Below are 55,961 nucleotides of genomic sequence, written 5' to 3'. Positions count from 1 at the left end.
GCGTGCTGGTCTACCTGCGCGGGCACGAGGGACGCGGTGTCGGCCTGGTCTCCAAGCTGCAGGCCTACGCGCTCCAGGACGCCGGGCTCGACACCGTCGACGCCCAGCTCGAGCTCGACCTGCCCGTCGACGCGAGGGAGTATGCCGCCGGAGCGGCCATTCTCTCGGCCCTCGGCTTGTCGGCGGTGCGGCTGCTCACGAACAACCCCGCGAAGGTCGAGGCGCTGTCGCGCTACGGCATCACCGTGACGGCCGTCGAGCGACTGTCGATCGCGCCGAACTCCGCCAACCGCGCCTACCTGCGCACCAAGCGCGACCGGATGGGCCATGACCTGGTCGTCGACGCGAGTGACCAGGGGGCCAGCGCGTGAGCGGGCACGGCGCTCCCGTGGTCACGGCGGACGGCAGTGGCCTGCGCATCGCGATCGTGGCTGCCTCGTGGCACACCGAGGTGATGGACGGCCTCGTGGCGGGTGGCGAGCGCGCCCTCGCCGAGGCGGGAGTCGTCGACGTGCCCCTCGTCCGGGTGCCGGGCACGGTGGAGCTCACCGTCGCGTGCGCACGGCTCGCCCCGGCATACGACGCGCTCGTCGCGCTGGGGGTCGTCATCCGCGGTGGCACACCGCACTTCGACTACGTCTGCTCCGGGGTCACCCACGGGCTGACGCAGGTGAGCGTGCGCACGGGGATCCCGATCGGCTTCGGGGTGCTCACGTGTGACGACGACGCCCAGGCGCTCGACCGGGCGGGGCTGCCCGGGTCGAGTGAGGACAAGGGGCACGAGGCGGCGATGGCCGCCGTGGCGACCGCGGTCACCCTCGGCGCACTCGCTCCCCGTACCCTTGGCGCGTGAAGACTTTCGACGACCTGTACGCCGAGCTGGCCGAGAAGGCAGTGAGCCGACCCGCGGGGTCGGGCACCGTCGCCGCGCTGGACGCCGGGGTGCATGCCATCGGCAAGAAGATCGTGGAGGAGGCGGCCGAGGTCTGGATGGCTGCCGAGCACGAGGGCAAGGCCCGCACGGCCGAGGAGATCAGCCAGCTGCTCTACCACCTGCAGGTGCTGATGGTGGCGTCCGACATCACCCTCGACGACGTCTACAGCCACCTCTAGCAACCACGGTCCTCCAGCAACCACGATCCTCCAGCAACCACCGTCAGAAAGCCACGCACCATGTTGCGAATCGCAGTACCCAACAAGGGTTCGCTGTCAGAGCCCGCTGTCGAGATGCTGCGCGAGGCGGGCTACCGCACGCGTCGTGACAGCAAGGAGCTCGTGCTCACCGACACCGACAACGAGGTGGAGTTCTTCTACCTGCGACCGCGGGACATCGCGGTCTACGTCGGCTCCGGCACGGTCGACTGCGGGGTCACCGGTCGGGACCTGCTGCTCGACGCCGGCAGCGCCGCCATCGAGGTGATGACGCTCGGCTTCGGCGGCTCCACGTTCCGGTATGCCGCGAAGCCAGGCACCTGCTCCAGCGTCGCCGAGATCTCGGGTCATCGCGTCGCGACCAGCTACCCGGGTCTGGTCGGCAAGCACCTCGCCGACCAGGGCGTCAGCGCCGAGGTCGTGCGCCTCGACGGCGCCGTCGAGACGGCGATCACCCTCGGGGTGGCCGACGTCATCGCCGACGTCGTCGAGACCGGCACGACGCTGCGCCAGCAAGGACTGGAGATCTTCGGCGAGGAGATCCTGCGCAGCGAGGCGGTGCTGATCCGTCGCGAGGGGTCGCACGAGACCGCGGCGGTCGAGGTGCTCCGGCGTCGGCTGACCGGCGTGGTCACGGCGCGCCACTACGTGATGCTGGACTACGACGTCCCGGTCGACCTGGTCGAGGCGGCCTGCGCCATCACCCCGGGGCTCGAGTCGCCCACCGTCTCCGCGCTGCAGAACAAGGACTGGGCCGCGGTGCGGGCGATGGTGCCGCGGGCGCGGACCAACGCGATCATGGACGAGCTGTACGAGCTCGGCGCGCGGGCGATCCTGGTGACCGACATCGCCGCCTGCCGGTTGTGACCGCCATGACCCCTTCTGGTCGGGCCCCGGACCGGCCGGCCGGCAGCGCGGACGAGCAGGCCGCCTTCGCGGTCTTCCGTCCCCGCCGTGGACGGCAGGTGGCCTATGGTTTCGCCGCCCTCACGCTGGTGCTGTTCGCGGTCATCGCCGTGCTGCTGCCCGGGCCCGACGAGGGTGGCACGTGGCGCACGGGAGACAAGGTCTTCTTCGTGGGCGTGGGCGTCGCGATCGCGTTGATGCTGTGGCGGTTCGCGTCCATCCGCGCAATGCCGACGCGCGACGGGCTGACCGTGCGCAACCTCTTCACGACCCGCACGCTGTCCTGGCAGGAGGTGCTCGACGTGCGCTTCTCCGGTGGCGACCCGTGGGTCAGCCTCGCGTTGTCCGACACCGACACCCTCGCCGTGATGGCCATCCAGAAGGCCGACGCCGGCTACGCGCGAGCCGAGGCGGGCCGGCTCGCGGCCCTCGTGCAGGCCCTCGGGCCGTCGGCCAAGAGCCCAGACGTCACCCTCGACTGACGCAGCGCTCCGCAGGCGCGGTCAGTCCACCTTGCGAAGACCCGGTCGGAGCAGGGCGGAGAAGCCGACCTGGGCGATCATCAGCACGGTCAGGGTGCCCCAGACAGCGGTGAAGCCACCGCTCAGGTCGCGCAGGGCACCCATGCTCGCGGGCCCGAACGACGCGATCGTGTAGCTGAACAGGAACGCCATCCCGGCCAGCCGTGCACTGGCGGCAGGGGATCCGGCGTAGTCGACCATCAGCACGAGCCCGAGGGCGAAGGATGCTCCCTGCCCGAACCCGAGGACCGTCGTCCACACCCAGGGCGCCCCGTTGGGCGCCAGCCAGAGACCGGCCTGCCCGAGCAACCCGAGCACGGACGCGGAGAGCAGCAGCACCCGCCGGTCGTGGATGCGGTCGGTGAGGGCGGGCGCGAGCAGTCCGGAGACCAGCTGGGCGGCGGTGAAGACCGACAGCAGGTAGCCGGCGTGGGTCGGGTCCCAGCCCCGGTCCGTGTAGGACGGCGCGAGCCAGGCCAGGGTCGAGTAGAACTCGACCGACTGCACCGCGAGGTATCCGGCGACCAGCCACGCTGTCACGTGCCGCCAGGGCAGCCGCGCGGGCGCGACGACGGTCGGGTTGGCGGCCCGGTGCCGCGCGTGCCCGGTCAGCACCGGGATCCAGGCGAGCACCCCCACGACGGCGAGGAGGGCCCACGACGACAAGGAGGCCTGCCACGACCCCAGCCAGCCTTCCAGCGGCACCGACAACGCCGAGGACGCACCGGCCCCACCCATCATCGCGAGCATGTAGAGGCCGGTGACCAGCCCGGCGCGCTCCGGTGGGAAGAGCTCCTTCACCAGGCCGGGAAGGAGCGTGCCGCCGATGGCGATACCCACCCCGGCGAGGAAGGTCCCGGCATACAGGGGCCAGGTGGCGCCACCCGCGAGCCGCAGCCCGAGCCCGAGGGCCACGCACACGATCGACAGCTCGACCGAGGCCGCGGCGCCGAGGCGGGCGGCGATCCGCTGCGCGCTCGGGGCGAAGAGCCCCATGCACAGCACCGGCAACGTGGTCAGCGCCCCGAGAGCGGTGTTGGACAGCCCGAGGTCGTCGGCGATGGTCTCGGTGAGGGGCGGCACGCTGGCCATCGCGGTGCGCAGGTTGGCGGCGACGGCGACGAGCGCGAGCGCCATCAACCAGACGGGCGGGAGGTGGGGGTGGCGGCGGGTGGACATCCTCGCCAGTCTCGCAGCCGCGCTCAGTCGTCCTGCGGGCCGGTGGTCATCGACTCGGGCACCATGTCACGCGCCTCGTCGTAGGGCAGGCCCGTCAGCATCAGCAGGTCGACCACCATCGAGCGGATCTGGGCCCGCATCACCTCGCCCGACAGCCCGGCCGACGGGTCGATGACGGCGCTGGCCTCACCGATCCGCTGCAGGCCCACCCTGGCGTTGGTCGGCAGCCGTCGCTCACCCAGCTCGCGGGCGATGTCCTGGCTGGTCTCGGCCAGCGAGTCGAGCAACCGCAGGTAGGCCGTGGGGACCGCCTCCTCGCGCCACGTCGCGATCGCGGCGCGCCGGACGAGCACCCGCAGGTTGCGGATCGCGCGGTCGAGGGGCTCCAGCAGGTCGGCGATGGCCTGGACCCCCGGGAGGTGGCGGCGGCGGAACGGCGACAGCCGCACGACGGCGATGCCCTCTGCCGACAGCGCCCTCGCCTCGTTGAGCATGCCCTCGGACTCCCGCGCCCGGGACAGCGTGGCCGAAGCCAGGTCGGAGTCACCAGTGCGCAGCGAGCGCGCCGTGTCGGCCAGGATCTCGCCGATCTCGTGGACGACCAGGGACGCCTGCTGGCGTGGTCGGCGCAGGGGAGCGGCGGGCGCCACGAGCGTGAAGGCCAGCGCCACACCACCACCCACCACGGCGTCGAGCCAGCGCGTGAACGCCTGCCCCGAGCCGGCGACCAGGGTCGTGACGATCACCGACTGCACGCCGGCCTGGGTGATCAGCAGCATGCCGGCGCCGAGCAGGGCGGCGACGCTCATCGAGAGCACGACCACGACGATGATCTGCCAGGACCCCGACCCGAAGAAGTGCACGAAGACGTCGCCGACGAAGACGCCCACGGCCACCCCGATCATCACCTCGGTGACCCTCCGCAGCCGCTGGCCGAACGACATACCCAGGGAGATCATCGCCGTGACGGGGGCGAAGAAGGGCCGGTTGTGGTGCAGCACGTCGCTGGCCACCCACCACGCGGTGGCCGCGCCGAGGCCGCACTGGATGATGAAGAACATCCGGCTGACCAGCCGGTCGGTGCGCACCCGGGCCTCGCGGCGCGAGCGGCGGGCGGCGCGGGCGAGGTCGACGGTCGACACGTCAGCCGTTCTGGGCGTAGGCGGCTTCGAGCAGCGGCTCGAGCGAGCGCAGGTCGTCCTCGTCCGCGTCGGCCGACAGGTGCAGCCAGTGGGTCGACTGGGCGAATCCCTTGGCGGGGGAGAGCCGCTCGTCGTCGGGCACCTCGCCGCGGAACCGGAAGCCCACCCGCACGGTGTCACGGGGACCGGGGGCGACCGCCACGAACTGGGTGCGTCGGACCACCGGGATGTAGCTGCCTCGACCTTCGCGATGGGCATCCTCGCCGAGGCCCTCGGCCAGCGTGATGATCGCGTCGTGGATCGGGCGCAGGTGCGCCCTGGCCCCGCCGTAGAGCGCATCCGTGTAGCCGTCGGGGTCCGGTCGCCTCCACCCCGCCGCCGTCGCGGCCGCGACGGCGATGGCCCACTGGGAGTTCTGCGGCACGCCGTGGACGTCGCGCAACCAGGCCCGCACGGCCTTCTGGTCCAGGGCGTCGAGACCCGCCCCGTCGACGAGCGCGACCCACTCGTCGAGGGTGCGACCGGTGCGTTCCTGCATCGACCCGGTGACCGCGGCCATCATGTCTGCGGGTTCCATGGCCCCGATTATGTATGCCGCGCGACCACCCCGCCCCCTACCGCACCCCGCAACCCCCGTGTGGCGGTCAGCGGCGGTCGTGGGTGGTGTCGAGGAACACGTCGGCGCGTTCCCAGGTGCGGTCGGCCTCGTAGAGCCTGCGCTCCTGGGCCGACCAGCGGTCCCAGAACGGCCCGTAGCCGGGGTCACGGGCCAGGCCGCGGGCTCGTCGCACCGACTCCTCGGCCTCCACCCAGACCAGCACGGAGGCGGCCTTGCCCGCGGGAAGCGCTCCGGAACCGCAACCCTCGAGCACGACGATCTCCGACGACGGAAGCTGCACCCACTCGGCATACTCACCGGCCACCCAGTCCCAGCGGCGGTAGCGGGCGGGCAGGCCCTCGGTCAGCGGGCCGACGACCCACTCCTGCGCGCGGTGCGTGCCGGCCCGCAGGCCGTCCCACCCCGGGTAGAGGTCGTCCATGTGCACGGTCGGGGCGGCGAGGTCGGCCGCCACGTCGTGGGCCAGGGTGGTCTTGCCGGCACCGCTCGGGCCGTCGATGCAGACCAGGTGCGTGCTGCCGCAGAGAGGCTGGCTGGCGTCGACGAGGGCGACGATCGAGGCCACCACCGCTCTCTGGTCGACGGGCATGGTCGCTCTCTGGTCGACGGGCATGCACTCCAGACTAGATCGCTAGGCTCGCCGGGTGAGTGTTGCGACCCGCGTGATCCCCTGTCTCGACGTCGATGCCGGCCGAGTCGTGAAGGGAGTCAACTTCGTCGACCTGCGCGATGCCGGCGACCCGGTCGAGCTCGCGAAGCTCTACGGTGAGCAGGGCGCTGACGAGCTGACCTTCCTCGACGTGACCGCCAGCAGTGGCAACCGCGAGACGACCTACGACATCGTGAGCCGCACCGCCGAGCAGGTCTTCATCCCCCTCACGGTCGGCGGCGGCGTCCGCACGGTGGCCGACGTCGACCGGCTCCTGCGGGCGGGGGCCGACAAGGTGGGGGTCAACACCGCAGCGATCGCCCGACCCGAGCTGATCGCCGAGGTCGCAGACCGCTTCGGCTCGCAGGTCCTCGTGCTGTCGGCAGACGTGCGGCGGCGCGTCGATGGCGCGGGCCACCCCGTCGGTGGCTTCGAGGTCACCACCCACGGCGGCCGACAGGGCACCGGCCTGGACGCCGTCGAGTGGTGCGCCCGTGCCGCCGAGCTGGGGGCGGGCGAGATCCTGCTGAACTCGATGGACGCCGACGGCACCAAGGACGGGTTCGACGTCGAGCTGATCGAGGTGGTGCGCCACGCGGTGCGGATCCCGCTCATCGCCAGCGGGGGAGCGGGTCGCGTCGAGCACTTCGCCCCGGCGGTCCGGGCCGGCGCGGACGCCGTGCTCGCCGCGAGCGTCTTCCACTTCGGCGAGCTCACCATCGGCGACGTCAAGGACGCCCTGCGGCACGACGGCATCACGGTCCGCTGAGGGCTGGACGGCATCACGGTCCGCTGAGGGCTGGACGGCATCACGGTCCGCTGAGGGCTGGACGGCGCGCCCGGGTGAGCTAGTCGAGCACCTCGAGGAGCACCGTCACGGGGTCCTCCTCCTCGATCGACTCGGCCACCCGCACGGCCTTCTTCACGGGGAGGACGTAGCGTCCGTCGTCACCCGGGAAGACGGAGGTCGTCCACGTGGTGGTGCCGACCGTGACCCGCACCCGCACCGACCCGAACCCGCGACCGGGAGGCGGCCGCTCGCCGACCACCTCGCTGGCCTCCTCGTCGAGGGTCACGAAGAACCAGGAGTCGCGGGCGCCCCACTGCCACAGCGGGGCGGTGAACTCGACCTGCTCTCCCATGGGCCGATGCTACGACCGGTCAGTCGCGACCCAGCCCGGCCTCACGGGCCTTGATGATGGCGTCGGCCCGGTCGGCGGCGTGCAGCTTGCCGTAGATGGAGGACACGGCGTTGCGTACCGACTTGTCCGAGAGGTAGGTGTGTCGCGCGATCTCGGCGTTGGAGCGGCCTGCGGCGAGCAGGTCCAGCACCTCGCGCTCGCGGTCGGTGAGCTCGGGGAAGGGCACCTCCGGGCTGCGGGGGCGCACCGAGAGGAAGTCGGCGACGCGGGCGGCCAGGGAGGCGCCGAACACCATCCCGCCGGAGGCCGTGGCACGGATCGCCTGCTCCACCTCGGTCGCGGAGGAGCCCTTGAGCAGGTAGCCGCGTGCACCGGCGCGCAGGGCGCTCATGATCGTGTCGTCGTCCTCGTTCATGGTCAGGATCACGACGGCGGTCCCGGGGTGGGCCGTGACCACCTGCCGGGTCGCCTCGATGCCGTCCACGGCCGGCATCTGGATGTCCATGACGACGACGTCCGGCCGGGTCGCCCCGCACACGCGCACGGCCTCGGCGCCGTCGCCCGCGGTGCCGACGACCTGGAGCCCGGGCAGCGCCTCGAGCAGGGCGACGAGCCCGTCGCGCATGATCTGGTGGTCGTCGGCGAGGACGACGCGCACGGCGCCTCCTGCGGTGGGCTCGTCGCGTGGGTCGGTGGTCTGGTCGGTCATCACGCTCTCCTCAGGGGTAGCCAGGCGCGGACGGTGGTGCCGCCTGACGGGGGACACACGACCTCGCTGCGACCGCCCAGCTCGGCAACCCGCTCGCGCAGGGACACCAGCCCCACGCCGGCGACAGCGGTGGGGGTGACCCCGACCCCGTCGTCGGCCACCTCGACCTGCAGCGCATGGTCGTCGACCGTGAGGCGGACCTCGCATCGGGTTGCCCGGGCGTGGCGGGCGGCGTTCGTCACGGCTTCCCCGACGACCCGGTATGCCGCGACCTCCACGGCTGCGGGCAGCTCGCCGACGCTGTCCGCCGCCACGTGCACTCCGAACCCGGGCGAGGACAGGCCGTCAGCCTGCTGCCGCAGGGCCCCGAGCAGACCGAGGTCGTCCAGTGCGGGTGGGCGCAGGTCGTGGACCAGACGGCGTACGTCGGCGATGACGTCGCGCAGCTGGTCGCGACCGACCTCGAGGGCCCGGTCGGCGGCTTCGTGGTCGGTCGACACGAGCAGCCGCGCCGACTCGATGCGGAAGACCACGCCCGACAGGGCAGGCCCGAGGCCGTCGTGGAGGTCGCGGCGGATGCGCCGTCGCTCCTCCTCGCGGGTGAGGACCAGACGCTGGCGGATGTCCTGGAGCTCCTCGGCCAGGCGTTCGGTGCGGGCCGCGATGGCGGCCTGGCGGACGAGGTCGGACAGCAGGGCCTCGTCACGGCGGGAGAGCCGGGCGCGGATCCCCTCTCGCGGCAGCATGATCCGCCCGACCACCGTGTCGCGGAACGAGATCGGCAGCGTTCGGGTCGCGGATGGAGCGGTCCCGTGGGTGGCGGTCAGGCGCTCGCCCGAGGGTCGGTCCACCTCGACCCGCACGTAGGCCACCCCGAACGCGCGCGCCACCGCGTCCGCCACTGCCGCCAGCTGCCCAGCCGCGTCGCCTTCGCTCTCGAGCCGGGAGGCGAGGCCGGCCACGACGTCGTACGGGTCGTCGCGGGTGCCGAACACCAGCCGATGGACGCGACCGACGAGCAGGTGCCGCAGGGGCCAGTAGACGGCCGGGGCGAGGGCGAGCACCACCAGCACGACGAGGCGGAGGTCGAGGGGGCCGTCGACGACCTCGTCGAGCACACCGAGCACGCCGAGCTCGACGAGGACGACCGCCACGGAGGTCGGTCCGTGGACGAGGGTCCACGAGAGCAGGTCGTCGACCTGCACGACGTCCGGGCGGACCAGCCCGATCGTGACGGCGACCGCGGGCAGCACGACCACCACCGCGAAGACGGCCGTCCCCAGGCGCTCCCCGACGAAGGCGGTGGCCAGGACGGCCAGGACGACATCGGCCAGCGCGGCCCAGAGGAGCCAGCGGATCCGGCGGCGCTCGAGGCCGCGGGCGCGGTGGTGCCGGACCGCCACCGTGGCGAGGGCGACGATGGCGCCCGCGATTGCCGCGATGACCAGCACGGGGATCACGGCGTCGCCGACCGCCGGGGCCACCGGCAGCGTGCCGCGGTCCAGGTCGACCCCTCCCTCGGCCCCGGTGACCGGGCCGCCGGGGAGCAGGGTCACCGCTGCGGCCCAGGTGAGCATCGCCGCGAGTGCCGCGCGACTCGCGACACCCCAGCGCCCACCCAGCAGGCGTCCGTCGGGGTACAGCAGCAGGAGCAGTGGGATGCCGACCGGCAGGAACGAGCCCAGCCGAGCGGTGACCCAGAGGGCGAACCACGCGCCGGGCCGGACGGGCCCGGTGCCCAGCAGCGCCGGCAGGAGGCCCCACGCGGCATACCCGTCGGCGAGACCGACCGCGACCCAGAAGAGGCCGGAGAAGGCCATCACCCGGCCCACGGGCTGGCGCGGGATCCGCGTCAGCACCACCAGGGCGAGGCCGACGAGGAGGAGTCCGTTGAGTCCCGAGTCCCAGCCGGGGCCGAAGTGCGGGCCGAGGCGGGCCCGGTCGGTGCCGGGGACCGAGGCCACGAGGACGAGGGTGCCCGCGAACAGGACCACGGCGACCGCCGCCAGCGCCCCGAGGGGAAGCAGCTGGCGGCGATCGGACGTGGTGGCCGGCGTGGTCACGGGGAGATCATCTCCCGTGGTCAGGCGGCGGCGGGCTGGTTTCCGTGGCGAAACGCCCGGTCGCCCACGGCGAGCCCGATGCCGACGACGAGCATCCACAGGGGCGCCGTCATGCCGGCGACGTACTGCAGCGGGGAGATCCCGGCGACGACGGACGCGCCGCCGAGCCCGAGGCTGACCACTCCGATCCAGCGAGGCGCGCCCCGGTGCCGGAGCGAGGCCCAGGCGAGGGCGAGCGCACTGGCGCCGGCCGTGACCCAGACGTAGGGGATGGTGCCGATCCAGTGGCCGTACAGCGCGGTGCTCTCGGCGACGAACGTGTCGGGTCGCGTGACCCCCTCGATGAACTCCGTGTCGAGACCGGAACCGACGACCTGCATGGCCGCCGTGACCATGACCCCGGCGCTGGCGACGGACGGCAGGATGCTCCCGACCGGCAGGCTCGCCCTGAGTCGCCGGGCCAGGCCGGCGCCGAAGACGAGCAGCAGCAGGGCGGCGAGGGTCGTGAAGCCGTGGAAGACCGCTAGCGCGGTGCGGCCCTCGGCCAACGCGGCCATGATCGCCCGGGGGTCCCCGGACTTCGCCGGGTCGTAGACCGGGTCGGCGACGCCCCCCGCGATCGACCCGGCGAGGTAGGCGATCGCCGCGCCGGCGCCGGTCAGCGCCCAGGCCCGGCTCCGGTACGGAGAGGTCGGGCGCTCGGTCGTGGTGGTGGAGATCTCGACGGGCACGTCGTCCCGGACGAGGGTGTGGTGGGAGTAGCTGTCGGTGGTGGCGTCGATGGCGCTCATGGTGGTGGCTCCTGGCTCGGGCCCTGGCGGGCTCTGGGTGGTGACACCACGGTCACGGGCCGGTTGTCCCACCGAACAGGGACAGGACGGCAAGACCGGCGGGGACACCGAGCCCCCCGGGCGGCGGTCACGCAGGCCACAAGCCAGGAGCGGCGCTAGGACAACCCGAGCGGCGCGTCCCAGAGGGCCTGCACGGCCTCGTCGCTGCCGGTCACCTGCAGGTCGGCCACTCGACGGCGGCCGTATGCCGCGAGGACTAGCTCGGTGGCCTCGCCACGCAGCGTCACCGTGCCGAGCTCGGTCTCGCCCCGGACGGTGAGCGACTTGCCGTCGGTCCGCTCGAGCACGACGCCGACGGGACTGCGACGGAAGAAGAGCCTGCCCATCCGCTTGAGGGTCTTCCACAGGGCCTTCTGCTCACGCAGTGACACCTCTCGGCGGGGCCCGACCTGTCCGTCACCGCGCAGGACGTCCTCGTGGTGGACGAAGAACTCCACGAAGTTCACGGCGTCGTCGACCGAGGACAGCTGGGTCGGCGCCCACGAGGGGGGCCCCGAGCGGACCAGGTCGACGAGCTCCGGCCACGGCTTGGCGGCGTACTCGGCCTGGCCCTCCTCGAGTCGCCCGGCCAGCGGGGAGAGCCAGATGCCGGGGGCGAGGTCGGGTCGTCGCTCGCGCACGACGAGGTGCGCTGCGAGGTCGGCAGTGGTCCACGGTGAGCAGAGGGTCGGCGCGTCGGGCCCGACCGCGTCGAAGGTGTCACACAGGGATTCGCGCTCGAGCCGGGCGAGGTGGGTCATGACGTCATCATGCCTGCCCCCGTGAGAGGGTTGGGTCTCCCAACCCAGCTCTCGGAGGTCAGCAGTGTCGCTCGACGCGTCAGCCGTTGCGGCGCCGTCGCTGAAGCGCAGCCTGCAGATCGTGTGGGTGGGGGTGCGTCGGGAGCCACGCTGGTTCGCGTTCGCCGTCGCGGGGAGCGCGCTCTACGGCGTGATGACCGTCCTCACCGCCTGGGCGATCGGCAAGGTGACCCGCGAGCAGGTGCAGCCGGCCGTGGCCGCCGGGCACGCGACCGCAGCCCAGCTGTGGACCATCTTCGGCTGGATCGCCGGCGTCGTCGTCATCAATGTCGTCGGTGTCGTCATCCGGCGCATCGCCGCGGGCTTCACGATGTACAACGTCGCTGCCGGCTTCCGCCGCGAGGTGACCCGGCAGTACCTGCGGCTTCCCCTCGCCTGGCACCACCGGCACCCGTCGGGACAGCTCCTCTCCAACGCCAACGCCGACGTCGAGGCGACCTGGAACGTCTTCGCGCCGCTGCCGATGGCCATCGGGGTGGTCATCATGCTCGTGGCCGGCATCGTGCAGATGGTGCTCGTCGACCCGGTGATGGCGATCATCGGGCTCACCGTCTTCCCGGCGCTCTTCCTGGCCAACATGGTCTTCCAGCGGGCGATGTCGCCGCGGGTCTCGCGGGCCCAGCAGCTGCGGGCCGAGGTCAGCGAGGTGGCCCACGAGAGCTTCGAGGCGGCGCTCATCGTGAAGTCGATGGGGCGCGAGCAGCAGGAGTCCGACCGGTTCGAGGAGGTCACCCGCAGGCTGCAGGCGGCCAACGTCGAGGTGGGACGCACGCGGGGTACCTTCGACCCCGTCATCGAGTCGATCCCGACCCTCGGCACCCTGGCGGTGCTCGCCGTCGGCGCGCACCAGGTGGCGAACGGCGCGCTCACGCCGGCAGCGGTGGTGCAGGTGGCCTACCTCATCTCCGTGCTGGCCTTCCCGGTGCGCGCCCTCGGCTGGGTGCTCGGCGAGCTGCCGCGAACCGTCGTCGGCTGGGACCGCGTCGACGCCGTCCTCAAGGCGCGGGGCGAGCTGACCTTCGGGACCACCGAGCTGGAGCGTCGTGGGGCCTCGCACGCCCGGCTCGACGGGGTCGACTACTCCTACGACATCATCGACGAGGCCGGCGAGGAGTCGACCTTCCAGGCCATCCACGGGGTGTCCCTCGAGGTCCGGGCCGGCTCGACGGTGGCCCTGGTCGGACCTACGGGGTCGGGCAAGACCACCCTCACCAACCTCACGCTGCGCCTCGTCGACCCCCACCACGGCACGGTGACCCTCGACGGGATGGACCTGCGCGAGGTCGCGCGGGGCGGGGTGTCCGCGGTGGCAGCCCTGGTGCCGCAACAGACCTTCATGTTCGACGACACCGTCAGCGGCAACGTCACGCTCGGTGGCGACTACTCCGACGAGCAGGTGTGGGCGGCGCTCGACGTCGCGCAGGCCAGCGGATTCGTCAAGGAGCTGCCGCTCGGCATCGAGACCCGTGTGGGGGAGCGGGGCACCTCCCTGTCAGGCGGTCAGCGGCAACGGATCGCGTTGGCCCGCGCCGTGATCCGCGGCCCGCAGCTGCTGGTGCTCGACGACGCCACCAGCGCGGTCGACCCGGCAGTGGAGCAGGCGATCCTGGCCGGGCTGCGCAAGACCAGTGCCGGCACCTCGGTGCTGGTCGTCGCCTACCGCATGTCGACGATCACGCTCGCCGACCAGATCGTCTACGTCGAGGGGGGTCGGGTCGTCGACCACGGCACCCACCAGGAGCTCGAGGCGCGGTGTGTCGGCTACCAGCAGCTGGTCACCGCCTACGCCCGTGAGGCCGCCGAGCGCGCGGCCGTCGCCGCAGACGAGGAGGTGGACGCGTGAGCACCTCGATCGACGTCACCTCGTCGCTCGGCACGGTCGCCACCCTGAAGCGCGGCCTCGACCTGTCGCCGGAGCTGCGTCGCGGTCTGGGGGTCACCCTGGGCCTCGCTGCGGTGACCACGGTCGGCCGGATCGTCGTGCCCTTCGTCGTGCAGCAGACGACCGACAACGGCCTCGTCGGCAAGGACGGCCCCGACCCGGGTCTCGTGACCCGCTACGTGCTCTTCGCCCTGATCGCCGTGGTCATCACCGCCGCGAGTGCGTATGCCGTGAACGTCCGCCTCTTCCGGTCCTCCGAGGCCGGGCTGGCGTCGTTGCGGCTCAAGGCTTTCCGTCACATCCACGACCTGTCGATGCTCACCCAGAACACCGAGCGGCGTGGCTCCATGGTCAGCCGCGTCACCTCTGACGTCGACACGATCAGCCAGTTCGTCCAGTTCGGCGGCATCATCCTGGTGCTCAGCCTCGGCCAGATCGCCGTGGCCACGGGGCTGATGTTCTTCTACAGCCCCCTCCTCACCGGTGTCGTGTGGCTCTGCTTCGTGCCGCTGCTCTTCGTGATCCGCCGGTTCCAGGCCATCGTGGGGCGGGCCTACACGATCGTCCGAGAGCGGGTCGGCGACCTGCTGGCCGCCGTGTCGGAGTCGGTCGTGGGGGCGGCCACGATCCGCGCCTACGGCGTCGAGGAGCGCACCGCGGCCCGCATCGACGCGGCCATCGAGGCGCACCGCGCGGCCTCGATCCGGGCGCAGGTGCGGTCGGTGGTGGCGTTCTCCTCGGGTCAGCTCGTCGCCGGACTGACCCTGGCCGTCGTCCTGGTCGTCGGGACCGTGCAAGCCTCGGCCGGGCACCTCACCCTGGGCCAGCTGCTGGCCTTCCTGTTCCTCGTCAACCTGTTCACCCAGCCGGTGCAGCAGGCGACCGAGATCCTCAACGAGCTCCAGAACGCCGTGGCCGGGTGGCGCCGGGTGATCGGTGTCATCGACACCCCTGCCGACGTCGCCGACCCGGGCGACGACGGGCAGTCGCTGCCTCGCGGACCGATCACGGTCGACTTCGACGCGGTGTCGTTCGCCTACCCCGGTGGTGACACCGTCCTGCACGACGTCAACCTGTCGATCGCTCCGCGTTCCCGGGTCGCGATCGTCGGCGAGACCGGGTCGGGCAAGTCGACCCTGGCCAAGCTGCTGACCCGGCTGATGGACCCGACCGAGGGCACCGTGCGCATCGACGGGGTCGACCTGCGCGACGTGCGGTTCTCCTCGCTGCGCGAACGCGTCGTGCTCGTACCGCAGGAAGGCTTCCTCTTCGACGCGACGCTGCGTGAGAACGTCCGGTTCGGTCGCCCCGAGGCCACCGACGAGGACGTGCGGCTCGCCATCACCGAGCTGGGCCTCGACGCGTGGCTCGCCGGGCTCCCACAAGGCCTTGCCACCGAGGTCGGCCAGCGTGGCGAGTCGCTGTCGGCAGGCGAGCGACAGCTGGTCGCCCTGGCCCGCGCCTACCTGGCGGACCCCGACCTCCTCGTCCTCGACGAGGCGACGTCGGCGGTCGACCCCTCCACGGAGGTCCGCCTCCAGCGGGCGCTCGAGGGCCTCACCCGCGGGCGCACGTCGATCGCCATCGCGCACCGGCTCTCCACTGCCGAAGCGGCCGACGAGGTCATCGTGGTCGACCGTGGCCGCATCGTCGAGCGCGGACCGCACCGCGACCTCGTCCGCCAGGACGGCGTGTATGCCGCGCTCCACGCCTCGTGGGCGGCCCAACAGCGCGGCTGAGGAGGTCGAGGGGTCGCAGCCTCGCCGGACGGAGCAGGTGCACCCGCGCCGCGGACCGACAAGGGGAGGGACCACGACCGACTGCACGGTGGATACTGCAGCATGGCTGACCAACCTCGTCGGGTGAACTTCTTCACCGGGATGCTGCTCACCGCTGAGGACCTCGCGGTCGAGCAGGAGTACCACCGGGAGATGCGCTACCTCCACAACCGCCTGCACGGCTTCGGCGTCGTGTCCGGCCTGGACGTCAGCGTGGGCCGGGGGAGTCTCCGGGTCGACCCCGGCCTGGCGATCGACCCCTGCGGGCGCGAGATCGTCGTGACGCAGCCGCTCACCGTGCGGCTGGCTCCGCCTCAGCAGGCCCGGCGCTGGGTCAGGGACCTCGTCGTCACGTGGCACGAGTCGCCCGAAGGCCTGGTGCCCGCCTTGGCGCCGGGGTCCGAGGACACGACCGCCCACACGCGGTGGGTCGAGCTGCCCGAGCTGTCGCTCGTCGCGGCGGGCAAGGCAGCCGCCGAGGCAGTGGTGCTGGCCCGGTTGTCGCGGACACCCCGCGGTGCCGTGGAGGTCGACGCCTCAGTGCGCCGACCGCTGGCTCCGGCGGGCTATGGCGGGGGCGGTCGCGCAGGAGCATCCTGACCTCATGGCTGAGCGTGTGCCGTCTGCGCCACCGAGGAGTCTGGCGGTCCCCTTGACGGGGTTCGGCATCGGGGCGGTCGTCGCGGTGCTCGTCGGGGTCTTCGGCAAGGTGCACGACCCCACGTTGGCGGGCACGACGACCCTCGGCTTCCGGACGGTGCTGGCCATGAAGGTCGTCGTCACCGTTGCCATCGGGGTGATCGCCGTCCTCCAGCTCGTCGGTGCCCTGTGGCTCTACGGCAAGCTGGGCGTGCCGGCGCCCTCGTGGCTCGGGACCGCACACCGGGTTTCCGGCTCGGTCGCGCTCGTGCTGATGGTGTTCGTCGCCTACCACTGCCTCTGGGCGCTGGGCCTGGAGTCGGGGACCCTCGCCGACGGTCAGCCCGTGTCCACGCGGACCGTCGTGCACGGCATACTCGGCTGCGCGGTCATCGGTGCGGTGGTGACCAAGGTCGTCGCGGTGCGGTCGAGGCGTGCGCCGGGGTGGTTCCTCCCGGTCGCGGGTGGACTGCTCTTCACGCTCCTCGTGGCCGTGGTGACGACGTCGGCGGTGTGGTACCTCAGCGCGAAGGGCTGGCCGGCCAGAGGTTACTGAGCCGCCGGGATGCGCCGACATCTGGCGCGCAGGTCCTGACCCCGGCACCGGCCAGGCGCGCGGTGCCGCCGTGCCATGATGCACGGCAACGGACCGGCGCACTCAGGGTGGCGCGCGGTGGCGGTCGAAGGAGCCACGATGACGTCGCGAGCGGGAGACGAGAACTCGTCGGGTCAGGCGCTCGAGTCGGCCGCGGAGGTCTTCGACGAGGGGCGCCCACGGCTCTTCGGCATCGCCTACCGCATCGTGGGGAGCGTGGCCGAGGCCGAGGACATCGTGCAGGAGGCGTGGCTGCGCTGGCAGGAGACCGACCGTTCGGTGGTGCGCAACCCCGCCGGGTTCCTCACGACGGTGACCACCCGGCTCGCCCTGAACACCCTGGACTCCGCGCGCTTCCGGCGGGAGCAGTACGTCGGGTCATGGTTGCCGGAACCGGTCGAGACCAGTGCCGACCCCACCCTCGGCGCCGAGACCGCAGAAGCCCTCGACGCGGCGGTCCTCGTCCTGATGGAGAAGCTCAGCCCCGAGCACCGCGCCGCCTATGTGCTCCGGGAGGCCTTCGTCTACCCGTACGACGACATCGCGGAGGTCCTCGACACCACCGCGCCCAACGTGCGCCAGCTCGTCAGCCGGGCCAGGAAGCACATCCAGTCGACCCGCCGTGACCCGGTCGACCCGGCCCAGCACCGAGCCCTGCTCGAGGCCTTCGTGGGCGCTGCGCGGGACGGCGACCTGGAACGGCTCGAGCTGACCCTGGCGGCCGACGTGGTCAGCACCTCCGACGGCGCGGGGATCGCGCCGCGGGCAGCCCGTCGACCCGTCGTGGGCAGGGACAAGGTCGCACGCTTCGTCGCGGGCTGGGCGGACTGGTGGGCCGGCACCAGTCTCACCTGGCTCGAGACCAACGGCCGGCCCTCCGTGCTGGTGACGCGCGGAGACACGGCTCTGGCGCTGCTCAGCGTCAGCACGTCGGCCGCCGGAATCGACCAGCTGATGTGGGTCATGGCGCCCGCCAAGCTCACGCACCTCCCGGGCTAGTCAGGCACCCCGGGCCAGGTCACCAGGGCGCCCCCGCCGGAGCGCAGCCGCAGCCCGGCACAGGCTGTCACATCCGGGAACGCTGTCCGGTCAAAGGGGTGGCGGCGCTGACGCCGTCTCCCTCGACTGTCTCGGAAAGGACCAGCCATGAAGGTCATCGTCATCGGCGGCACAGGACTCATCGGTTCGCAGGTCGTCGCGACTCTGACGGACCACGGCCACGAGGCCGTGGCCGCTTCGCCGCAGACGGGGGTGAACACCCTCACCGGCGATGGCCTGGCCGAGGTGATGGTCGGGGCGGACGTCGTCGTCGACGTGTCGAACTCGCCGTCCTTCGCGGACGACGACGTCCTGAGCTTCTTCGTCACCTCGACCGGCCACCTCCTCGCGGCGGAGCTGGAGGCCGGCGTGTGCCACCACGTGGCGCTCTCCGTGGTGGGCACGGGCACCCTTCCGGACAGCGGCTACCTGCGGGCCAAGGCGGCCCAGGAGCAACTCATCCGCGAGTCCGGCGTCCCCTACTCCATCGTCCGGGCAACCCAGTTCTTCGAGTTCACCAGGGCCATCGCCGACGCTTCTACGGTCGACGGCGCGCTCCACCTGGCACCGGTGCACTACCAGCCGATGGCGTCGGGTGACGTCGCCTCTGCGGTGGCGAGGACCGCAGCGTCCGCACCGCTGGACGGCGTCAAGGAGATCGGTGGCCCCGAGCGGGTCCGGATGGACGAGTTCATCGCGGCTGCGCTCGCCGCCGCCGGCGACCCGCGGGAGCTGGTGGTCGACTCGCACGCCAGGTACTTCGGGACCGAGCTCGCCGACGACAGCCTCGTGCCCGGACCGGACGCCGAGCTCGGTTCCACCTCCTACGAGGCCTGGGCCAAGGAGTCCGAGTGAACGCCACGAACCCGCACCACGACGACCTGGTCGCCATGGCCGAAGAGGCCGGCGAGGAGATCGCTGCTGCGGAGCTCCTCCAGCGGGCGGTCGACCCGTCCGGCGGCGCCGGCGACCATGCCACCGGCGGCGTCGTCATCGACGCCGCTGACTCGCTCGCGACGCTCGAGCTCGGCTACTACGAGGCGGAGCTGCGGAGCCTGCGGGGCGCGGCGACGACCCTCGACCTCGGCCCGTCGAGGGGGGTGTCGTAGAAGCGGTCCCCCGGCCAGGGCCGTTGCGGGCCAGCGGGCTGGGGCTTCGAGCCAGCGCGCGCTGAGCATAATGACGGCCATGACGAGACCGTTCCGGTTCGGGGTGGTGGCCCCCGTGCTCACCGACCTGCCGACCTGGCGCGACCGGGTGCGCAAGGTCGCCGACCTGGGTTACTCGACGCTGCTCATGCCCGACGTCCCGCTCTGGCAGCCGGCACCGGCCCCGACCCTCGCGCTCGCGGCCGCGCTCGCCACCGACCTCCGGGTCGGGACGTGGGTGTATGCCGCGCCGATGCGGCCGGCGTGGAGCCTGGCCTGGGAGGCGCACTCGCTCTCGGTGCTCACCGAGGGTCGGTTCGAGCTGGGCGTCGGGACCGGCCGGCCCGGGATCGAGGACGAGCTGCGCGAGCGCGGCCTTCCCGTCACCACGCCCGGGGAGCGGCTGGGGCAGGTGCGGGCGGCCGTGTCGCAGCTGCGCGACCTCGACGGACCCGAGCTGCACACGCCGGTCGTGATGGCCGTGCGCGGGCCGAAGGCACAGGCCCTCGCGAGCGAGGTCGCCGACACGGTCACCTTCTCCACGACGTCCACGGACACCCGTGCAGAGGTCGCCGACCTCGCCCTGGGTTTCCGCTCGACGCGGGACGTCGAGCTCGCCCTCCACGTGCCGGTGGTCGGCGACGGGGTCGCGGCGTTCATGGCGTCGGCCCGCGAGACCGACCCTGCCGCGCTGCGCGAGGCCGACTCGCTGCTGGTGCTCCCGGACGACCCCGTGGCTGCCATCGAGGAGGTCCAGCGACGGCGGGAGGAGCTGGGCTTCTCCTACGTCGTCATCGGCGCCGACTTCGCCGAGACGATGGCCCCTGTGGTGGCAGCCCTGGCCGGCCGGTAACCGCCGGACCGTCGGGCAGACCGGGTGATGGCCGCGTAGCGGCTCACGCAGGCAGCTCCGCTGCTACGTTGCCCTCGGTCAGTGCCGACCGGCATACGAGGGGGATGCGATGCAGCTGGACGACGAGGTGGACCACGTCGTGGAGCACCCACCCGCGCAGGCGAGCACGGGCCGGTCGCGGCTCATGGCGCCGGGCGACCGCACACGGCTGGTCCTCGCGAGCGCCCTCATGCTGTTCGTCGAGCTCGCCCTGATCAGGTGGACGTCGTCCAACAACCTCTACCTCGTCCACATGACCAACTTCGTCCTGCTGGCGAGCTTCCTCGGCATCGGCATGGGGTTCCTGCGGGCCCGGGCGGCCCGCGACCTCTTCCCGCTGGCGCCGGTGCTCCTCGCCGCGCTGGTCGGCTTCGTCCTGGCCTTCCCCGTCCGCACGGGCACGGGAAAGGGCGGGCGGTGGCAGCTGGTCGGGCTGCTCGACCAGGCGCCGCTCCCGCGGTGGGTCAGCCTGAGCGTCATCTTCGTCCTCGCCGTGGGGACGCTCATGGCACTGGCCGAGGAGGTCGCGCGGACCTTCGCGAGGTTCGCGCCGCTGGAGGCCTACCGACTCGACGTCATGGGCAGCCTGACCGGCATCGCCTGCTTCGCGGCGCTGTCGTTCCTGCAGCTGCCCCCACTGGGGTGGGGGCTGGTCGCGGGCGTCGTCTTCGTCGTCCTGCTCGGCCGGCGGGTGCGGTGGCTGCGGCGGTGGCCGGCCGTCGCGCTCGGCGCCCTCGTCCTGATGCTGGGCGCCGAGTCCGTCGTCGGCAGCTTCCAGTGGTCGCCCTACTACAAGATCCACACCACCGAGCTGGCCGGCGGCCTGTTCCGGGTCGAGGTCAACAACACCCCGCTCCAGACCGCCCTCCCGGTGGCCGACATCCGGCGCGACTCGCCCTTCTACCTCTACCCCTACACCTACGCGGGCTCTCGCGATGACGTCCTCGTCATCGGCGCGGGCACCGGCAACGACGTCGCGGTGGCGCTCGCGCAGGGCGCCAAGCGCGTCGATGCCGTCGAGATCGACCCGGCCCTCCTGCAGCTCGGGCGCGACCACCACCCCGACCGGCCCTACTCCGACCCGCGCGTGACCACGCACGTCGACGACGGCCGGGCGTTCATGGAGCGCACCTACCGCCGCTACGACCTCATCCTGCTCGCGCTGCCCGACTCGGCGACGATCGTCACCGGGCAGTCCGCGCTCCGGCTGGAGAACTACCTCTTCACCACGCAGGCGCTGACGCAGGCCCGATCGCTGCTCAAGCCCGACGGCACCTTCGCGATGTACAACTACTACGAGCCGTGGCTGCTCGACCGTTACGCCAACACCGTGCGCACGGTCTACGACGCCGCTCCCTGCGTGCAGCTCGGCCCGAGCTACGGACCGCGTCAGCAGGCCGTGCTCACGTTGCGCAAGGACGCCAGCACCGGCGGGTGCACCACGACGTGGTCGCCGAGGACCGCCGCCCTCGAGCCGTCCGTCGACGACCGCCCGTTCCCCTACCTCGGGTCGCGCACGATCCCGTCGTTCTACCTCTGGATGCTCGGGCTCGTGCTCCTGGCCTCCGTCGTGGGGGTGCGCACCGTCGCCGGTCCGCTCCGGACCATGCGGCCCTACGTCGACCTGTTCTTCATGGGCGCCGCGTTCCTGTTGCTGGAGACCAAGAACGTCGTGCAGTTCGCCCTGCTCTTCGGCACCACCTGGGCGGTCAACGCCGCGGTCTTCGCGGGGGTGCTCCTCAGCGTCCTCGCGGCGATCGAGGTGGCGCGTCGCGTCACCATCCGTCGCCCCGTCCTCCTGTATGCCGCGTTGCTGGCCGCGCTCGCGGCGGCCTGGCTGATTCCACAGGACGCCTTGCTCGACCTCTCGCTGGCGCCCCGGTTCCTGGCCGGCGTGACCATCGCCTTCGCCCCGATCTTTATCGCCAACCTGCTCTTCGCGGTGCGCTTCAAGGGCGCCGGCTCCAGCACCGTGGCGTTCGGGGCCAACCTGCTTGGCGCCATGGTGGGCGGGGCGCTGGAGTACCTCGCCCTCATCTTCGGCTTCAACGCGCTGCTCGTCGTGGTCGCGGTGCTCTACGGGGGCGCCCTGCTCACCGGCTACCGGCACCTGGGTGCCCGTCGCGCGTGACGTCCTCCTCGGCGTGGCCGGACGCAGGTCGGGTGCGGATGCCGGATCCATGACCGGGCACCTGAGCCGCGGCTCCGGTGGTGCGCCGCGGCGCCGGCGATGAGTATTGCGGTGCCCGCCAGTCTGCACGTCACCATCCACCGAGTCTTCTCCGGAGGCACTGTGAAGCTTCTCCTCACGTCCGGCGGGGTCACCAACCCGAGCATCCGCGATGCGCTGGTCGACCTGCTGGGCAAACCGATCGCCGACTCCAACGCCCTCTGCATCCCCACGGCCCAGTGGGGCCACCCCATGTGCGGGCCCACCTCGGTGCGTGGCTTCGTCAGTGGCCTGCCACCGTGGGGTGGCCTGTCCACGCTGGGGTGGAAGTCGCTGGGTGTCCTCGAGCTCACCGCACTGCCCAGCATCGGCGAGGAGCGCTGGGTCCCCTGGGTGCGGGAGACCGACGTGCTCCTGGTGGACGGCGGCGACGCCACGTTCCTGTGTCACTGGATGCGGCAGTCCGGGCTGGCCGACCTCCTGCCCTCACTGCCCGACCTGGTCTGGGTCGGGGTGAGCGCGGGCAGCATGGTGCTGACGCCCCGGATCGGTAACTGGTTCGTCGAGTGGGGTGGCGCGGCGGACGACCGGACGCTGGGTGTCGTCGACTTCTCGATCTTCCCGCACCTGGACGTCTTCCCCACCAACACGATGGACCAGGCCGAGTCCTGGGCCAGCGACATCGGCGGCCCGGCCTACGTCATCGACGACCAGACGGCCATCAAGGTGGCCGCCGAGACGGTCGAGGTGGTGAGCGAGGGGCAGTGGAAACGGCTCGGCTAGTGGTCTGCGGAGGGGGCTGGTCTCCGCCGCGCCCGAGGCGCACGATGAGGTGGTGGAGACCTGGGACGCCCTGCGGGCGCGACGCAACGTTCGACAGTTCACCGAGCAGCCAGTCCCTGATGAGGCGCTCGACCGGATTGTGGAGGCTGGCCGACGTGCCCCGTCGGCGGGCAACTGGCAGCCGTGGGACTTCGTGCTCGTCACCGACCGGGCCCAGCTGGTCGAGCTGGCCAAGGTCTGGCAGGGCGCACGGCACGTCGCCGGAGCAGCGGCGGCGATCGCGATCGTCGCGCCGGAGCCGCAGGACGATCGGCAGTCCGCCCTGCTCCAGTTCGACCTGGGCCAGGCCACCTACGCCATGACCGTCGCCGCGGCCGACCTGGGCATCGGGACGGGCCATGCTGCAGCCACGGACCAGGCCCAGGCCCGGGCCGTGCTGGACTTTCCCGACGGTCGGTTCCTGGCCTTCATCCTCTCCGTCGGGTATCCGTCGGACAAGCCGTTGGCAGTCATCGAGCGGCTCAACCGCCGCCCCTTCGACGAGGTCGTGCACCGCGGCGGCTGGTGAGCTGTCGCACGTCGGCGCTGGACGCGCCCTGACCACCCACCGGCCCGCACGGCAGAATGGCCGGGTGACCTCGCCAGCAGTCCTCGACCCGGCCATCGCGGCGCGCCTCAAGCGCGACGCGCAGGGCCTCGTGGCAGCCATCGTCCAGCAGCACGACACCGGCGAGGTGCTGATGCTGGGCTGGATGGACGACGAGGCGCTGCGGCGGACCCTCGACGAGGGACGGGTGACCTTCTGGTCACGCAGCCGTGGCGAGTACTGGCGCAAGGGTGACACCAGCGGCCACGTCCAGCACGTGCGCTCGGTGGCGCTGGACTGCGACGGTGACGCCCTCCTCGTGCGGGTCGACCAGGTCGGGGCCGCCTGCCACACCGGCGACCGCACCTGCTTCGACGCCGGTGACCTCGCGGCGAGCGTGGTCGAGCCGTGACGGACGTCAGCCCCGACCTGTCGTTCGGCACCACCTGGCCGAACCTCGAGACCTTCCAGATCCTCGCGAAGGACCGTCGGGTCATCCCGGTGGTGCGCCGGCTGATGGCCGACGCGGAGACCCCGGTGGGCCTCTACCGCAAGCTGGCCCAGGACGCGCCCGGCACGTTCCTGCTCGAGTCCGCCGAGCACGGCGGCGTCTGGTCCCGGTACTCCATCGTGGGCGCCGCCAGCCGGGCGACGCTCACCGAGCGCGACGGCCGGGCGCACTGGGTGGGGGAGCCGCCGGTCGGCGTGCCCACTGACGGCAACCCCCTCGAGGCCCTGCGCGACACCGTGGCGGCCCTCGCCACCGAACCCATCGAGGGGCTGCCGCCGCTGACCGGCGGCATGGTCGGCGCGATCACCTACGACGCCGTGCGCCGCTGGGAGAAGGTGCCGGCCGCCCTGCCCGACGAGCTGGGCCTCCCGGAGATCTCGATGATGCTCGCGACCGACCTGGCGGTGCTCGACCACGCCGACGGCTCGGTGCTGCTCGTCGCCAACGCGGTCAACTACGACGCCACGGACGAGCGCGTCGAGGATGCCTGGGCCGATGCGGTGTCGAGGCTCGACGCCATGACGAGCCACCTCGCCGCTGATGCCGCATCCACGGTGGCCACCGTGGACCGGGTCGCCTTCGCCGCGGCGCGCGACGAGGTGCGCAGCAACCTCACGCAGGCCGCCTTCGAGGACATGGTGGAGCAGGCCAAGGAGGACATCCGGGCGGGGGAGGTGTTCCAGGTCGTCCTGTCGCAACGGTTCTCGACGCCCTGCACAGCAGACGCGCTCGACGTCTACCGTGCGCTGCGCTCGTCGAACCCCAGCCCCTACATGTACCTCCTGCGGCTCCCCGCGGGTGACGGCACGACCTACGACGTGGTCGGCTCGTCACCGGAGGCCCTCGTCAAGGTGACCGGCCGTCGCGCCATCACCCACCCGATCGCCGGCTCACGTCCGCGGGGCAAGACCCCCGAGGACGACCAGCGGCTGGCGGAGGACCTCCTCGCCGACCCGAAGGAGCGGGCCGAGCACGTGATGCTCGTCGACCTGGGGCGCAACGACCTCCAGCGGGTGTGTGCGGCGGGCACGGTCGACGTGGTCGAGTTCATGAACGTCCGCCGTTACTCCCACGTGACGCACCTCGAGTCGACCGTCGTGGGCGACATCCGCCCGGACCAGTCGGCCTACGACGTGCTGGTCGCGACCTTCCCGGCCGGCACCCTCTCCGGCGCCCCGAAACCGAGGGCGCTCAGCCTGATCGAGCACTACGAGCCCAGCCGTCGTGGCGTCTACGGCGGGGTGGTCGGCTACCTCGACTTCCACGGCGACCTCGACATGGCGATCGCCATCCGCACCGCCGTCATCAAGGACGGCACCGCCCACGTGCAGGCCGGCGCCGGGATCGTCGCCGACTCGGTGCCGACGTCGGAGTTCGAGGAGACCGTCAACAAGGCCGCCGCTGCCCTGCGCGCGGTGGCCACCGCCGCAGCCCTGAGGACCGTCGAGTGAACCGCTCCCGCCTGACTTCCAAGCTCACGGTGGTGGTGCTCGCCCTCCTCGGGTCCGGCATCCTGCTGGCCAGTGGTGGCCGGGTGTGGGCCAACGGCACCGTCGACGACGCGGTGCTCGGGGCGAGCCGGATCTCCGGCACCGGCACCGAGGTCGCCTCGGGCGTCGTCGCCCTGGCGCTCGTCGGAGCGGCAGCCGCCCTGGCCAGCGCCACCGGCGGCGTCGTCGTGCGGCGCATCACGCTCGGCGTGCTGGCCCTCGCCGGTGTCGCGGAGTCGGTCGTGGCGGCCCGCGTCGCGCTGGCTCCGGAAGACCCGCTGGGCGCCATCGCCGCTAAGGCCGCTGGGCGCACGGGGTCGATCGAGACGCACGCCACCATCACCGCGTGGCCGTGGCTGTGCGTGGTGGCCGGCGTGCTGCTCGTGCTCGCCTCCGTGGCGGGGTGGCTCGGCGCCGCCCGCTGGCGCGGGCTGGGCGCCCGTTACGAGGCTCCCACGACGTCCGCCGGGGCGCGGGGCCAGCGCGTCGCGACGGACTGGGACCGGCTGGACGCCGGCGACGACCCCACGCTGCGCGACGGCGGCGCGGGCACCTGACAGAATGGGCGCCGAGCCAGCGGCGACCGAGGTCGCCGGCCCACCGCGTCCGACCACCGACCACCAGCAGGAGCCAAACCGATGGCAGAGCACGAGATCCACGAAGACCACGGACACAGCCTCGCCGCGTGGGTAGGGGTCGGCATCATCCTCCTCGGGTCGGCCGTCGCCGCCTGGGGTGTGGCCGTCGCCAACGTGGCGGTGTTCGTCATCGGCCTGGTCATCTGTGTGGTCGGTGCGGTGGCCGGGAAGGTGCTGTCGCTCGCCGGCTACGGTGCGACGACGCTCGACGGACCGGACAGCCCCGACAGCAACAAGCCCGAGCTCGGCGTCAAGTAGCCCGCAGGGCGTCAAGTAGCCCACAGGCAACGCGTCCACCGGCTGACCCCAGCACGGAGCTCCCAGTCCCGCTGGATAGCCTGTCGACATGCCCACTGTGCTCGACGACATCGTTGCCGGCGTCCGCGAAGACCTCGCCGACGCGCAGGCGGTCGTCAGCCGTGACCGGATCGAGGACCAGGCGGCGGCGGCGGCCCCCGCCCTGGACGCCGAGACGGCGCTGCGCCGGCCGGGTCTGGCGCTGATCGCCGAGGTCAAGCGGGCCAGCCCCAGCAAGGGCGCCCTCGCGCCGATCACCGACCCCGCAGCCCTTGCCGCAGAGTACGAAGCCGGGGGAGCCACCGCAGTCAGCGTCCTCACCGAGCGACGCCGGTTCCACGGATCGCTCGACGACCTCGACGCGGTGCGCAAGTTGGTGCGGATCCCGGTGCTGCGCAAGGACTTCATGGTCGACGACTACCAGCTGTTCGAGGCTCGGGCGCACGGCGCCGACCTCATCCTCCTCATCGTCGCGGCGCTCGGGCAGGGCGACCTCGTCCGCATGCACGGGCTGGCCCACGAGCTGGGGATGACCGCGCTGGTCGAGGTGCACGACGAGGACGAGACCCGGCGAGCCGTCGACGCAGGGGCGTCGGTGATCGGGGTCAACGCCCGCAACCTCAAGACCCTCGCCGTCGACCCCGACACCTTCGGTCGGCTCAGCCCACTGATCCCCGACACGTGCGTCAAGGTCGCCGAGTCCGGCGTCGGGGGACCACACGACGCAGCCCGGTTCGCGGGTGAAGGCGCCGACGCCGTCCTGGTCGGCGAGGCGCTGGTGCGCGGCAGCGACCCGCGCCGCGCGGCATACGAACTCATCGCGGCGGGAGCCACACCATGACCGGCCTGATCCCCGAGCCCCTGGCCCGTCCCGGACGCTTCGGCGACTTCGGCGGCCGCTACGTGCCCGAGGCGCTCATCCCCGCGCTGGAGGAGCTCGACGAGGCGCGCCGCAAGGCGATGGTCGACCCGGCGTTCATGGGTGAGCTCGAGCGCCTGCACCGCACCTACACGGGCCGTCCGAGCATCATCACCGAGGTGCCACGGTTCGCCGCGCATGCCGGCGACGCCCGGATCATCCTCAAGCGCGAGGACCTCAACCACACCGGCTCCCACAAGATCAACAACGTGCTGGCGCAGGCGCTGCTGACCAAGCGGATGGGCAAGACCCGCGTGATAGCCGAGACCGGGGCCGGCCAGCACGGCGTCGCCACCGCCACCGCCGCGGCCCTCATGGGTCTCGAGTGCGTCATCTACATGGGCAAGGTCGACACCGAGCGCCAGGCCCTCAACGTCGCCCGCATGCGGATGCTCGGGGCCGAGGTGGTCGCCGTCCCGACCGGCAGCGCGACCCTCAAGGACGCCATCAACGACGCGCTGCGCGACTGGGTCACCAACGTCGGCAACACCCACTACATCCTCGGCACCGTCACCGGACCCCACCCGTTCCCCGAGATGGTCCGCGACTTCCACCGGGTGATCGGCGTCGAGGCGCGCGGCCAGGTCCTCGACCTCACCGGGCGCCTGCCCGACGCCGTGATCGCCTGTGTCGGCGGGGGATCCAACGCGATGGGCATCTTCCACCGGTTCATCGACGACGCCGAGGTGCGGCTGATCGGCATCGAGGCCGGGGGAGAGGGCATCGAGTCGGGCCGGCACGCCGCGCGGTTCGCGGCCAGCTCGCCGGGGGTTCTGCACGGCACGTTCAGCTACCTCATGCAGGACGATGACGGGCAGACCCTCGAGTCGCACTCGATCTCCGCGGGGCTGGACTACCCGAGCGTCGGCCCGGAGCACGCGTACCTGCGTGACACCGGCCGGGCCGAGTACCGCTACGCCACCGACGAGCAGACCATGAAGGCCTTCGAGCTCCTCTGCCGCACCGAGGGCATCATCCCCGCCATCGAGTCGGCGCACGCCCTCGCCGGGGCCATGGAGGTCGGGCGCGAGCTCGGGCCCGACGCGCTGCTGCTGGTCAACCTGTCCGGGCGCGGCGACAAGGACATGCACACGGCTGCCGAGTGGTTCGGCCTCATCGACGGCGACGCCACACCGAGCGGCACGGCCGACGAACCACGCGCCGAGGGCGACGGAAGGACCCAGCTGTGACCTCCACGACCACCGGTATCGGGGTGGGCCATGTCCTCGAGCAGTGCCGAGCCGAGAACCGCGCCGCCCTCGTCGGCTACCTCCCGGTCGGGTACCCCTCGGTCGAGGGCTCGGTCGAGGCGATGGTCGCGATGGTGGAGGCGGGGGTCGACATCGTCGAGGTCGGCATCCCCTACAGCGACCCGCTGATGGACGGGCCGGTCATCGCCTACGCCGCCGACCAGGCGCTCAAGCGCGGGGTCCACGTCGCCGACGCGTTCGCGGCGACCCGGGCCGTGCGTGCCGCCGGCGCGCCGCCCCTGGTCATGTCCTACTGGAACCTCATCCTGCGCCACGGGCCCACCACCTTCGCGCGTGAGCTCGCGGCCGCGGGTGGCGCGGGCATCATCACCCCCGACCTCATCCCCGACGAAGGGGCCGAGTGGATCGCGGCGAGCGACGAGACCGGCCTCGACCGCGTCTTCCTCGTCGCCCCGAGCTCCACCGAGCAGCGCATCGCCGCCGTCACGGCCCAGTGCCGTGGCTTCGTGTATGCCGTGTCGCACATGGGCGTGACCGGAGCCAGGACGTCGATGGGCGACGCCGCCGCAGTCATCGTCAACCGCACCAAGGCGGTCACCGACAAGCCGGTGTGCGTGGGTCTCGGTGTCTCCGGCGGGGCGCAGGCGGCCGAGGTCGCCGCCTACGCCGACGGGGTGATCGTGGGCTCGGCGCTGGTGCGGTGCCTCACCGAGGCCGACGACCTCGCCTCCGGCATCGCCTCGCTCCGCGCCCTGGTCGGTGAGCTGGCCGAGGGCGTCCGGAGCGGTCGCTGACATGAGCGTGCTGTCGGCCCCGCGGGCGCGCGACGTCATCGGGCTGCTCGCGCGGCTCGTCCTGGGCGGGGTGGTCCTCGTGGCCGGGCTGCTCAAGGTTGGGCACCTCGAGACCTCCGCCCGGTCGGTGCGCGCCTACCAGCTGCTGCCCTACGACGTGGCCGGCTACCTCGGCTACGGCCTGCCGATCCTCGAGGTCGCGATCGGCGTGCTGCTCATCCTCGGCCTGTTCACCCGGTTCAGCGCGGTCGTCGGCGGCTTCCTCATGGTGGTCTTCATCATCGGGATCGCCTCGGCGTGGGCGCGCGGCCTGTCCATCGACTGCGGCTGTTTCGGCAAGGGGGGAACCATTGCGGCCTCCCAGACGCAGTATCCGCAGGAGATCGCCCGCGACCTCGGGTTGCTCGCCTGCGCGCTGTGGCTGACGGTGCGGCCCCGGTCGGCCCTCAGCCTCGAGCGCACCCTGTTCGGCGACCCGCACGGCCAGGACGCCTCCGACAGTGACGACCAGCACGCCGAGCACCCGCACACCGAGCACCCGCACACCGAGCACCTGGACAGCCACAACCCGGACAGCCCGGACCACGAGAGGCAGCCCCACGCATGACCAGCAGCAGCGCCAGCCGCAAGGCGAAGATCCAGGCCGCAGCCCCGAAGGGTGGCATCCGCAACGGCAAGGGCGGTGGCAAGGGCGGTGCCAACGGGGGAGCGAACCGCATCGTCGTGGCGACGGTCGTGGTCGTGGTCGTGCTCGCCGCCGTCATCACCGCCGTCATCCTGGGGAGCAGCGACAAGAAGCAGGCCACCACCGCCGGCGGGTCCGCCCTGCCCAAGAACGTCGCAGCCCTGGGCGCCGGCATCGTGGTGAACCCGGGGGCGCCCGCGAACGTGCCCACCCTCGACCTCTACGAGGACTTCCAGTGTCCGGTCTGTGCGCGGTTCGAGGAGATCTTCGGGCTCCAGATCGTCGACATGGTCAAGGCCAACCAGGTGAAGCTCGTCGCGCACCCGCTGTCGTTCCTCGACGACAACCTCCGCAACGACTCCTCGAACCGCTCCGCGAACGCCGCCTCGTGCGCCGCTGACGCCGACAAGTTCCTCCAGTACCACGCGGCCACCTTCCAGGGGCAGCCCAAGACCGAGGGCACCGGCTACACCGACGCCCAGCTCAGGCAGTTCGCGGGCCAGGCCGGTCTGGCCGGCCCGACCCTCACGACGTGGGAGCAGTGCTACTCGGCCAAGTCGCACAACCAGTGGGTCGAGTCGGTGCAGACCCAGTCGGAGAAGGACGGCGTCAACGGCACCCCGACGGTCAAGCTGAACGGCAAGGTCGTGGACCTCAGCGGCCTCACCCGCGACAAGCTTGCCGCCGAGGTCAAGGCCGCTACCAAGTGAGCTCGCTGGCGGCCCTCCCGAGCGCCCTCCCCGGGTCCCTGCCCAGCCCCACGTCCGGCGTCTGGTACCTCGGGCCCTTCCCGCTGCGGGGCTACGCGCTGTGCATCCTCGCGGGGATCGTCATCGCGGTGTGGATCACCGGTCGACGCCTGGTCGACCGCGGCCACGCCAAGGAGAAGGCCGTCGACATCTCGGCCTGGGCGGTCCCGTTCGGCATCATCGGCGGCCGGATCTACCACGTCATCACGACGCCCCAGCCCTACTTCGGTGCGGGCGGCCACCCGCTCAAGGCGCTGTACATCTGGGAGGGAGGTCTCGGCATCTGGGGCGCCATCTCCCTCGGCGCAGTCGGGGCCTGGCTCGGCGCCCGTCGGCACGGCGTGCCGTTCCTCGACTACATCGACGCGGCGGCGCCGGGGGTGGCCGTCGCGCAGGCCCTCGGCCGCTGGGGCAACTGGTTCAACAACGAGCTCTACGGCCGACCGACCGACGTCCCGTGGGGCCTGACGATCCACCAGTGGGACCAGTCGGCCGGCCACGCCGTGCGCGACGCGAACGGCAAGGCCATCGTGCTCGGCACCTTCCAGCCGACCTTCCTCTACGAGTCGCTCTGGTGCCTGCTCCTCGCGCTGTTCCTCGTGCTGGCCGACCGCCGCTGGGCCCTGCGCAAGGGCCAGCTGTTCGGCCTCTACGTGATCGGCTACCCGATGGGCCGGATCGTCTTCGAGCTGATGCGCAGCGACACCGCCAACAAGATCTTCGGGGTGCGCGTCAACGTGTGGACGAGCATCCTGGTCTTCCTGCTCGGGATCGCCATCTTCCGGTTCGGGAGGCGTCGCGAGGTGGCGCTTCCACGAGAGGCCGCATCTCAACATACGGAATAGCTCGGCTCACATGGCGGGACAAACGGCCCACCGGCTATCCTTCCAGCAGCCGTGGCCAAGGCCGTCCACGCGCGTGAAATGGTGTGCCCAACTTGGGTTCCACAACGCACTTGACTCCCCCAAGGACGGTGACCCGAACGTGACTCCTGCGCGCTTCTCCGCCCAGCCCGCCGACACGGGCCTCTACCGCCGCGAGCACGAGCACGATGCCTGCGGTGTTGCCCTCGTGGCGACGATGCGGGGAAGCGCAGGTCACGACATCGTCGACCACGCGCTGACCGCCCTGCGCAACCTCGACCACCGGGGCGCCACCGGCGCCGACCCGCTGGTCGGCGACGGCGCCGGCATCCTCACGCAGATCCCCGACGCCTTCTTCCGCCAGGTCGTCGACTTCGACCTGCCGGTCAGTGGCGCGTATGCCGTGGGCACCGCCTTCCTGCCGAACGACGAGACCGAGCGGGCCGAGGTCGTCGCCCGGATCGAGGAGCTCGCCGCCGAGGAGGGCCTCACCGTCCTCGGGTGGCGCGACGTCCCGGTGGCCGCGGAGCTCGTGGGGCAGGCGGCTCGCGACTGCATGCCGTTCTTCCGCCAGCTGTTCGTCTCGGCCGCGGTCGGCCGGATGGTCGGGCTGGGGCTGGACCGGCTCGCCTTCTGCCTCCGCAAGCGCGCCGAGCGCGAGACCGAGGTCTACTTCCCGTCCCTGTCGTGTCGCACCCTCGTCTACAAGGGCATGCTCACCACCGGGCAGCTCGAGCCGTTCTTCCCGGACCTGTCCGACCGGCGCTTCGAGACCCAGCTCGCGCTGGTGCACTCGCGCTTCTCGACCAACACCTTCCCGAGCTGGCCGCTGGCCCACCCCTACCGGCTGATCGCCCACAACGGCGAGATCAACACCGTCAAGGGCAACCGCAACTGGATGAGCGCCCGCGAGAGCCAGCTGGTCTCCGACGTCATCCCCGGCGACCTCAACCGGCTGTTCCCGATCTGCACGCCCGAGGCGTCCGACTCGGCCTCCTTCGACGAGGCGCTCGAGCTGCTGCACCTCGGCGGACGTCCGCTGCCCCACGCGGTCCTGATGATGATCCCGGAGGCGTGGGAGAACAACACCGAGATGGACCCGGCCCGCCGGGCCTTCTACGAGTTCCACTCGACGTTCATGGAGCCGTGGGACGGTCCCGCCTGCGTGACCTTCACCGACGGCTCCCTCATCGGTGCGGTCCTGGACCGCAACGGCCTGCGCCCCGGGCGCTACTCGGTGACCGACGACGGCCTGGTCGTCCTCGCCTCCGAGTCGGGGGTCCTCGACCTCGACCCGACGCGCGTCGTGCGCAAGGGCAGGCTCCAGCCGGGACGGATGTTCCTCGTCGACACCGAGCACGGCCGCATCGTGTCCGACGACGAGGTGAAGTCCTCGCTGGCGGCCCAGCACCCTTACGACGAGTGGCTGCACGCCGGCCTGATCCACCTCGACGACCTGCCCGAGCGCGAGCACATCGTGCACACCGCGGCCTCGGTGGCGCGGCGTCAGCAGACCTTCGGCTACACCCAGGAGGAGCTCAAGATCCTCCTCACGCCGATGGCGAAGACCGGGGGAGAGGCGCTCGGCTCGATGGGCACCGACACCCCGATCGCAGTGCTGTCGGAGCGCCCACGGCTGGTCTTCGACTACTTCACCCAGCTGTTCGCCCAGGTGACCAACCCGCCGCTCGACGCGATCCGCGAGGAGCTCGTGACCTCGCTGGGCACCGTCATCGGGCCGGAGGGCAACGCCCTGTCGGCGAGCCCCGCGCACGCCCGCCAGGTGGTGCTGCCCTTCCCGGTGATCGACAACGACCAGCTGGCCAAGATCGTCCACGTCAACGCCGACGGCGACCTGCCCGGCTACGCGACCCACGTCGTCCGTGGCCTCTACGACGTCACCGGCGGTGCCGCGGCGATGACCGCGCGGCTCGAGGAGATCTTCGCCGAGGTGTCGGCGGCGATCGCCGAGGGAGCCCGCTTCGTCGTGCTCTCCGACCGTGACTCCGGCCGCGACTACGCGCCGATCCCGTCGTTGCTGCTCACCTCCGCCGTCCACCACCACCTCATCCGCGAGAAGACCCGCACCCTCGTGGGGCTCGTCGTCGAGGCCGGAGACGTGCGCGAGGTCCACCACGTCGCGCTGCTCATCGGCTACGGCGCGGCTGCGGTCAACCCCTACCTTGCGATGGAGTCGGTGGAGGACCTGGTGCGCTCGGGCGCCATCGAGGGCGTCACCACCGACCAGGCCGTCAAGAACCTCATCAAGGCGCTCGGCAAGGGTGTCCTCAAGGTGATGTCCAAGATGGGCATCTCCACCGTGGCCTCCTACCGCGGCGCCCAGGTCTTCGAGGCCCTCGGGCTCTCGCAGGAGCTGGTCGACCGCTACTTCACCGGCACGGTGAGCCAGCTCGGTGGTGTCGGTCTCGACGTCCTCGCCGCGGAGACCGCGGCCCGGCACGCCGCGGCATACCCTCCGGATGGCGTGCGGCTCCCGCACCGCAAGCTGGGAGTGGGCGGTGAGTACCAGTGGCGGCGCGAAGGTGAGCCGCACCTGTTCGACCCCGACACCGTCTTCCGCCTGCAGCACTCGACGCGGCAGCGGCGCTACGACATCTTCAAGCAGTACACCTCCCGGATCGACGAGCAGTCCGAGCGGCTCATGACGCTGCGGGGCCTGTTCACCCTGGGTGGCTCGACGCCGCGGCAGCCGGTGCCGATCGACGAGGTCGAGCCGGTCAGCGAGATCGTCAAGCGGTTCAGCACCGGGGCGATGTCCTACGGCTCGATCAGCCAGGAGGCCCACGAGACGCTGGCCGTCGCCATGAACCGCCTCGGCGGTCGCTCCAACACCGGCGAGGGCGGCGAGGACGTCGACCGCCTGATGGACCCCGAGCGGCGCTCGACGATCAAGCAGGTCGCGTCCGGACGGTTCGGCGTCACCTCGCTCTACCTCACCAAGTCGGGTGACATCCAGATCAAGATGGCCCAGGGGGCCAAGCCCGGTGAGGGCGGGCAGCTGCCCGGTCACAAGGTCTACCCGTGGATCGCCACCACCCGTCACTCGACGCCCGGCGTGGGTCTCATCAGCCCGCCGCCGCACCACGACATCTACTCGATCGAGGACCTCGCCCAGCTGATCCACGACCTCAAGAACGCCAACCCCGAGGCCCGGATCCACGTCAAGCTCGTGTCCGAGATCGGCGTCGGCACGGTCGCCGCCGGTGTCTCCAAGGCGCACTCCGACGTGGTGCTCATCTCCGGTCACGACGGCGGCACCGGCGCTTCGCCGCTCACCTCGCTGAAGCACGCCGGCGGCCCGTGGGAGATCGGCCTCGCCGAGACCCAGCAGACCCTGGTGCTCAACGGTCTGCGCGACCGGATCGTCGTGCAGTGCGACGGTCAGCTCAAGACCGGCCGCGACGTCGTCATCGCCGCGCTGCTCGGCGCGGAGGAGTTCGGGTTCGCCACCGCTCCGCTGGTCGTCAGCGGCTGCGTCATGATGCGTGTCTGCCACCTCGACACCTGTCCGGTCGGCATCGCCACCCAGAACCCCGAGCTGCGCGCCCGGTTCTCCGGCAAGCCCGAGTTCGTGGAGACCTTCTTCGAGTACATCGCCGAGGAGGTCCGCGAGCACCTCGCCACGCTGGGCTTCCGCAGCGTCGAGGAGGCCATCGGCCAGGTCTCGGCGATCGACGCCACCCGCGCCGTCAACCACTGGAAGGCGGCCGGCCTCGACCTCGCGCCGATCTTCACCGACGTCGAGAGCCCGGACGGCTCGGCCCGTCGCAACACCACGACCCAGGACCACGGGCTGGAGAAGGCCCTCGACCACCACCTCATCACCATCGCGCGGGAGGCCATCAACGACGGCACCCCCGTGGTCGGCGAGGTCGCGGTCCGCAACGTCAACCGCACCATCGGCACGCTGCTCGGCCACGAGGTCACCAAGGCCCACCCCGACGGGCTGCCCGACAACACGATCGACCTGACCCTCACGGGGTCGGCCGGCCAGTCCCTCGGAGCGTTCCTCCCCCGGGGGGTCACGCTCCGGCTGCTCGGCGACGCGAACGACTACGTGGGCAAGGGCCTCTCGGGTGGGCGCGTGATCGTGCGACCCGATCGGGTCGCCCCGCTCCAGGCCGAGGCGAACGTCATCGCCGGCAACGTCATCGGCTACGGCGCCACCACCGGCCAGCTGTTCCTGCGCGGGCTCGTCGGTGAGCGCTTCTGCGTCCGCAACTCCGGTGCGACGGCTGTCGTCGAGGGCGTCGGCGACCACGGGTGCGAGTACATGACCGGTGGCACCGTGCTCGTGCTCGGCCCGACCGGGCGCAACTTCGCGGCCGGCATGTCCGGGGGAGTGGCCTACGTCCTCGACCTCGACGAGGGCCGGGTCAACACCGAGCTGGTCGACGTCTCGGGGCTCCGTCCCGACGACGAGATCGTCGTGCGCCAGCTGCTCGCCCAACACGTGGAGGAGACCGAGTCGCCCGTCGCGGCCCGGCTGCTGGAGGAGTGGGACACCGCGAAGTCGCGGTTCACCCTCGTCCTGCCGCGTGACTACCAGCGCGTCCTCGACGTGCGCGCCGCCGCCGAGGCGGAGGGACTAGACGTCAACGGCTCCGAGGTCTGGGAGCGGATCATGGAGGCCTCCCGTGGCTGACCCGCAAGGATTTCTCAAGACGCGGGAGCGCGAGCTGCCCGCCCGTCGCCCCGTGCCGGTCCGGATCAAGGACTGGAAAGAGGTCTACGAGGAGCAGGAGCTCGGACAGCTGCAGCGTCAGGCCGGGCGCTGCATGGACTGCGGGATCCCGTTCTGCCACAGCGGTTGCCCGCTGGGCAACCTCATCCCGGAGTGGAACGACCTCGCCTGGAAGGGCGACTGGCGCGAGGCCATCGAGCGGCTGCACGCCACGAACAACTTCCCGGAGTTCACGGGTCGGCTCTGCCCGGCTCCCTGCGAGACGGCCTGCGTCCTGGGGATCAACCAGCCCGCGGTGACCATCAAGCAGATCGAGGTCACGACGATCGACCGCGCCTTCGACGCCGGCTACGTCCAGCCGCAGGCGCCCGAGCGGCTGTCCGGCAAGACCGTCGCCGTCGTCGGCTCCGGTCCGGCCGGCCTCGCTGCGGCCCAGCAGCTCACCCGCGCCGGTCACACCGTCGCCGTCTACGAGCGCGCCGACAAGCCGGGTGGCCTGCTGCGCTACGGCATCCCCGAGTTCAAGATGGAGAAGTCGGTCCTCGACCGCCGCATCGCCCAGATGGAGGCCGAGGGGACTCGCTTCCGCAGTGGGGTCGACGTGGGTGGCGACGTCACCGGGAAGCAGCTGCGCGACCGCTACGACGCCGTCGTCCTGGCGATCGGGGCCACCGTGCCCCGCGACCTCCCCGTGCCCGGGCGTGAGCTCGACGGCGTCATGCAGGCGATGGACTTCCTGCCCCCGGCCAACCGGGTCGCGCTCGGCGAGACCGTCGAAGGACAGGTCACCGCGGAGGGCAAGGACGTCATCGTCATCGGCGGCGGCGACACCGGCGCCGACTGCATCGGCACCTCGCACCGCCAGGGCGCCCGCTCGGTCACCAGCCTCGAGATCATGCCGCAGCCGGGGGAGGAGCGGGTCGCGGGCCAGCCGTGGCCCACCTACCCGATGCTCTTCCGCGTCGCGTCGGCCCACGAGGAGGGTGGGGAGCGCGTGTATGCAGCCTCCACCAAGGAGATCCTCGGCGAGGACGGCAAGGTCTCGGGCATCCGCGTCGTCGACGTGCGCCTGGGCGACCAGGGCTTCGAGGAGGTTGAGGGCACCGAACGCGTGCTGCCGGCCCAGCTGATCCTGCTGGCGATGGGGTTCCTCGGTCCGCAGGGTCCCGGTGTGGTCGAACAGCTCGAGGTCGAGCTCGACGAGCGCTCCAACGTCAAGCGCGACAAGGACTACATGTCCTCGGTGCCCGGCGTCTTCGTGGCTGGTGACGCCGGTCGTGGGCAGTCCCTGATCGTGTGGGCCATCGCCGAGGGTCGCTCGGCCGCCGCCGGTGTCGACCGCTTCCTCACCGGCGCCACCGCGCTGCCGCGTCCGATCAACCCGAACGACCGACCCCTCGTCGTCTGAGCCTGGCGGTGAGCACCCGGAAGGTGCGCACCCGGCATACCTGAGGACGGGTGTCCGCAGGGTGACCGGGGTCACGTTCCGGGCAGGTCGACCGATAGGGTCGAGGCATGCGTCGCGCCAAGATCGTCTGCACCCTGGGCCCGGCAGTGTCCACCCCCGAGGGCATCCGCCAGCTCGTCGACGCGGGGATGGATGTGGCTCGCCTCAACCTCTCCCACGGCGAGTACGCCGACCACGAGAAGATCTACCAGGAGATCCGCCGGGCCAGTGACGAGACCGGTCACGCCGTCGGTGTCCTGGTCGACCTGCAGGGTCCCAAGATCCGCACCGCGCGGTTCAAGGACGGCCCGGTCGACCTGGTCAACGGCGCCGAGTTCACCATCACCACCCGCGATGTCGAGGGGTCGGTGACCGAGGTCGGCACGACCTACAAGGGCCTGCCCGGCGACGTCCGGCCCGGCGACCTGCTCCTCATCGACGACGGCAAGGTCTGCCTCCAGGCGACCGAGGTCAGCGAGACCGACGTCCGCTGCGTGGTCACCGTCGGTGGCACGGTCTCCAACAACAAGGGGATCAACCTGCCCGGCGTCGCGGTGTCCGTGCCGGCGCTGTCCGAGAAGGACAAGGAAGACCTGCGCTGGGCGCTCGGGCTGCGCGCCGACATGATCGCGCTGTCCTTCGTGCGCTCGGCCGCCGACCTCGACGACGTCCACGCCGTGATGGACGAGGTCGGGGTGCGGCTGCCGGTCATCGCCAAGATCGAGAAGCCGCAAGCGGTCGACAACCTCGTCGAGATCATCGAGGCGTTCGACGGGGTGATGGTGGCCCGTGGTGACCTCGGTGTCGAGCTCCCGCTCGAGGAGGTGCCGATCGTCCAGAAGGAAGCCATCGAGATCGCCCGCCGCAACGCCAAGCCGGTCATCGTCGCCACCCAGGTGCTCGAGTCGATGATCGAGAACCCGCGGCCCACCCGGGCCGAGGCGTCCGACGCCGCGAACGCCGTCCTCGACGGTGCCGACGCCCTCATGCTGTCGGGGGAGACCAGCGTGGGCGCCTACCCGATCCTCGCCGTGCAGACCATGGCCCGCATCATCGAGAGCACCGAGGAGCACGGCCTCGAGCGGATCCGCCCGCTCGGCACCAGGCCCCACACCATGGGCGGTGCCGTGTCGGCTGCTGCCGTCGAGATCGGTGAGCTGCTCGGCGCGAAGTTCCTCATCACCTTCAGCCAGTCCGGTGACACCGCCAAGCGGATGTCGCGCATCCGTCCGCGCATCCCCATGCTCGCGTTCACCCCGGAGCCGCACACCCGCTCGCGGCTGGCCCTGGCGTGGGGCATCGAGACCTACCTCGTGCCGATGGCGCGGCACACCGACCAGATGGCCCAACAGGTCGACAAGTCGCTGCTGGCCAGCGGTCGTGCGCAGGAAGGCGACCTCGTCGTCATCGTGGCCGGGTCGCCTCCCGGCATCCCCGGCTCCACCAACGCCTTGCGCGTGCACAAGATGGGCGACGCCCTCAACAAGGTGGCCCCCGCCTACGAGGACCTCGACGACTGACCGGTCCTCGACCTGGCCTGCCCTGCCCTGGCCTGCCCTGATCCGCCGTTGTCGTCACAGGCTGTGGAAGAAACCTAGCCAGTTGTAGCCGGTTGTGGTTGTATGACCACGTTCGAAGCGGGGCGGGTCTCGAGGGGGAGCTGAGCCGTCCGTGGATGCCCGACCGGCACTCGCGGGCGTGGCTCCCGCCTGGGCGCGACCCGGCCGGTGGGGTCACACGCCCCCCGGGTGGTCACAGCCATGGATAGGGGAACTCATGACATCGATGAAGCGCTGGGCGGTCGTCCCGGTGGTGTGCGGTCTCGGCCTGACGGTGCTGGCCGCACCGGCCTTCGCCAGCTACTACAACTGGGGCATCGTCAACGCCTACGAGGGCTCGACCCTGGTGGCCCAGGGCAAGGGGACCGTGGGCGTCGACTACGGGCTCGACGTGATCGGTGGGCACGCCACGTCGTCAGACCCCCGACCCGGGGGCAGTCCCGCCTACGCCAAGATCCACTACAACTACACGGTTCCGCAGTTCGACGGTCCCCACGACGCCCGTGGGGTCGACAACGCCAAGGCCGTCTGGGTCGACCGGTTCGTCAACGGCAACCTCAACACCATGTACGACGCCGCGGAGCTGCGTGGCGAGGCCTGCCAGAACGACAAGGCCGGACCCGACGCGTGCAGGGGCAGCGCCTGGACCAACCAGAAGTGGTGACCGGAGACCTCCCACTCGCAGCCGAGGGCGCCGAGGGCGACCTCCGCCCTCGGCTGCGGGGCGTCACGGTCCGGCGCGGGAGCTTCGTGCTCTCCTGCCCGCAATGGCGCACCCGGCCCGGGCTGACCGCGGTCGTGGGGCTCAACGGCGCGGGCAAGTCGACACTCCTGGGGCTGTTGTCCGGGCGGCTCGGCCCCAGCCGTGGCGAGGTCGAGCTCGCCGACCGGGCGAATGTGCTGCCCCAGGTCGCTCGCTTCTCCAGCGCCTCGTCCGTGGTCGACCTCTACCGCTACCTTGCTGCCCTCCGGGGGGTCCGGCGACGCGACCGCGAGCCCGAGGTGCAGTCGGCTCTGGAGCTGGCGGGGATGGTCGAGCACGCCGCCATCCCGATGCGACAGCTCAGTGGTGGCTGGCAGCAGCGGGCGCTGGTGGGTCAGTGCCTGCTCGGGTCGCCGACCATCCTGCTGCTCGACGAGCCGACCGCCTCGCTCGACGTGGGTGCGGCGCGCAGCGTGTGGGAGCTCATGAAGGCGCTCTCGGGTCGGCTCCCGGTCGTGGTCGCCACCCACGAGGCGTCGGCCTCGGTCGAGTTCTGCGACCAGATGGTCACTGTGCAGGCCGGTGTGGTGGGCGCGGTGCTCGAGGGTGACCGGCTGCGCGCCGACCTGGGCCAGGGGTCCGAGTCGGCGGAGAGCTTCCTGCTCAGCCTCATCGAGCCCGAGGAGCGCAGCGCATGAGGGCCCAGCTGCGCGGTCGCACGATGTGGCTGGTGACCGGGCTGGTGGTCGTGGCGATGGCAACCATGCTGTCGCTGCGTGACGCCGACTGGATGGGTGACGCGCTCTGGGGGCAGGAGACGATCGGGGTCGCGCAGGTGATGGTTCTTCCCCTGCTGGCCGGTGGGGCGGCCGTCGCCGGCTGGCGCGACGTCACAGGCATCCTCACCCTGATCCCGGCCGGCCGACAGCGGTGGCGGCACTTCAGCGCGACCTTCGCGGCGTGGGCCATCCCCGTCGTGGCGATGTACGCCGTGGCCAATCTGTTCGTCGTGCTCGCCTCGCGGTGGAGTGAGCCGTCGATCCCCAACGCCACGGTCTGGCCGGCCCTCACCCAGACCGGCGGCGCGCTCCTCGTGTTCGTCGTCGGGTACGCCCTCGGGGGCGTGCTGCGGTCATGGCTGGGCTCGGTCGTGGCCGCCCTGCTCACTGTCGCGGTGCTCATCCTCGACCGGATGGGGGCGATCGCCACCGGCCTGGCCGAGTACGCCGCCAGCGGGACGATGCTGGGGACCGCCGCCAACCCGGCCTACTTCGCGACCCGGCTGGCCTGGATGGTGCTCGTGGGAGCGCCCATCGTCGCCCTCCTGGTGACCGCGCCGCGACGTCGGCCGGCTCTCTTCGCGACGCTCGGCGCCGCCCTGCTGGTGGGACAGCTCACCTTCGGCACCAACGACAGCTACCGGGTGGTGCCCGGTCGCACGGACACCTGCACGGCCACGCCCGTGGTCGTCTGTGCGCCAGCCGAGTTCCGGGAGCGTGCGGAGCGAGCCGCGCAGATGGCCGGCGCGGCCAGCGCGGTGCTGCGCGATCTCGGGGTGAGCGCACCGAGTCGGTTCGTCATGTGGCAACCGGGCCGCGACCACCTGGACAACCTGATGCTGGTCGACCCCGGCAAGCTCCGCGCCCCACTGGCGCTGCACACCGTGGCGGCCGGGGTGGTGGCCCCACTCTCGTGTCGGCTGTGGTCCGGCCCGGAGCCGCCGCCCTACTCGTGGTTCTACAGCGAGGCGCTCGTGGAGTCCTACGTCGTGACCCAGCTCACCGGCCGGACCACCGAGCCCTATGGCCGACTTCTCACCGCCAAGGGCGCCGAGGGCTCGCGGGCGCTGGTCACGCAGGCGGCGCAGGCCCTGCAGGAGTGCGACCAGACGAAGGTCCCGTCATCCTTCAGCAACCAGTAGGCGCCCCGTGATCCGCGGGTGGCTCGCCGACCACGACTGGCGGCTGCCCGCAGCATCCACCGTCGTCGTTGGGGTCGCGTTGCTCACCGGCCATCCGGTCCTGGCCAGTCCGCTGGGGGAGTCGTACCAAGGGATCACGGTGGGACTGCTCGCCATGCTGTGCAGCAGCATCGGTTTCGCCCTGAGCCTGCGGTCCCGCGCGGCAGCGGCGTTGGGAGTCCGGTCAGGCGCGCGCTACCGCCTGCTCTGGGTCGCGGTGCAGCTGCTGCTCGTGGTCGCCGTCGCCGAGTCGGTGTCGGGCCTCGACCTCGCGCCCCGCCGACTCGTCTTCGTGATCGGTTGGGGCGCAGGGGTGTCCGGTCTCCTCGCACTCGCCTCGGAGGGCGCGTCGGTCCTCTACGGCTTCGTGCTGTTCGCCAGCTCACTCCTGACCCCGCGCGGCGAGCCCGCTCGGTGGTGGGCCCCGCTGGCGCATGCCCCGCAAGGCGATGCGGGCGTCGTGGCCGCGGCGACCCTGGTGGTGGCGTGCGTCGCCGTCTACGTCACCAACCCCCTGCGCGGCTCGGGCTTCTGACCGGGCGCCGCCGGACGACAGGCCATCGCCCTGCTCGGTATGCCGCCTGCTCACCACGGTGCCGCCGACCCGCACCTGGTCGTCCGGCGGCCGACGGCCGTGCCGTTTTGTCGTCCGGGTGCACCGCACCGCTATCCTTGCCGAGGCCGCTGAGGCGGCCGCGTCGGGCGTGCGAGCTCGGCAAGCCGCTGGACCGAGGTTCGGCAAGCCGGAGTGGTGGAATGGCAGACACGGAGCACTCAAAATGCTCTGCTCGAAAGGGCGTGCGGGTTCAAGTCCCGCCTTCGGCACCCATGTGACCAGCGGAAACGACCCCCGGTCGTGGTCAGTGTCCACAAACTGTCCACACCCGTCCACGGCCCAGGCCGTGGCCGGGCCACCCGGGTAGTCGGTTCCGTTGCCGCCATGCCGACCGTCGGAGGGACGGAAGGCGGTCCCCCATGGCGAGCATTCGAGAGCGCAACGGTCGTTTCCAGGTCCGCTGGCGCGAGCACGGCCGGGCCGTGGCCGAGACGTTCCCCACCCGGGTCCAGGCACGGCAGTTCCAAGGCTTGGTGATGGCGGCGGGGGAGCGGTACCCCGAGGGCTGGATCCCGGGCACCGGCTTCCCCGCTGGCGGCGGGCCAACGGCTGCCGGACAGGGCCGCGGGTCCGCCACGAGCTCGTTTGTCGGCTCTGCGCCGACGCTCTCTTTGGCCGAGTGGTTCGAGCGAGCCGTCGCGGCCCGGACGACGGCGAACGACCGCAGCAAGCAGGACATGCGCCGCGACTTCCACCGGCACGTCCCCGCATGGCTCGCTGACACGCCGGTAGACCGCATCACTCGCGAGCAGGCCGGGCTGTGGGTCAACCAGCTGCGCACCCAGCCCCGCGGCGGAACCGGAGAACACGCAGGGCAGCCGGTGTCGACCAAGACGATCCACAACGTCCACGGCCACGTCTCCGGGGCCATGAACGACGCCGTCCGGGACGGACTGGCCCAAAGGAACCCGTTCTCAGGGCTGCTGCGCGGTATGCCGCGCACCCCCGCGCAGGAGATGGTCTGCCTCACCCCGGAAGAGTTCGTCCTCCTCCGCCGGCAGTTCATCGAGCACTACCACCCGTTCCTGACCTTCCTGTACGCCACCGGGCTGCGGTTCGGCGAGATCACCGCACTGGGGCCAGAGCACTTCGACCTGGTGCACAGGACCGTCCGCGTCGACCGGGCCTGGAAATACGACCCCGTCCGCCACACCTACCTCGGGCCGCCGAAGACGGCACGAGCCGCTCGCACGGTGACGTTCAACGACGGTGTCGCCGAGATGGTGACACCCCTCTTGGACGCGGCCAGGTCACGCCCGAGGACGCTGGGGGACCCCGCCCTTGTGTTCGTCAACACCCGTGGCTCACGGATCCAGAACGGGGCGTTCCACGCCCACCAATGGAACCCCGCGATCACCAAGGCCATGGACGAGGGGCTGACCCAGCGTCCACGGCTGCACGACCTACGGCACTCCCACGCCTCGCTCATGCTTGCCGAGGGCAACTCGATGTATGCCGTCTCGCGTCGGCTGGGGCACGCCAGCATCACCACTACAGACGCTCGGTACAGCCACCTGCTCCCGGAGATGGACGAGCAGATGCGCTCTTCCCTCGACCGCATCCCCATCCTCACGTCCACCCCGACGCGGCTCAGGCTCATCCGGGACGACGAGGCGATCTGACGGTCCCCTGGCTCCCACGGTCCGTGTGGCAGCCGGGGGACTCCTCAACCGCGGCGGTGGCGCGTTGGGGTGAGCCGACGCTCCTGAGGCTCGACGCGGGTGCCCGCCAGAAGTTGCGTTAGATCGGTATCGGAGAAGCGGTAGCACCGGCCGAAGCGGTGGTGCGCCAGCGTGGCATTCCGACACTGCTCTCTCAGCCAGTACTCGCTCATCTTGGTCAGCTCGGCCACTTCGGCGATCGTGTACAGGCGTGGCACAGGACTCGACGAGCTCATGAATGGCTCCTGACGACCAAAGGGTTCTTCCAGGTTGGTTGGCCCGGCATACTGCCGCGATCACTGTGGAGGGGTCATTGGTGGCGGGGTCGACGAGGAGTTCCGGCTCCTGCGGCTTCGCGGGCGTGCGCCCTGCTCGGCTATGGCACGCAGGTCATCGGCGGTGAAGTACACGCTGTCTCCCGACTTGTGATGCGCAAGCAGTCCGAAGCGGCACTGCTGCAGCATCCAGCCGTGACTGGTTCCCGTCAGCTCTGCAAGCTCTTCGCTGGTGAAGTAGGTGAAGATCGATTCGGGTTCCATCTGAGGCGCGCTCACTCAGGCTCCTGCTCGACGCGGGGGTCCGCGGCGGGGCTTGGTTGGGGGTTGCTCAGGCCGGGGTGTGGGCACAACAGAAGGTGAATCCACAACTCGACATCCAGTGCGCCCACCGGGCTAGCCGCGGCCGCCTGAGCTAGCACCGCCTGCGGCGGGATTTGTCGGGGATCGGGCCCAAGCCACGTGGCCGGTCCGACTCGGCCGTGAGTGGCGCGGGTCCACGGCACGTGGCGTCCACCCTGCCTCAGTCCCTCGGCAACCCTCCACAGCAGATGGCGAAGCCGACAGCCCTGACAGTGCCACCGGCCAACAACAGGGGGCTTCATGGGCTTTCGGCGAGGCATGTGATCTGAGTCCATACCGCCCCATCGGCGGCGCTGGCACAAATCTTGGCGCCTCCGTCGTGGCGCTCTGCCTCAAGACATGACGACCATCAGAGCCCTTGAGCACGAGCAGGCGCTCGCGAGCGGCGTGCCGTCGCGAAATGCCACGCAAGTCGGTTGGCGCCAAAATGGGGACAGTCGTATGCAGCTCGCGATCGAAGCACTTCCTACCCGCCGACGAACTGCCTCAAGACGATGCCGACCGTGTTGACCTGCCCTTCTGCCCCGACCATGCGAGCCTCGGCCTCCTTGCGCCACTGCTGCAGGTTGCCGTACGCGAGCAGCCAAGAGGCGACCTGCTCCGCAGACGGCCGGTTTCCTGGGCCGTATGCCGCCATCTGCTGGGTGAGGCGGGTCGCTGCACCCTCCAGCCGCCTGAAGTCCAGCACGTCCTGCGTGCGCGCCGGCACGGCCCCCCACTTCTGCACCAACGGGTCACCCTCGTCAGTTCCATCGGACCGCCTGAGAACGATCGTTTCCACGCCGTCCAGGTAGCGGCTCACGACTCTGGCCACCGCGTTGCCGTTGAGCACCGCGCCGTTGAACGTCGTGCGCTCCATGCGCAACCGCAGGACCCCGTCGTGGCAGCGGTCCTCAGCCATGCGCCGGTTGATTCGCTGAGTCATACGCCCCTCCGCAGCCGCAGGGACCTGGAGATGACCCCGTCCACGTAGTCGACCTTCTTCTCCTCGCGGAGCTTCTTCAGGTGCCAGCGGATGCCGTTGCTGTTCATGTCGAGCGCCCTGGACATCGCCGCGATGCTCGGGATGAACCCGTGCTCCTGCTGGTGCCACTTCAGGAACGTCAGCAGCCGTGCCCGGGAGGCTGCACCCTCATCCGTCTTGATTCCCGACATGCCGCCTCTCTCCGTCAATCCATGACTATTCGTCAGGACATCACAGTACTAGGCGTTGGCTGCATCGTGTGCGAATCGACCAATTCGCGACACGCCGGGGACTTTGTCATACGTGAGCGGGCGCCTAGTTATACTGAATTCTGTGCTTGTCAAGCAGTTCAGATTCCTGCATCCCCTTCTGAGCCGAAGGCGAAGACAGACGAGCGAAGCGAGGAGCGGCGAGGAGGTCCGAAGGACCGAGCCGCACTGCATGAACTGCATCACTGCATAGGTATGGCGCGCGAGAAGTTCTCGGTCCAGAAAGCAAAACGAGCGTTTTCGAGCCGTGTTTGTTGATTTCCCCGTGCGGTCACGTCCGCTGGCTTTGCTCAGCCGACTCAGCCGACTCGACCGGCATCCCGGCGTGGAACTCTGAGGCCGAGCGAGGGGAGCTTCCATGCAGGATCGGGAAGAGTGGATGCGTGAGATCAGTGCCATGGTCCCCGGGGCCTTGCCACCGCGCCATGTGTACGAGCGCTTGGCGACCCTCGCCGGGCTCGGGGCGATTGAGTGGATCGACTCGTCTGTGCGTGCGGAGGGCCGAGAGAGCCTCACGGGTCGCGTTGTGGCCTTCACCGCGCGACACCTAGTGGTGTTCGACCTTGACGGGGTGAGTGGCCCGCAAGCGTTGCCCCGGCAGTTCGATGACGGCACCACCCTGGTGCGCGTGCTGCCACGATCCGCACTGAGGACTTACTCCCTGACACAAGTCCCAGGAGTGTCCGTCAATACTGCAGAGGTCTGGAGCCGCGAAAACTTCCTCCTGACAAGTCCTGGCCTACCTATGGGGCCGAGCTCACGGTCCGGTACGAGGGATGGACGCGTCCATCGTCATGCCGCTGCAAGGGCAGGGCACACGGGTGTTGGCCGATTTCGCTACATCGTTGATGGCTGACCTCGCGACTTAGTCCGGGCGCCTAGCCCGTCGCGGCCCGTCATGGTTTCAATCAGCCTTTGACCTTGATCGTCGCCGTATCGCTGCGTGGGCGCCCTCCTTATGTCCAGAATGGCCGGCACAGGTTCACGGTGAGTGCCCAGATCTGAAAACAGGGGTCTAAAACGCGCGTTTGAGAGAAATCGTGGTTCGAGGCCGTACCAAAAGGGTTCCTTTCTCGTTCTCGCGGACGTCAGGATTGGGCCGTGGCTGCTTCTCAGATGGACCAAACCAAGCCTCTCGCCCTCGCATACGTTCGCGTATCGACGGCCCTACAGGTCGACGGGGCAAGCCTCGATGCCCAGCGGAATTTGCTCAACCAAGAAGCTCAGCAACGCGACTGGGACGTCGACATCGTGGTTGATGAGGGGTACAGCGGGAAGGACTTGAGACGACCGGGCTTGACCGGAGCGTTGCAGCGGTTAGATGCCGGCGACGCGCAGATACTCATCGCCACACGGTTGGATCGCTTATCCCGCTCCGTGGGCGACTTCGCGGGCCTCCTGGCGAGGGCGCATGGACGAGCGTGGCGCCTGGTCCTGCTATCTCCCGCGTTGGATACACAGGATCCCGCCGGGAAGTTCACGGCATACGTTCTGGCGGCGGCTGCGGAGTACGAGCGCGACCTCATCGCCGCTCGAACCCGGGAGGGGATGGCCCAGCGGCGGCTCGAGGGGCAGCACCTTGGACGGCCTCGGGTAGTGCCTGAGTCGGTGGTGGCTCGTGTGGTCGAGCAACGGATTGCGGGGGCGACGTTGCAACAGATAGCTGATGCCTTGGAGGGCGACCATGTGCCGACGGCCCGCCGAAGCGGTCCATGGAGAGCTTCGTCGATCCAGGGACTGCTGGAATCGCAGACGGGTCAACGACTGCTATCTGGTCTCGGTCAAGGGCCGGGATCGCCATGCATCGTCAATCCAAGAGACTGATCTCGTTTCCCTCTCCACCGCACGTGGATCACTGAGTCTTACGTAGTTGCTTCCTTGACCGTGCTGCCGATGAAGAGCCATGGCATCTGAGAGGCCCCAAGTCGTGGCGACTGCGCCTGACCGGGAGACGCTGATCGTGGCGCACATCCCCTTGGTGCGGTACGTCGCCGGCCGGATGATGCCGAACCTGCACGCCAGCGTGGAGTACCAGGACCTTGTGTCGTACGGGATGTTCGGCCTCATCGACGCCATCGAGAAGTTCGACCTGTCGGCGGGGACGAGGTTCTCCACGTTCGCCACGTACCGCATCCGTGGTGCCATCACTGACGAGATGCGCGACCAGGCGTGGGAGCCCCGCTCGGTCCGTGCCCGCTCCCGTCAGGTGGCGCAGGCGGCGACGGACTTGGAGGTGAAGCTGGGTCGGCCGGCGACGGAGCAGGAGCTGGCCACCCACGTCGACCTCAGCATCCCCGAGCTCCGCCGGGTCGAGTCGGACTTGAACAGTGCCCGTGTGGCGTCGCTGACGGCCCCTCGGGGGGAGTCCGAGGACGGCGCCACCCTGGGCGACTACCTCGTGTCGATGCAGGACACCACGGACCTACTGCCGCAGGTGTCGGAGGCGGCGGACCTGCTGGCCACGGCCATGGAGATGTTGCCGGAGAACGACCGCATCCTCATCTCCCTCATCTACATCAAGGGCATGGCCCTGAAGGAGATTGCCCGGCTCCTAGACGTCACCAAGTCATGGGTCAGCCTCCTGCACAGCCGCGTCACCGTTGTCGGTGATCGTGGTCAACGGTGCTCGAAATGAACACCTACGCTCCGCTCAACGAACCGTCGCGGCTTTGGGACCGGGTGGATCTCGATGGCGACTGTTGGGTCTGGTTGGGCCCGGTCAACCAGAGCGGATACGGCCACCTACGGCGCTTTGGCTACGTCCATCGTCTTGCGTGGGAACTACTGCGGGGCCCGATCCTGGACGGGATGACCGTCGATCACCTCTGCCGCAACAGGATCTGTGTGCGCCCGGACCATCTCGAGTTGGTGTCGCGCGCCGAGAACGTGCGTCGGGAGAATGCTGCGCGTGACCGCTGCCCGCAGGGTCACGTGTACGACGCCGCGAATACCTATGTCTACAAGAAGAAGCGGGGATGCCGGACTTGTCGCGCCGCCCAGAGTCGCCGAAGCGCCCGTGCGTCAGACCATGGCGGTGGTGCATCTTGACCCGCCGCAAGGGTGGGGCCCGAGAGGCTCGATACCTGTGTGGCAGCCTCAGACATGCACCAAAGACGTTGACTACAGGCGGCAGTTGAAAGGACATCATGAGCATCACGGGACTGCACATACCCTCCGGCGATGGCAGCCTGGCCGCTGTCACGGTCAACGAGCGCGACGCGATGTCGTACTACCCCTACGTGGAGGGCGGCCCCGTGGAGGCTGGGCAGCTCAGCATCCAGGGCTGGGACCTTGCGGTCTATGTGAACTCTCGTTACCCCGAGCTCGACGAGTCAGTGACCAATCTCAGGGCTACAGCCCTGTTCGAGATGGCGGGAGTCGGGATGTTCGGAGGCACCATCCGGGGCGATGCGCTGGTCTTGCAATCTGCCGGAGGCGGCGACTATGAGCGGTCGCTGCCCCCCGAGGTGCTCGCGGTATTCCTCGCGGCTGACGAGCAGCAGTAGCTCGCTCTTCTCAGCGCAACAATCCCGAATTCCTCATCGTGACAAACATGATTTGGGTGCCGCAACGTGTTCCAATTTTGCCGAACTCGCACTGCTGGCCAAGGTCGCCACATCGGGTGCGCCGGCCCCGAGGTCGGCCCGCACTCTTAATGGTCGATGATGACCAGATAGCCCAAGCGCAGCCACTCTTGCAGCGACCCCCGCATCGCCTGCCGAATCTGGCTTTCGTAGTCGGATGGCAATGGACACCCAGTGCCGCCCTGTGCGGTGCCTGCAGGTGCAGGACACTGCAGTTGGGGTGGGACGCCCGAATGGGTGATGGGCAGACACAGCCGGTGCTCGTGGCCGCGCCGGCACAGGAAGAGCACGCCGAGGTAGCCGGTGGGTTGTGGACTCATGACCGCTGCCCGTCAGAGTCCTGTTCGGCGGAGCCCAGAAGGGCGCGCGGCACCCAAAGGGGTTCGAGCAGCTCACCAGGGCCGTAGGGACGAGGCGCCGCCGGCTCGGAGGTCGCGAGCGCCAGGCACATCCCGAGCACGAGGAGAGCCAGCAGGGCCGCCGGGCGGTGGTCTCGGGCCTCGACGCCTTGCTTGGCGGTCAGCTCGAGAAGATCGCGGGCAGTCCAACCGTTGACTACGGTCTGCTGCGGCGCGCCCTCGGTCCTCGCCTGGTTGAGGGTGTCATCGACCATGACCCTGGAGATGTCGCCCGAGGTCACGGTGTCGTTCGGCGCCAGGGCCACGATGACGATGAGGGCTGCGATCGCCAGAACAAGGGCGCCAAGCCGCCGTAGGGTACGCGCCCCGCGTGGCCGCGGCGACGCCTTGACCGATGGGTCTGTTGGGTTGTCCATGAGTACTCCTGGTGTCTGCGCCGAACCGAGGCCCGGCGAAAGGGTGAGGTGGGTGAGGTCGGCCAGCCGCTCCCCCTAGCGGCTAACCCATGTGCATCAAGCGGCGCCGTGCGCCGCCTCGCCCTCGTCTGCGGCATCGGTTTCCATGTCGACGGCCTCCAGCGCGACTCCGGCCAGCGCATCGAGTGCCACACCCAGGTGGCGCATGATCCCCGTCTGGACCGTGTTGCACTCCTTGTCGATCGTGTCGGCGCTCGTACGCACCGACCCGGACGCCTTGCGGATCTTGTTGATCCCGTCCAGCAGCGTGATGGCAGCCTGAATGTTTTCCTCGGCGGTCTCGAGACCCTCCACGTCTCGCCTTGAAGAGGCCGCGATGGCGGATGTGCGGACCAGCTGGACAACGGTTCGCAGCAGGTCGGCGTCGTCGGTCTGGGGGTTGAAGGCAACGATCACGCGGCGCTGCCCCAGGACGCGGATGGTCTGACCCTTGTTCTGCGCGGCATTGCGCACGACGCCGATGGACGCAGCGGCCTCGCGATTGCGCTCGGCCTCGTCGAGGTAGTCGTTCCAAGCCCGACCGTCCGAGGAGTCGTGCATCTCGAGGACGACCCGAGCCTGCCCGGCGCCGATCGTCAGAACGCCGTCGCCCTTGCGGCAACGCGGGATGAGGCCAGTGGCCCCACCCGTGTCGGCATATTCGTCACCGAGACCGGCCGCGATGTGGTCCATCACGGTGTTGACCTCAGCCTCGAAGGTGCCGCCCTTGAGGGGCGTCACGCTTGCCGTCTTGGCTGCGGCCGTCTGCGCGGCCTTCCGGACCTCGAGCGCCCTCGACAGCTCATCGACCTTGCCGACTAGAGCCAGGTGGTGCCTGTCCATCGAGGCTGTCAGCGACTTCTGCTGGTCGGCCAACGCGGCCGCCTGCTTCGCGAAGGGCGACGTCGGGTCGGCAGGGTCGAACTGCCGGCTCACCTTGGTGAGCAGCTTGTCGGTCTGCTCGAACGCCTGCTCGCCCATCTTGCGGCCGGCTGCGTCGAGGACCGGACCGAGCTTGGCGAGCAGTTCGGGACTCTCGCCGCCGACCAGGCGCTCGACCTCGTCGCGCAGCGCCTTGGTGGAGATCTCGACCGTCTCGGCGAAGCCCTTGCGGGTCGAGACCTCGGTCTCGGCGATGGCCTTGCGCGCGGCCTCGGCAGCCTTGCCCATCGTCTCGGCGGCGCTGGCCGCGGCTTTGGCAGTCGCCTCCGCGGCGCTGGTGCTCGATTCGACCGTCTTGCTGCCGACCTCGGCGACCAGACGCTCGAGCTCGAAGGTGTCCTGAGCGCTGCCGGCGCCGGCGATGGCGCGCGCCCCTACGGCCATCGCCTGGGTGACGAACGCACCGAGGTCGGCGCCACCCATGTCGGACGCCGTGAGGGACGCGCCACGTCGTCCGGTGGACCAGCGACGGGCCTCGGTGACGACCTCGGTGTCCGTGACCGTGAGGTGCTCGATGACCACGGCCGGACGGCTCGAGTCGAAAGACGCCGAGCGCGGCGCCTTGGTGGTGTGGTCGCTCATGGCGATCTCCCTTCTCTGCTCTGGCAGCGACGGTCACTGCCGGTGAGAAGAGACTCCCGAGATCGCCATCTCTGGCAGAATGCGGTTGGCGATAACCCCAGTTATCACCCATCGACAACTACAAGCCTGTGCATCGCTCTAGGTTGGGCCCAACAGCCAGAGCCCGCAGGGAGGTCCGCATGACGAACGTAGCCGGACTGCAGCTGTCGCTCAGCGACATCGCGCGTCTTGCGGACGTACAGCGGCCAGTCGTCTCGATGTGGCGACGGCGCCCCCTTGCTGGCCACGCCTTCCCGAGTGCGGTTGGGCGGGTCTCCGGTGAGGAGAGGTTCGATGCACAGGAGGTGGCCGACTACCTCGCGGCGACCTCGCGCGGCAACAACCCGGAGGCCGGCGACGACCTCGTCGCCCACGCCAAGCTCGCCAGGCTCACGGACCTCGACGAGGTGGTCACCATCCAAGGCCTAACGGCTCTGCTGTGCCTCGCGGCGATGACGGACGCACTACTGGGCGGCCTCACCTCGGCCGAGCTGCACGTCCTGGCGCGGAGCATGGACCCCGACGACGCGTTCCTGCTGCGCGAGATCGTTGACCTGGGTCGCGAGCTGGAGCCCTTGGCCGCTCACGCGGAAGAACTGGCGAACGCCTCGTACTCACCCTCGGCCGCGTTCGAGCGACTGCTATCCCAGCGGGCGCGAGCGTCCTACCCGGGCCATGCCGCCACGACATTGACGCCTGCGGCACAGACTCTCGTCGCCCGGACGGCAGTCGCCCTCGCGGCCGACGCCGGTGCCGTAGCCCCATGCTTCGTCGACGTCACCGACGGGAGTGCTGACCTCCTCCTCAGAACGAGCAAGCTGTATGCCGGTGAGCTGGCTCCCAGCGTCGCGACCGTTTCACTCGACTCACCGGTCGCTCGGCTGGCCAGGCGCCGGCTCCGCGTCCACGACCTCCACCGCGTCAATGTGGTGTCGGACGATTCTGGCGACTTCGCCCTCGTGGGGGGGTCAGGCGATGTCGCGGTGCATGTGTTTCAGGTCCCGCCGGCGGGTGAGCCCGGGCTCTCGGACCTCGAGGTCCTCGACGTCCTGGGCAACCTCATCGTGCAGCTGTCCGACGACTCCCGCGTCGTCGTGATCGGGCCGGCCAGTGCGCTCACCGACCGCGCAGCGACCGCCGAGATCGACCTGGCGCGCGATGCCGTGATTCGTGGGGACAGGCTGCGTGCGGCGATCCGACTGCCACGAGGACTCGTGCCCCGCTCACCATGTCGGGCACTGGCGCTGTGGGTGCTCGGCCCGGCCCATGGAGCAGTGCCGGTGCGTGACCGGTGGACCGTGGTCGGGGACGTCAGCGACCAGTCGCTCGATGGGTCGGTCATCGATGCCATCGTCACCGACGTCGTAGCAGCGATGACACCTGATGAGCGTTCGGCCAAGTCCGGACATGCCGCCGTCGTGGCCGGAGGGGAAGAGTCCGACCAGGTGATCGGGCACCAGTTCCGGTTCGCCAGTCGAATCTCGACGTCTTCGCTCCTCCCCGGGCGCAAGTCCTTTGTGGAGCGGGTTGCCCGTCCGCGCGCAACCGGTGTCCGCTCCACCTCCGGCGCCGGGCTGGCCGCGATCATCGAGCAGCGTCTTGACCAGCTGGCACCCACTTCGCTAACGGGCATGCGGGTCGAGGCAGCCGACTCCACCTCTAGGTCGACGACAACCCGCGCGAGGGTGACGACCGTCGGTCAGGCAGTGACGGACGGAAACCTGCGAGCCCGCCCCGGCAATCGCCTGAACGCTGAGGACGTCACCGCAGGACCCGAAGGACTCGTGGTCATCGGCGCAGCCGAGGTGCTGGGTGACTCGGTGCTGGGCTCTCGCCGTATCGACCTGGTGACCTTCGCGGACCGCTATCCCGCTGGTCGGCTGACCGAGCCGGGAGACGTCATCGCGTGCTCCAGCCCCCGAGTCGGCGCCTGGGTCGACACCGCCGGCGGGTCCGTCGTCCAAGCGCCCGCTCGGGTCCTTCGAGTCACCGATGTCGGCCGAAGGTGCTTCCTCCCGTCGGTCGTGGCTGTCGACGTGCGGGGTGCATCCGGCCCCGTCGATGGCGGCTGGCGGCGTTGGTCGCTACGCCTCCTCACCGGCGATGCCGTTGTAGCCCTGGGCACGGCGACCGCTGCCATCGACGGTGAACGCGAGTCGCTGCTGGCGCGGCTCGTCGCCCTCGACGACCTGGCCTCGACCCTCATCGACGGTGCCGCGAGCGGTGCCCTGACGATCACCTTCCCAGCCCTGACCGCAACCGACCCCACTCGACTTCAGACAGACACTCAGGAAGGCCACTGACATGCCCCCCAGGACGAAGAAGGCTGCAGCACCCACAGCGCCGTCGACAATGAAGGAGCTCAAGGACACGCTGTGGAAGGCCGCCGACAAGCTGCGCGGCTCGATGGACGCGTCGCAGTACAAGGACGTCATCCTCGGGCTCGTCTTCCTCAAGTACGTCTCTGACTCCTTCGAGCAGCGCCGCGAAGAGATCAAAGCCGAGCTGCTCGCCGACGGGTGGGACGAGGCGAAGGTCGGCGGTCAGCTCGACGACGTCGACGAGTACACGGGAAACAATGTCTTCTGGGTTGCCCCGACCGCTCGTTGGCCGTATCTCGCCCAGCACGCGAAGGGCCTTCCGGCGCAGGACGGTCAGCCGCACAAGAACATCGGACAGCTCGTTGACGAGGCAATGGACCTGCTTGTCGGCGCGAACCCGAGCCTCAAGGGCGCCGTGCCGCGGATCTACAACCGGGACAACGTCGACCAACGCCGGCTGGGCGAGCTCATCGACCTCTTCAACAGTGCCCGTTTCACCGGCGAAGGCGCCTCGAAGGCGCGCGACCTTCTCGGCGAGGTCTACGAGTACTTCCTAGAGAAGTTCGCCCGCGCCGAGGGCAAGCGCGGTGGCGAGTTCTTCACGCCGCCCAGCGTCGTGCGCACACTCGTCGAGGTGCTCGAGCCGACCCACGGTCGCGTGTACGACCCAGCGTGCGGGTCGGGCGGCATGTTCGTCCAGGCCGAGAAGTTCCTCGAGGCCCACAACAAGGACCTCACGGCGATCTCGATCTACGGGCAGGAGCTCAACGAACGGACCTGGAGGCTCGCTCGGATGAACCTCGCCATCCACGGACTCAACGGTCAGCTCGGCGCCGTCTGGGGCGACACGTTCGCGATCGACCTTCACGCGGACGTCGAGATGGACTACGTCATGTCCAACCCGCCGTTCAACATCAAGGCGTGGGCTCGCAAGGAGGACGACCCGCGGTGGCGCTTTGGAGTGCCGCCGGCCACGAACGCAAACTACGCGTGGATCCAGCACATCATCAGCAAGCTCGCTCCGGGCGGCACCGCTGGAGTGGTCATGGCCAACGGGTCGATGTCGTCGAACTCCAACGGGGAGGGGGACATCCGGGCGCAGCTGGTCGAGGCCGACCTCGTGTCGTGCATGGTCGCGTTGCCGACGCAGCTCTTCCGGAGCACCGGTATCCCGGTCTGCGTGTGGTTCCTCGCCAAGGACAAGTCGAAGGGCAAGGGCGGAACTGTAGACCGCAGCGGCGAGATTCTTTTCATCGACGCCCGCGGGCTCGGCCACATGGTCGACCGCGCGGAGCGGGCCCTGTCGGACGGGGACATCGCGACGATCGCGAGCACCTTTCACGCCTGGCGCGGGACGAAGTCCGCGACCGATGTGGGCCTGACCTACGAGGATGTCGCCGGATTCTGCAAGACGGTGGCGTTGGCCGATATCAAGGCATCGGACTATGCCCTGACGCCGGGCCGGTACGTCGGAGCCACCGAGGCCGAGGACGACGGGGAGCCAATTGAGGAGAAGATCGAGCGGCTGACTAAGGACCTCTTCGCCCAGTTCGACGAATCGGCACGCCTCGAAGCCGACGTTCGTCGCCAGCTCGGGAGGGTGGATGTCTGAACTTGCGGTCGTCCCTCTCGCTGATGCCCTAGATTTCCGAGAGGGTCCGGGAATCATGGCAGTTGACTTCCACCAATCAGGGGTTCCCCTCATCCGCCTGGCTGGACTGAAGCCAGGCGCGGATCTTCTCACCGGTTGCAACTA

57 protein-coding genes and 1 tRNA gene (2 of these 58 running past the window's edge) are annotated in these 55,961 nt (G+C 70.5%); 43 read left to right on the top strand and 15 right to left on the bottom strand.

Annotated elements, in window-relative coordinates; genetic code table 11:
* The 5 genes in view from ABD262_RS08365 to ABD262_RS08345 are tightly spaced (at most 60 nt apart) and all read left to right on the top strand, a layout consistent with a single transcriptional unit that may run on beyond the window.
* A protein-coding gene (locus tag ABD262_RS08365) for a bifunctional 3,4-dihydroxy-2-butanone-4-phosphate synthase/GTP cyclohydrolase II (RefSeq protein ID WP_344133930.1) crosses the window boundary here: on the top strand, positions 1-371 show its 3' portion. The gene continues 856 nt to the left of window position 1, outside the view; 371 of the gene's 1,227 nt are visible here — the last part of the coding sequence; its start codon lies off the left edge, out of view; it ends in the stop codon at positions 369-371.
* Positions 368-853 carry a 6,7-dimethyl-8-ribityllumazine synthase gene (ribH, locus tag ABD262_RS08360; RefSeq protein ID WP_344133927.1) on the top strand — a complete coding sequence of 162 codons (486 nt, stop codon included), beginning with the start codon at positions 368-370 and terminating at the stop codon, positions 851-853. The genes ABD262_RS08365 and ribH overlap by 4 nt, the downstream gene beginning before the upstream one ends.
* Positions 850-1,113 (top strand): phosphoribosyl-ATP diphosphatase, encoded by a 264-nt coding sequence (locus ABD262_RS08355; protein WP_344133924.1) that lies wholly within the window; start codon positions 850-852, stop codon positions 1,111-1,113. Before ribH ends, ABD262_RS08355 begins: the two co-directional genes overlap by 4 nt.
* A 60-nt stretch (positions 1,114-1,173) precedes the next feature.
* The gene (hisG, locus tag ABD262_RS08350) at positions 1,174-2,019 is read left to right on the top strand and encodes an ATP phosphoribosyltransferase (protein WP_344133921.1); all 846 of its coding nucleotides are present in this window, start codon (positions 1,174-1,176) and stop codon (positions 2,017-2,019) included.
* 5 nt (positions 2,020-2,024) lie between these two features.
* On the top strand, positions 2,025-2,540 hold the full coding sequence (locus tag ABD262_RS08345; protein WP_344133918.1) for a PH domain-containing protein: 516 nt from the start codon (positions 2,025-2,027) through the stop codon (positions 2,538-2,540).
* 21 nt (positions 2,541-2,561) lie between these two features.
* Here the strand turns inward: ABD262_RS08345 and ABD262_RS08340 are convergent, their stop codons facing one another.
* The 4 genes from ABD262_RS08340 to ABD262_RS08325 all read right to left on the bottom strand — a co-directional run bounded on the left by ABD262_RS08340 (position 2,562) and on the right by ABD262_RS08325 (position 6,132).
* Positions 2,562-3,758 carry an MFS transporter gene (locus ABD262_RS08340; RefSeq protein ID WP_344133915.1) on the bottom strand — a complete coding sequence of 399 codons (1,197 nt, stop codon included), beginning with the start codon at positions 3,756-3,758 and terminating at the stop codon, positions 2,562-2,564.
* 23 nt (positions 3,759-3,781) lie between these two features.
* Positions 3,782-4,900, bottom strand: a complete 1,119-nt coding sequence (locus ABD262_RS08335) for an FUSC family protein (protein WP_344133912.1) — start codon at positions 4,898-4,900, stop codon at positions 3,782-3,784.
* A gap of 1 nt (position 4,901) precedes the next feature.
* On the bottom strand, positions 4,902-5,477 hold the full coding sequence (locus ABD262_RS08330; RefSeq protein WP_344133909.1) for a DUF5655 domain-containing protein: 576 nt from the start codon (positions 5,475-5,477) through the stop codon (positions 4,902-4,904).
* Positions 5,478-5,544: 67 nt separating this feature from the next.
* Positions 5,545-6,132, bottom strand: a complete 588-nt coding sequence (locus tag ABD262_RS08325; protein ID WP_344133906.1) for a nucleoside/nucleotide kinase family protein — start codon at positions 6,130-6,132, stop codon at positions 5,545-5,547.
* Positions 6,133-6,163: 31 nt separating this feature from the next.
* Between ABD262_RS08325 and hisF the strand changes: the two genes are divergently transcribed.
* Positions 6,164-6,937, top strand: coding sequence for an imidazole glycerol phosphate synthase subunit HisF (gene hisF, locus ABD262_RS08320; RefSeq protein ID WP_344133903.1), 774 nt, complete (start codon positions 6,164-6,166; stop codon positions 6,935-6,937).
* 79 nt (positions 6,938-7,016) lie between these two features.
* Here hisF and ABD262_RS08315 read toward each other — a convergent pair whose 3' ends face one another.
* The 5 genes from ABD262_RS08315 to ABD262_RS08295 form a co-directional block, all read right to left on the bottom strand.
* Positions 7,017-7,310, bottom strand: a complete 294-nt coding sequence (locus ABD262_RS08315; protein ID WP_344133900.1) for a DUF1905 domain-containing protein — start codon at positions 7,308-7,310, stop codon at positions 7,017-7,019.
* 19 nt (positions 7,311-7,329) lie between these two features.
* A complete protein-coding gene (locus ABD262_RS08310) occupies positions 7,330-8,019 on the bottom strand; it encodes a response regulator transcription factor (protein ID WP_344133897.1) in 690 nt (229 codons plus the stop codon).
* Positions 8,019-10,082, bottom strand: a complete 2,064-nt coding sequence (locus ABD262_RS08305; RefSeq protein ID WP_344133894.1) for a sensor histidine kinase — start codon at positions 10,080-10,082, stop codon at positions 8,019-8,021. The genes ABD262_RS08310 and ABD262_RS08305 overlap by 1 nt, the downstream gene beginning before the upstream one ends.
* Positions 10,083-10,102: 20 nt before the next feature.
* Positions 10,103-10,873, bottom strand: coding sequence for a hypothetical protein (locus ABD262_RS08300; protein WP_344133891.1), 771 nt, complete (start codon positions 10,871-10,873; stop codon positions 10,103-10,105).
* A 155-nt stretch (positions 10,874-11,028) separates the two neighbouring features.
* The gene (locus ABD262_RS08295) at positions 11,029-11,673 is read right to left on the bottom strand and encodes a TIGR03085 family metal-binding protein (protein ID WP_344133889.1); all 645 of its coding nucleotides are present in this window, start codon (positions 11,671-11,673) and stop codon (positions 11,029-11,031) included.
* A gap of 64 nt (positions 11,674-11,737) precedes the next feature.
* On the opposite strand from ABD262_RS08295, the gene ABD262_RS08290 reads away from it, so the two are divergent.
* The 30 genes from ABD262_RS08290 (at position 11,738) to ABD262_RS08145 (ending at position 44,013) form a co-directional block, all read left to right on the top strand.
* Positions 11,738-13,576 carry an ABC transporter ATP-binding protein gene (locus tag ABD262_RS08290; RefSeq protein WP_344133886.1) on the top strand — a complete coding sequence of 613 codons (1,839 nt, stop codon included), beginning with the start codon at positions 11,738-11,740 and terminating at the stop codon, positions 13,574-13,576.
* On the top strand, positions 13,573-15,354 hold the full coding sequence (locus ABD262_RS08285) for an ABC transporter ATP-binding protein (RefSeq protein ID WP_344133883.1): 1,782 nt from the start codon (positions 13,573-13,575) through the stop codon (positions 15,352-15,354). Before ABD262_RS08290 ends, ABD262_RS08285 begins: the two co-directional genes overlap by 4 nt.
* Before the next feature lie 102 nt (positions 15,355-15,456).
* Complete coding sequence (locus ABD262_RS08280; protein ID WP_344133880.1) at positions 15,457-15,993, top strand: hypothetical protein; 537 nt, start codon at positions 15,457-15,459, stop codon at positions 15,991-15,993.
* A 4-nt stretch (positions 15,994-15,997) separates the two neighbouring features.
* Entirely contained in the window at positions 15,998-16,588 is a 591-nt protein-coding gene (locus ABD262_RS08275) for a DUF6529 family protein (RefSeq protein ID WP_344133877.1), read from the top strand.
* 138 nt (positions 16,589-16,726) lie between these two features.
* Complete coding sequence (gene sigJ / locus ABD262_RS08270; protein WP_344133874.1) at positions 16,727-17,626, top strand: RNA polymerase sigma factor SigJ; 900 nt, start codon at positions 16,727-16,729, stop codon at positions 17,624-17,626.
* Between the two features lie 147 nt (positions 17,627-17,773).
* A complete protein-coding gene (locus ABD262_RS08265) occupies positions 17,774-18,520 on the top strand; it encodes an SDR family oxidoreductase (RefSeq protein WP_344133871.1) in 747 nt (248 codons plus the stop codon).
* Positions 18,517-18,774 (top strand): hypothetical protein, encoded by a 258-nt coding sequence (locus ABD262_RS08260; RefSeq protein WP_344133869.1) that lies wholly within the window; start codon positions 18,517-18,519, stop codon positions 18,772-18,774. Before ABD262_RS08265 ends, ABD262_RS08260 begins: the two co-directional genes overlap by 4 nt.
* Before the next feature lie 79 nt (positions 18,775-18,853).
* On the top strand, positions 18,854-19,666 hold the full coding sequence (locus ABD262_RS08255; RefSeq protein WP_344133866.1) for an LLM class flavin-dependent oxidoreductase: 813 nt from the start codon (positions 18,854-18,856) through the stop codon (positions 19,664-19,666).
* Between the two features lie 109 nt (positions 19,667-19,775).
* Positions 19,776-21,836: a spermine/spermidine synthase domain-containing protein gene (locus tag ABD262_RS08250; RefSeq protein ID WP_344133863.1), complete on the top strand. Its 2,061-nt coding sequence runs from the start codon at positions 19,776-19,778 to the stop codon at positions 21,834-21,836.
* A 162-nt stretch (positions 21,837-21,998) separates the two neighbouring features.
* Positions 21,999-22,658: a Type 1 glutamine amidotransferase-like domain-containing protein gene (locus tag ABD262_RS08245; protein WP_344133860.1), complete on the top strand. Its 660-nt coding sequence runs from the start codon at positions 21,999-22,001 to the stop codon at positions 22,656-22,658.
* A 52-nt stretch (positions 22,659-22,710) separates the two neighbouring features.
* On the top strand, positions 22,711-23,226 hold the full coding sequence (locus tag ABD262_RS08240; RefSeq protein ID WP_344133857.1) for a nitroreductase family protein: 516 nt from the start codon (positions 22,711-22,713) through the stop codon (positions 23,224-23,226).
* 64 nt (positions 23,227-23,290) lie between these two features.
* The gene (gene hisI, locus ABD262_RS08235; RefSeq protein WP_344133854.1) at positions 23,291-23,656 is read left to right on the top strand and encodes a phosphoribosyl-AMP cyclohydrolase; all 366 of its coding nucleotides are present in this window, start codon (positions 23,291-23,293) and stop codon (positions 23,654-23,656) included.
* The gene (locus ABD262_RS08230) at positions 23,653-25,206 is read left to right on the top strand and encodes an anthranilate synthase component I (RefSeq protein ID WP_344133851.1); all 1,554 of its coding nucleotides are present in this window, start codon (positions 23,653-23,655) and stop codon (positions 25,204-25,206) included. Before hisI ends, ABD262_RS08230 begins: the two co-directional genes overlap by 4 nt.
* A complete protein-coding gene (locus ABD262_RS08225) occupies positions 25,203-25,802 on the top strand; it encodes a Trp biosynthesis-associated membrane protein (protein ID WP_344133848.1) in 600 nt (199 codons plus the stop codon). Before ABD262_RS08230 ends, ABD262_RS08225 begins: the two co-directional genes overlap by 4 nt.
* 81 nt (positions 25,803-25,883) lie before the next feature.
* Entirely contained in the window at positions 25,884-26,141 is a 258-nt protein-coding gene (locus ABD262_RS08220) for an HGxxPAAW family protein (RefSeq protein WP_344133845.1), read from the top strand.
* Between the two features lie 88 nt (positions 26,142-26,229).
* Complete coding sequence (gene trpC, locus ABD262_RS08215; protein ID WP_344133842.1) at positions 26,230-27,021, top strand: indole-3-glycerol phosphate synthase TrpC; 792 nt, start codon at positions 26,230-26,232, stop codon at positions 27,019-27,021.
* Positions 27,018-28,289, top strand: coding sequence for a tryptophan synthase subunit beta (gene trpB, locus ABD262_RS08210; protein ID WP_344133839.1), 1,272 nt, complete (start codon positions 27,018-27,020; stop codon positions 28,287-28,289). Before trpC ends, trpB begins: the two co-directional genes overlap by 4 nt.
* On the top strand, positions 28,286-29,104 hold the full coding sequence (trpA, locus tag ABD262_RS08205; protein ID WP_344133836.1) for a tryptophan synthase subunit alpha: 819 nt from the start codon (positions 28,286-28,288) through the stop codon (positions 29,102-29,104). The genes trpB and trpA overlap by 4 nt, the downstream gene beginning before the upstream one ends.
* Position 29,105: 1 nt before the next feature.
* Positions 29,106-29,711: a DoxX family protein gene (locus ABD262_RS08200; RefSeq protein ID WP_344133833.1), complete on the top strand. Its 606-nt coding sequence runs from the start codon at positions 29,106-29,108 to the stop codon at positions 29,709-29,711.
* Positions 29,708-30,499 carry a DsbA family protein gene (locus ABD262_RS08195; RefSeq protein ID WP_344133830.1) on the top strand — a complete coding sequence of 264 codons (792 nt, stop codon included), beginning with the start codon at positions 29,708-29,710 and terminating at the stop codon, positions 30,497-30,499. Before ABD262_RS08200 ends, ABD262_RS08195 begins: the two co-directional genes overlap by 4 nt.
* Entirely contained in the window at positions 30,496-31,383 is an 888-nt protein-coding gene (lgt, locus tag ABD262_RS08190; protein WP_344133827.1) for a prolipoprotein diacylglyceryl transferase, read from the top strand. Before ABD262_RS08195 ends, lgt begins: the two co-directional genes overlap by 4 nt.
* 139 nt (positions 31,384-31,522) lie before the next feature.
* Entirely contained in the window at positions 31,523-36,067 is a 4,545-nt protein-coding gene (gene gltB, locus ABD262_RS08185; protein ID WP_344133824.1) for a glutamate synthase large subunit, read from the top strand.
* Positions 36,060-37,514: a glutamate synthase subunit beta gene (locus ABD262_RS08180; RefSeq protein ID WP_344133821.1), complete on the top strand. Its 1,455-nt coding sequence runs from the start codon at positions 36,060-36,062 to the stop codon at positions 37,512-37,514. Before gltB ends, ABD262_RS08180 begins: the two co-directional genes overlap by 8 nt.
* A 107-nt stretch (positions 37,515-37,621) precedes the next feature.
* Entirely contained in the window at positions 37,622-39,073 is a 1,452-nt protein-coding gene (gene pyk / locus ABD262_RS08175; protein WP_344133818.1) for a pyruvate kinase, read from the top strand.
* A 256-nt stretch (positions 39,074-39,329) separates the two neighbouring features.
* On the top strand, positions 39,330-39,776 hold the full coding sequence (locus ABD262_RS08170) for a hypothetical protein (RefSeq protein WP_344133815.1): 447 nt from the start codon (positions 39,330-39,332) through the stop codon (positions 39,774-39,776).
* Positions 39,773-40,513 carry an ATP-binding cassette domain-containing protein gene (locus ABD262_RS08165; RefSeq protein WP_344133812.1) on the top strand — a complete coding sequence of 247 codons (741 nt, stop codon included), beginning with the start codon at positions 39,773-39,775 and terminating at the stop codon, positions 40,511-40,513. Before ABD262_RS08170 ends, ABD262_RS08165 begins: the two co-directional genes overlap by 4 nt.
* Positions 40,510-41,736: a hypothetical protein gene (locus ABD262_RS08160; protein ID WP_344133809.1), complete on the top strand. Its 1,227-nt coding sequence runs from the start codon at positions 40,510-40,512 to the stop codon at positions 41,734-41,736. Before ABD262_RS08165 ends, ABD262_RS08160 begins: the two co-directional genes overlap by 4 nt.
* Before the next feature lie 7 nt (positions 41,737-41,743).
* A complete protein-coding gene (locus ABD262_RS08155) occupies positions 41,744-42,310 on the top strand; it encodes a hypothetical protein (protein ID WP_344133806.1) in 567 nt (188 codons plus the stop codon).
* A gap of 207 nt (positions 42,311-42,517) precedes the next feature.
* Positions 42,518-42,600 (top strand) — tRNA-Leu (locus ABD262_RS08150).
* Between the two features lie 150 nt (positions 42,601-42,750).
* Complete coding sequence (locus tag ABD262_RS08145; protein ID WP_344133803.1) at positions 42,751-44,013, top strand: tyrosine-type recombinase/integrase; 1,263 nt, start codon at positions 42,751-42,753, stop codon at positions 44,011-44,013.
* A 44-nt stretch (positions 44,014-44,057) separates the two neighbouring features.
* Here the strand turns inward: ABD262_RS08145 and ABD262_RS08140 are convergent, their stop codons facing one another.
* The 4 genes from ABD262_RS08140 to ABD262_RS08125 all read right to left on the bottom strand — a co-directional run bounded on the left by ABD262_RS08140 (position 44,058) and on the right by ABD262_RS08125 (position 45,845).
* Positions 44,058-44,288 (bottom strand): helix-turn-helix domain-containing protein, encoded by a 231-nt coding sequence (locus ABD262_RS08140; RefSeq protein ID WP_344133800.1) that lies wholly within the window; start codon positions 44,286-44,288, stop codon positions 44,058-44,060.
* A 60-nt stretch (positions 44,289-44,348) separates the two neighbouring features.
* Entirely contained in the window at positions 44,349-44,606 is a 258-nt protein-coding gene (locus tag ABD262_RS08135) for a helix-turn-helix domain-containing protein (RefSeq protein ID WP_344133797.1), read from the bottom strand.
* Positions 44,607-45,156: 550 nt separating this feature from the next.
* Positions 45,157-45,591 (bottom strand): hypothetical protein, encoded by a 435-nt coding sequence (locus ABD262_RS08130; RefSeq protein ID WP_344133794.1) that lies wholly within the window; start codon positions 45,589-45,591, stop codon positions 45,157-45,159.
* 20 nt (positions 45,592-45,611) lie between these two features.
* Positions 45,612-45,845 carry a LexA family protein gene (locus ABD262_RS08125; RefSeq protein WP_344133791.1) on the bottom strand — a complete coding sequence of 78 codons (234 nt, stop codon included), beginning with the start codon at positions 45,843-45,845 and terminating at the stop codon, positions 45,612-45,614.
* Between the two features lie 1,194 nt (positions 45,846-47,039).
* Here ABD262_RS08125 and ABD262_RS19615 point away from each other — a divergent pair.
* From ABD262_RS19615 to ABD262_RS08110, 4 genes are all read left to right on the top strand, one after another.
* Positions 47,040-47,747: a recombinase family protein gene (locus ABD262_RS19615; RefSeq protein ID WP_425564836.1), complete on the top strand. Its 708-nt coding sequence runs from the start codon at positions 47,040-47,042 to the stop codon at positions 47,745-47,747.
* 103 nt (positions 47,748-47,850) lie between these two features.
* Entirely contained in the window at positions 47,851-48,558 is a 708-nt protein-coding gene (locus ABD262_RS08120; RefSeq protein ID WP_344133788.1) for a sigma-70 family RNA polymerase sigma factor, read from the top strand.
* Positions 48,555-48,971, top strand: a complete 417-nt coding sequence (locus ABD262_RS08115) for an HNH endonuclease signature motif containing protein (RefSeq protein ID WP_344133785.1) — start codon at positions 48,555-48,557, stop codon at positions 48,969-48,971. The genes ABD262_RS08120 and ABD262_RS08115 overlap by 4 nt, the downstream gene beginning before the upstream one ends.
* 98 nt (positions 48,972-49,069) lie before the next feature.
* The gene (locus ABD262_RS08110) at positions 49,070-49,429 is read left to right on the top strand and encodes a hypothetical protein (protein WP_344133782.1); all 360 of its coding nucleotides are present in this window, start codon (positions 49,070-49,072) and stop codon (positions 49,427-49,429) included.
* Positions 49,430-49,823: 394 nt separating this feature from the next.
* Here the strand turns inward: ABD262_RS08110 and ABD262_RS08105 are convergent, their stop codons facing one another.
* Positions 49,824-50,282: a hypothetical protein gene (locus tag ABD262_RS08105; RefSeq protein WP_344133779.1), complete on the bottom strand. Its 459-nt coding sequence runs from the start codon at positions 50,280-50,282 to the stop codon at positions 49,824-49,826.
* A gap of 96 nt (positions 50,283-50,378) precedes the next feature.
* On the bottom strand, positions 50,379-51,845 hold the full coding sequence (locus tag ABD262_RS08100) for a Fis family transcriptional regulator (RefSeq protein ID WP_344133776.1): 1,467 nt from the start codon (positions 51,843-51,845) through the stop codon (positions 50,379-50,381).
* Positions 51,846-52,024: 179 nt separating this feature from the next.
* Here ABD262_RS08100 and ABD262_RS08095 point away from each other — a divergent pair, with 179 nt between their 5' ends.
* The 3 genes in view from ABD262_RS08095 to ABD262_RS08085 are tightly spaced (at most 55 nt apart) and all read left to right on the top strand, a layout consistent with a single transcriptional unit that may run on beyond the window.
* Positions 52,025-54,187, top strand: coding sequence for a hypothetical protein (locus tag ABD262_RS08095; protein WP_344133773.1), 2,163 nt, complete (start codon positions 52,025-52,027; stop codon positions 54,185-54,187).
* Position 54,188: 1 nt separating this feature from the next.
* The gene (locus ABD262_RS08090) at positions 54,189-55,817 is read left to right on the top strand and encodes a class I SAM-dependent DNA methyltransferase (protein WP_344133770.1); all 1,629 of its coding nucleotides are present in this window, start codon (positions 54,189-54,191) and stop codon (positions 55,815-55,817) included.
* A 55-nt stretch (positions 55,818-55,872) separates the two neighbouring features.
* Positions 55,873-55,961 carry the beginning of a restriction endonuclease subunit S gene (locus tag ABD262_RS08085; protein WP_344133767.1) on the top strand. The gene runs 1,018 nt beyond the window's last position, so 89 of the gene's 1,107 nt are visible here — the first part of the coding sequence; the start codon lies at positions 55,873-55,875; the stop codon falls past the right edge of the window.

Origin of the sequence: Pedococcus bigeumensis (genome assembly GCF_039531795.1) — a bacterium.
Lineage (GTDB): Bacteria > Actinomycetota > Actinomycetes > Actinomycetales > Dermatophilaceae > Pedococcus > Pedococcus bigeumensis.
Note: the sequence above shows the minus strand (reverse complement) of the source record. Positions and strands in the feature narration are given on the sequence as shown.

What these genes read in the sequence shown, in the direction of transcription:
- hisG (WP_344133921.1), top strand. Translation starts at nt 1,174, where the DNA reads ATGTTGCGAATCGCAGTACCCAACAAGGGTTCGCTGTCAGAGCCCGCT.
- ABD262_RS08345 (WP_344133918.1), top strand. Translation starts at nt 2,025, where the DNA reads ATGACCCCTTCTGGTCGGGCCCCGGACCGGCCGGCCGGCAGCGCGGAC.
- ABD262_RS08340 (WP_344133915.1), bottom strand. Translation starts at nt 3,758, where the DNA reads ATGTCCACCCGCCGCCACCCCCACCTCCCGCCCGTCTGGTTGATGGCG.
- ABD262_RS08330 (WP_344133909.1), bottom strand. Translation starts at nt 5,477, where the DNA reads ATGGAACCCGCAGACATGATGGCCGCGGTCACCGGGTCGATGCAGGAA.
- ABD262_RS08325 (WP_344133906.1), bottom strand. Translation starts at nt 6,132, where the DNA reads ATGCCCGTCGACCAGAGAGCGACCATGCCCGTCGACCAGAGAGCGGTG.
- ABD262_RS08315 (WP_344133900.1), bottom strand. Translation starts at nt 7,310, where the DNA reads ATGGGAGAGCAGGTCGAGTTCACCGCCCCGCTGTGGCAGTGGGGCGCC.
- ABD262_RS08310 (WP_344133897.1), bottom strand. Translation starts at nt 8,019, where the DNA reads ATGACCGACCAGACCACCGACCCACGCGACGAGCCCACCGCAGGAGGC.
- ABD262_RS08300 (WP_344133891.1), bottom strand. Translation starts at nt 10,873, where the DNA reads ATGAGCGCCATCGACGCCACCACCGACAGCTACTCCCACCACACCCTC.
- ABD262_RS08295 (WP_344133889.1), bottom strand. Translation starts at nt 11,673, where the DNA reads ATGACCCACCTCGCCCGGCTCGAGCGCGAATCCCTGTGTGACACCTTC.
- ABD262_RS08280 (WP_344133880.1), top strand. Translation starts at nt 15,457, where the DNA reads ATGGCTGACCAACCTCGTCGGGTGAACTTCTTCACCGGGATGCTGCTC.
- ABD262_RS08275 (WP_344133877.1), top strand. Translation starts at nt 15,998, where the DNA reads ATGGCTGAGCGTGTGCCGTCTGCGCCACCGAGGAGTCTGGCGGTCCCC.
- sigJ (WP_344133874.1), top strand. Translation starts at nt 16,727, where the DNA reads ATGACGTCGCGAGCGGGAGACGAGAACTCGTCGGGTCAGGCGCTCGAG.
- ABD262_RS08265 (WP_344133871.1), top strand. Translation starts at nt 17,774, where the DNA reads ATGAAGGTCATCGTCATCGGCGGCACAGGACTCATCGGTTCGCAGGTC.
- ABD262_RS08255 (WP_344133866.1), top strand. Translation starts at nt 18,854, where the DNA reads ATGACGAGACCGTTCCGGTTCGGGGTGGTGGCCCCCGTGCTCACCGAC.
- ABD262_RS08250 (WP_344133863.1), top strand. Translation starts at nt 19,776, where the DNA reads ATGCAGCTGGACGACGAGGTGGACCACGTCGTGGAGCACCCACCCGCG.
- ABD262_RS08220 (WP_344133845.1), top strand. Translation starts at nt 25,884, where the DNA reads ATGGCAGAGCACGAGATCCACGAAGACCACGGACACAGCCTCGCCGCG.
- trpC (WP_344133842.1), top strand. Translation starts at nt 26,230, where the DNA reads ATGCCCACTGTGCTCGACGACATCGTTGCCGGCGTCCGCGAAGACCTC.
- trpB (WP_344133839.1), top strand. Translation starts at nt 27,018, where the DNA reads ATGACCGGCCTGATCCCCGAGCCCCTGGCCCGTCCCGGACGCTTCGGC.
- ABD262_RS08200 (WP_344133833.1), top strand. Translation starts at nt 29,106, where the DNA reads ATGAGCGTGCTGTCGGCCCCGCGGGCGCGCGACGTCATCGGGCTGCTC.
- ABD262_RS08195 (WP_344133830.1), top strand. Translation starts at nt 29,708, where the DNA reads ATGACCAGCAGCAGCGCCAGCCGCAAGGCGAAGATCCAGGCCGCAGCC.
- pyk (WP_344133818.1), top strand. Translation starts at nt 37,622, where the DNA reads ATGCGTCGCGCCAAGATCGTCTGCACCCTGGGCCCGGCAGTGTCCACC.
- ABD262_RS08170 (WP_344133815.1), top strand. Translation starts at nt 39,330, where the DNA reads ATGACATCGATGAAGCGCTGGGCGGTCGTCCCGGTGGTGTGCGGTCTC.
- ABD262_RS08160 (WP_344133809.1), top strand. Translation starts at nt 40,510, where the DNA reads ATGAGGGCCCAGCTGCGCGGTCGCACGATGTGGCTGGTGACCGGGCTG.
- ABD262_RS08145 (WP_344133803.1), top strand. Translation starts at nt 42,751, where the DNA reads ATGGCGAGCATTCGAGAGCGCAACGGTCGTTTCCAGGTCCGCTGGCGC.
- ABD262_RS08140 (WP_344133800.1), bottom strand. Translation starts at nt 44,288, where the DNA reads ATGAGCTCGTCGAGTCCTGTGCCACGCCTGTACACGATCGCCGAAGTG.
- ABD262_RS08130 (WP_344133794.1), bottom strand. Translation starts at nt 45,591, where the DNA reads ATGGCTGAGGACCGCTGCCACGACGGGGTCCTGCGGTTGCGCATGGAG.
- ABD262_RS08125 (WP_344133791.1), bottom strand. Translation starts at nt 45,845, where the DNA reads ATGTCGGGAATCAAGACGGATGAGGGTGCAGCCTCCCGGGCACGGCTG.
- ABD262_RS19615 (WP_425564836.1), top strand. Translation starts at nt 47,040, where the DNA reads ATGGACCAAACCAAGCCTCTCGCCCTCGCATACGTTCGCGTATCGACG.
- ABD262_RS08115 (WP_344133785.1), top strand. Translation starts at nt 48,555, where the DNA reads ATGAACACCTACGCTCCGCTCAACGAACCGTCGCGGCTTTGGGACCGG.
- ABD262_RS08110 (WP_344133782.1), top strand. Translation starts at nt 49,070, where the DNA reads ATGAGCATCACGGGACTGCACATACCCTCCGGCGATGGCAGCCTGGCC.
- ABD262_RS08105 (WP_344133779.1), bottom strand. Translation starts at nt 50,282, where the DNA reads ATGGACAACCCAACAGACCCATCGGTCAAGGCGTCGCCGCGGCCACGC.
- ABD262_RS08100 (WP_344133776.1), bottom strand. Translation starts at nt 51,845, where the DNA reads ATGAGCGACCACACCACCAAGGCGCCGCGCTCGGCGTCTTTCGACTCG.
- ABD262_RS08095 (WP_344133773.1), top strand. Translation starts at nt 52,025, where the DNA reads ATGACGAACGTAGCCGGACTGCAGCTGTCGCTCAGCGACATCGCGCGT.
- ABD262_RS08090 (WP_344133770.1), top strand. Translation starts at nt 54,189, where the DNA reads ATGCCCCCCAGGACGAAGAAGGCTGCAGCACCCACAGCGCCGTCGACA.